At 68.2% G+C, this 56,458-nt stretch carries 51 protein-coding genes (2 of these 51 running past the window's edge); 36 read left to right on the forward strand and 15 right to left on the reverse strand.

The features are described 5' to 3' along the window. The 4 genes from DELCS14_RS26255 to DELCS14_RS26270 form a co-directional block, all read left to right on the forward strand. Positions 1-132, forward strand: the 3' portion of a protein-coding gene (locus DELCS14_RS26255) for a heme-binding protein (RefSeq protein WP_013804315.1). 372 nt of this gene lie to the left of the window's left edge; only the last 132 of its 504 coding nucleotides appear in the window; its start codon lies beyond the left edge, outside the window; its stop codon occupies positions 130-132. A gap of 172 nt (positions 133-304) precedes the next feature. Next, complete coding sequence (locus tag DELCS14_RS26260; RefSeq protein WP_013804316.1) at positions 305-2,383, forward strand: EAL domain-containing protein; 2,079 nt, start codon at positions 305-307, stop codon at positions 2,381-2,383. 3 nt (positions 2,384-2,386) lie between these two features. Next, entirely contained in the window at positions 2,387-3,883 is a 1,497-nt protein-coding gene (locus DELCS14_RS26265; protein WP_012203132.1) for an AMP nucleosidase, read from the forward strand. 62 nt (positions 3,884-3,945) lie between these two features. After that, the gene (locus DELCS14_RS26270) at positions 3,946-5,214 is read left to right on the forward strand and encodes a GGDEF domain-containing protein (protein ID WP_013804317.1); all 1,269 of its coding nucleotides are present in this window, start codon (positions 3,946-3,948) and stop codon (positions 5,212-5,214) included. On the opposite strand, the gene DELCS14_RS26275 is transcribed toward DELCS14_RS26270, so the two are convergent. After that, positions 5,211-6,803, reverse strand: a complete 1,593-nt coding sequence (locus DELCS14_RS26275) for a choline dehydrogenase (protein WP_013804318.1) — start codon at positions 6,801-6,803, stop codon at positions 5,211-5,213. The genes DELCS14_RS26270 and DELCS14_RS26275 overlap by 4 nt on opposite strands. Positions 6,804-6,947: 144 nt before the next feature. On the opposite strand from DELCS14_RS26275, the gene DELCS14_RS26280 reads away from it, so the two are divergent. The 4 genes from DELCS14_RS26280 (at position 6,948) to DELCS14_RS26295 (ending at position 9,752) form a co-directional block, all read left to right on the forward strand. Then, positions 6,948-7,796, forward strand: coding sequence for a 3-hydroxybutyryl-CoA dehydrogenase (locus tag DELCS14_RS26280; protein ID WP_013804319.1), 849 nt, complete (start codon positions 6,948-6,950; stop codon positions 7,794-7,796). A 98-nt stretch (positions 7,797-7,894) separates the two neighbouring features. Then, the gene (locus DELCS14_RS26285) at positions 7,895-8,710 is read left to right on the forward strand and encodes a crotonase/enoyl-CoA hydratase family protein (RefSeq protein WP_012203128.1); all 816 of its coding nucleotides are present in this window, start codon (positions 7,895-7,897) and stop codon (positions 8,708-8,710) included. 93 nt (positions 8,711-8,803) lie between these two features. After that, a complete protein-coding gene (locus DELCS14_RS26290) occupies positions 8,804-9,271 on the forward strand; it encodes a MarR family transcriptional regulator (RefSeq protein WP_012203127.1) in 468 nt (155 codons plus the stop codon). Positions 9,272-9,335: 64 nt separating this feature from the next. Further along, the gene (locus tag DELCS14_RS26295; protein WP_012203126.1) at positions 9,336-9,752 is read left to right on the forward strand and encodes an organic hydroperoxide resistance protein; all 417 of its coding nucleotides are present in this window, start codon (positions 9,336-9,338) and stop codon (positions 9,750-9,752) included. Here the strand turns inward: DELCS14_RS26295 and DELCS14_RS26300 are convergent, their stop codons facing one another. After that, positions 9,753-10,550: a 2'-5' RNA ligase family protein gene (locus tag DELCS14_RS26300; RefSeq protein ID WP_049801528.1), complete on the reverse strand. Its 798-nt coding sequence runs from the start codon at positions 10,548-10,550 to the stop codon at positions 9,753-9,755. Between DELCS14_RS26300 and DELCS14_RS26305 the strand changes: the two genes are divergently transcribed. Together DELCS14_RS26305 and DELCS14_RS26310 are read left to right on the forward strand one after the other, a co-directional pair. After that, entirely contained in the window at positions 10,549-11,613 is a 1,065-nt protein-coding gene (locus DELCS14_RS26305; RefSeq protein WP_013804321.1) for a serine/threonine protein kinase, read from the forward strand. The two genes, DELCS14_RS26300 and DELCS14_RS26305, sit on opposite strands and share 2 nt — an antisense overlap. A 116-nt stretch (positions 11,614-11,729) precedes the next feature. Further along, positions 11,730-12,680 (forward strand): diguanylate cyclase, encoded by a 951-nt coding sequence (locus DELCS14_RS26310; RefSeq protein WP_013804322.1) that lies wholly within the window; start codon positions 11,730-11,732, stop codon positions 12,678-12,680. 51 nt (positions 12,681-12,731) lie between these two features. On the opposite strand, the gene DELCS14_RS26315 is transcribed toward DELCS14_RS26310, so the two are convergent. Beyond that, complete coding sequence (locus DELCS14_RS26315; protein ID WP_013804323.1) at positions 12,732-13,205, reverse strand: hypothetical protein; 474 nt, start codon at positions 13,203-13,205, stop codon at positions 12,732-12,734. A gap of 320 nt (positions 13,206-13,525) precedes the next feature. Between DELCS14_RS26315 and DELCS14_RS26320 the strand changes: the two genes are divergently transcribed. After that, positions 13,526-14,695, forward strand: a complete 1,170-nt coding sequence (locus tag DELCS14_RS26320) for an MFS transporter (RefSeq protein WP_013804324.1) — start codon at positions 13,526-13,528, stop codon at positions 14,693-14,695. 23 nt (positions 14,696-14,718) lie between these two features. Here DELCS14_RS26320 and soxR read toward each other — a convergent pair whose 3' ends face one another. After that, a complete protein-coding gene (soxR, locus tag DELCS14_RS26325) occupies positions 14,719-15,189 on the reverse strand; it encodes a redox-sensitive transcriptional activator SoxR (protein ID WP_013804325.1) in 471 nt (156 codons plus the stop codon). A 129-nt stretch (positions 15,190-15,318) separates the two neighbouring features. Here soxR and DELCS14_RS26330 point away from each other — a divergent pair, with 129 nt between their 5' ends. Together DELCS14_RS26330 and DELCS14_RS26335 are read left to right on the forward strand one after the other, a co-directional pair. Then, positions 15,319-15,846 carry a RidA family protein gene (locus DELCS14_RS26330; RefSeq protein WP_013804326.1) on the forward strand — a complete coding sequence of 176 codons (528 nt, stop codon included), beginning with the start codon at positions 15,319-15,321 and terminating at the stop codon, positions 15,844-15,846. 46 nt (positions 15,847-15,892) lie between these two features. Then, positions 15,893-17,131 carry an MFS transporter gene (locus DELCS14_RS26335; protein WP_013804327.1) on the forward strand — a complete coding sequence of 413 codons (1,239 nt, stop codon included), beginning with the start codon at positions 15,893-15,895 and terminating at the stop codon, positions 17,129-17,131. On the opposite strand, the gene DELCS14_RS31445 is transcribed toward DELCS14_RS26335, so the two are convergent. After that, the gene (locus DELCS14_RS31445; RefSeq protein ID WP_267233768.1) at positions 17,110-17,241 is read right to left on the reverse strand and encodes a hypothetical protein; all 132 of its coding nucleotides are present in this window, start codon (positions 17,239-17,241) and stop codon (positions 17,110-17,112) included. The genes DELCS14_RS26335 and DELCS14_RS31445 overlap by 22 nt on opposite strands. A gap of 88 nt (positions 17,242-17,329) precedes the next feature. Between DELCS14_RS31445 and DELCS14_RS26340 the strand changes: the two genes are divergently transcribed. The 8 genes from DELCS14_RS26340 (at position 17,330) to ureG (ending at position 23,559) form a co-directional block, all read left to right on the forward strand. Further along, a complete protein-coding gene (locus tag DELCS14_RS26340) occupies positions 17,330-18,247 on the forward strand; it encodes an urease accessory protein UreD (RefSeq protein ID WP_013804328.1) in 918 nt (305 codons plus the stop codon). 17 nt (positions 18,248-18,264) lie between these two features. After that, a complete protein-coding gene (locus DELCS14_RS26345; protein ID WP_012203116.1) occupies positions 18,265-18,567 on the forward strand; it encodes an urease subunit gamma in 303 nt (100 codons plus the stop codon). 143 nt (positions 18,568-18,710) lie between these two features. Then, the gene (locus DELCS14_RS26350) at positions 18,711-19,334 is read left to right on the forward strand and encodes a HupE/UreJ family protein (protein WP_013804329.1); all 624 of its coding nucleotides are present in this window, start codon (positions 18,711-18,713) and stop codon (positions 19,332-19,334) included. Positions 19,335-19,361: 27 nt separating this feature from the next. After that, positions 19,362-19,667: an urease subunit beta gene (locus DELCS14_RS26355; RefSeq protein ID WP_170962150.1), complete on the forward strand. Its 306-nt coding sequence runs from the start codon at positions 19,362-19,364 to the stop codon at positions 19,665-19,667. A 165-nt stretch (positions 19,668-19,832) separates the two neighbouring features. Then, on the forward strand, positions 19,833-21,536 hold the full coding sequence (ureC, locus tag DELCS14_RS26360) for an urease subunit alpha (protein WP_012203113.1): 1,704 nt from the start codon (positions 19,833-19,835) through the stop codon (positions 21,534-21,536). A 7-nt stretch (positions 21,537-21,543) separates the two neighbouring features. Continuing rightward, positions 21,544-22,188: an urease accessory protein UreE gene (ureE, locus tag DELCS14_RS26365; protein ID WP_013804331.1), complete on the forward strand. Its 645-nt coding sequence runs from the start codon at positions 21,544-21,546 to the stop codon at positions 22,186-22,188. After that, positions 22,181-22,897, forward strand: a complete 717-nt coding sequence (locus DELCS14_RS26370) for an urease accessory UreF family protein (protein WP_013804332.1) — start codon at positions 22,181-22,183, stop codon at positions 22,895-22,897. The genes ureE and DELCS14_RS26370 overlap by 8 nt, the downstream gene beginning before the upstream one ends. Positions 22,898-22,917: 20 nt before the next feature. Next, positions 22,918-23,559, forward strand: coding sequence for an urease accessory protein UreG (gene ureG / locus DELCS14_RS26375; RefSeq protein WP_013804333.1), 642 nt, complete (start codon positions 22,918-22,920; stop codon positions 23,557-23,559). Between the two features lie 19 nt (positions 23,560-23,578). Here the strand turns inward: ureG and DELCS14_RS26380 are convergent, their stop codons facing one another. The 4 genes from DELCS14_RS26380 to htpG all read right to left on the reverse strand — a co-directional run bounded on the left by DELCS14_RS26380 (position 23,579) and on the right by htpG (position 30,971). Further along, positions 23,579-24,334: an exosortase H-associated membrane protein gene (locus DELCS14_RS26380; RefSeq protein WP_013804334.1), complete on the reverse strand. Its 756-nt coding sequence runs from the start codon at positions 24,332-24,334 to the stop codon at positions 23,579-23,581. A 10-nt stretch (positions 24,335-24,344) separates the two neighbouring features. Then, positions 24,345-24,896: an exosortase H gene (xrtH, locus tag DELCS14_RS26385; RefSeq protein ID WP_013804335.1), complete on the reverse strand. Its 552-nt coding sequence runs from the start codon at positions 24,894-24,896 to the stop codon at positions 24,345-24,347. 149 nt (positions 24,897-25,045) lie between these two features. Further along, positions 25,046-28,654 carry an IPTL-CTERM sorting domain-containing protein gene (locus tag DELCS14_RS26390; RefSeq protein WP_013804336.1) on the reverse strand — a complete coding sequence of 1,203 codons (3,609 nt, stop codon included), beginning with the start codon at positions 28,652-28,654 and terminating at the stop codon, positions 25,046-25,048. 364 nt (positions 28,655-29,018) lie between these two features. Further along, complete coding sequence (htpG, locus tag DELCS14_RS26395; protein ID WP_012203106.1) at positions 29,019-30,971, reverse strand: molecular chaperone HtpG; 1,953 nt, start codon at positions 30,969-30,971, stop codon at positions 29,019-29,021. 243 nt (positions 30,972-31,214) lie between these two features. Between htpG and aqpZ the strand changes: the two genes are divergently transcribed. The 3 genes from aqpZ (at position 31,215) to DELCS14_RS26410 (ending at position 35,172) form a co-directional block, all read left to right on the forward strand. Next, positions 31,215-31,919 (forward strand): aquaporin Z, encoded by a 705-nt coding sequence (gene aqpZ / locus DELCS14_RS26400; RefSeq protein ID WP_013804337.1) that lies wholly within the window; start codon positions 31,215-31,217, stop codon positions 31,917-31,919. Between the two features lie 215 nt (positions 31,920-32,134). Next, a complete protein-coding gene (locus DELCS14_RS26405) occupies positions 32,135-34,360 on the forward strand; it encodes a TonB-dependent siderophore receptor (protein WP_013804338.1) in 2,226 nt (741 codons plus the stop codon). 131 nt (positions 34,361-34,491) lie between these two features. After that, the gene (locus DELCS14_RS26410; protein ID WP_013804339.1) at positions 34,492-35,172 is read left to right on the forward strand and encodes a Fe2+-dependent dioxygenase; all 681 of its coding nucleotides are present in this window, start codon (positions 34,492-34,494) and stop codon (positions 35,170-35,172) included. A gap of 24 nt (positions 35,173-35,196) precedes the next feature. On the opposite strand, the gene DELCS14_RS26415 is transcribed toward DELCS14_RS26410, so the two are convergent. The 4 genes from DELCS14_RS26415 to DELCS14_RS31355 form a co-directional block, all read right to left on the reverse strand. Next, entirely contained in the window at positions 35,197-37,608 is a 2,412-nt protein-coding gene (locus DELCS14_RS26415; protein ID WP_013804340.1) for a TonB-dependent receptor, read from the reverse strand. Positions 37,609-37,727: 119 nt separating this feature from the next. Beyond that, entirely contained in the window at positions 37,728-38,798 is a 1,071-nt protein-coding gene (locus tag DELCS14_RS26420) for a FecR domain-containing protein (RefSeq protein WP_013804341.1), read from the reverse strand. Further along, positions 38,798-39,295: a sigma-70 family RNA polymerase sigma factor gene (locus DELCS14_RS26425; protein WP_013804342.1), complete on the reverse strand. Its 498-nt coding sequence runs from the start codon at positions 39,293-39,295 to the stop codon at positions 38,798-38,800. The genes DELCS14_RS26420 and DELCS14_RS26425 overlap by 1 nt, the downstream gene beginning before the upstream one ends. 195 nt (positions 39,296-39,490) lie before the next feature. Beyond that, a complete protein-coding gene (locus DELCS14_RS31355) occupies positions 39,491-41,125 on the reverse strand; it encodes a pseudouridine synthase (protein WP_228676824.1) in 1,635 nt (544 codons plus the stop codon). A 545-nt stretch (positions 41,126-41,670) separates the two neighbouring features. On the opposite strand from DELCS14_RS31355, the gene DELCS14_RS26435 reads away from it, so the two are divergent. Continuing rightward, positions 41,671-42,210, forward strand: a complete 540-nt coding sequence (locus DELCS14_RS26435; protein ID WP_013804344.1) for a hypothetical protein — start codon at positions 41,671-41,673, stop codon at positions 42,208-42,210. A gap of 17 nt (positions 42,211-42,227) precedes the next feature. Here the strand turns inward: DELCS14_RS26435 and DELCS14_RS26440 are convergent, their stop codons facing one another. Beyond that, positions 42,228-43,094, reverse strand: a complete 867-nt coding sequence (locus tag DELCS14_RS26440; protein ID WP_013804345.1) for a helix-turn-helix domain-containing protein — start codon at positions 43,092-43,094, stop codon at positions 42,228-42,230. A 57-nt stretch (positions 43,095-43,151) separates the two neighbouring features. Between DELCS14_RS26440 and DELCS14_RS26445 the strand changes: the two genes are divergently transcribed. Genes DELCS14_RS26445 through DELCS14_RS26455 form a run of 3 tightly spaced genes read left to right on the forward strand, consistent with a single transcriptional unit; the run spans position 43,152 to position 46,551 of the window. Beyond that, on the forward strand, positions 43,152-44,321 hold the full coding sequence (locus DELCS14_RS26445; RefSeq protein ID WP_013804346.1) for an acyl-CoA dehydrogenase family protein: 1,170 nt from the start codon (positions 43,152-43,154) through the stop codon (positions 44,319-44,321). Positions 44,322-44,335: 14 nt separating this feature from the next. Beyond that, positions 44,336-45,343, forward strand: coding sequence for a tripartite tricarboxylate transporter substrate binding protein (locus tag DELCS14_RS26450; protein ID WP_013804347.1), 1,008 nt, complete (start codon positions 44,336-44,338; stop codon positions 45,341-45,343). Beyond that, positions 45,343-46,551 (forward strand): CoA transferase, encoded by a 1,209-nt coding sequence (locus tag DELCS14_RS26455; protein ID WP_013804348.1) that lies wholly within the window; start codon positions 45,343-45,345, stop codon positions 46,549-46,551. Before DELCS14_RS26450 ends, DELCS14_RS26455 begins: the two co-directional genes overlap by 1 nt. A gap of 28 nt (positions 46,552-46,579) precedes the next feature. On the opposite strand, the gene DELCS14_RS26460 is transcribed toward DELCS14_RS26455, so the two are convergent. Beyond that, entirely contained in the window at positions 46,580-47,308 is a 729-nt protein-coding gene (locus DELCS14_RS26460) for a Crp/Fnr family transcriptional regulator (RefSeq protein WP_012203091.1), read from the reverse strand. A gap of 319 nt (positions 47,309-47,627) precedes the next feature. Here DELCS14_RS26460 and DELCS14_RS26465 point away from each other — a divergent pair, with 319 nt between their 5' ends. The 8 genes from DELCS14_RS26465 to DELCS14_RS26500 form a co-directional block, all read left to right on the forward strand. Next, positions 47,628-49,565, forward strand: coding sequence for an AMP-binding protein (locus tag DELCS14_RS26465; protein ID WP_013804349.1), 1,938 nt, complete (start codon positions 47,628-47,630; stop codon positions 49,563-49,565). Positions 49,566-49,579: 14 nt separating this feature from the next. Further along, positions 49,580-50,365 (forward strand): ABC transporter ATP-binding protein, encoded by a 786-nt coding sequence (locus DELCS14_RS26470; RefSeq protein ID WP_013804350.1) that lies wholly within the window; start codon positions 49,580-49,582, stop codon positions 50,363-50,365. Between the two features lie 10 nt (positions 50,366-50,375). Then, positions 50,376-51,305 carry a branched-chain amino acid ABC transporter permease gene (locus tag DELCS14_RS26475; protein WP_012203088.1) on the forward strand — a complete coding sequence of 310 codons (930 nt, stop codon included), beginning with the start codon at positions 50,376-50,378 and terminating at the stop codon, positions 51,303-51,305. 21 nt (positions 51,306-51,326) lie between these two features. After that, a complete protein-coding gene (locus DELCS14_RS26480) occupies positions 51,327-52,391 on the forward strand; it encodes a branched-chain amino acid ABC transporter permease (RefSeq protein WP_012203087.1) in 1,065 nt (354 codons plus the stop codon). Between the two features lie 79 nt (positions 52,392-52,470). Continuing rightward, positions 52,471-53,787 (forward strand): ABC transporter substrate-binding protein, encoded by a 1,317-nt coding sequence (locus DELCS14_RS26485; RefSeq protein WP_013804351.1) that lies wholly within the window; start codon positions 52,471-52,473, stop codon positions 53,785-53,787. A 173-nt stretch (positions 53,788-53,960) separates the two neighbouring features. Next, positions 53,961-54,794 carry an ABC transporter ATP-binding protein gene (locus DELCS14_RS26490; protein WP_013804352.1) on the forward strand — a complete coding sequence of 278 codons (834 nt, stop codon included), beginning with the start codon at positions 53,961-53,963 and terminating at the stop codon, positions 54,792-54,794. Positions 54,795-54,847: 53 nt separating this feature from the next. Further along, complete coding sequence (locus DELCS14_RS26495) at positions 54,848-56,095, forward strand: AMP-binding protein (RefSeq protein ID WP_013804353.1); 1,248 nt, start codon at positions 54,848-54,850, stop codon at positions 56,093-56,095. A gap of 241 nt (positions 56,096-56,336) precedes the next feature. Next, on the forward strand, positions 56,337-56,458 hold the beginning of the coding sequence (locus DELCS14_RS26500; RefSeq protein ID WP_012203083.1) for a tripartite tricarboxylate transporter substrate-binding protein. 868 nt of this gene lie beyond the right edge of the window; the window shows 122 of its 990 coding nt (coding positions 1-122); the start codon lies at positions 56,337-56,339; its stop codon lies beyond the right edge, outside the window.

Genomic DNA, 56,458 nt, shown 5'->3' on the forward strand with positions numbered 1-56,458 from the left:
GGCGGTGGCCTGCCGGTGAAGGTGGGCAACGAGGTGATCGGCGCCGTGGGCATCGGCGGCGCGCCCGGCGGCCACCTGGACGACAAGTGCGCCCAGACTGCACTGGGCCAGGTGCAGGACCTGCTCAAGTAAAGAAGCCGCGCCGCACGTGATGCGGCGCTGCAAAAAAAAGACAGGCCGCCACGGCCGCCCCGGAGGCTCGACAGCCGCACGCGCTCCCTCGCGTCAGCGGCCGCTCACCCTCGCACAAGAGCGCTATCAAAATCTCGGCGATTCCGCTATAAATCCCCAGCGAGGGGGACGAATGCCAGAGAACGTCGATGCGCAAATCACGGGGCCCAACGATACGCTGCTGCGGCTGATAGCAGATACGGCTCCGGCCATGCTGGCCTACTTCGATGCGCGCACGCTGCGCTGCCGCTTCGCCAACATCAACTACGCACGCAATTTCGGATTGACGCCCGCCGAGGCGGTCGGCAAGACCGTGCGCGAGATCGTGGGCGAAGCCGTGTGGCAGCTCATCGCCGAGCATGTGGAGCGCGGCCTGCGCGGCGAACATGTGCGCTACGAGCGCGAGGTGCCCCAGCCGGATGGACCGCCTCGCCATATCGAATCGCTGCTGATGCCGCACTTCGAGCACGGGCAGCTGCAGGGCGCCGTGGTGCAGATCACCGACGTGAGCCACCACCACCATGTGGCGCAGAAGGTGCGCGACAGCGAAGAGCGCATGCGCAAGTTCACCGAGGTCACGACCGAGGCCATCGTCATGCACCGCGACGGCCTGATCATCGACGGCAACGAGGCCCTGTCCCGCCTGGCCGGCTACACGCTGGACGAGCTGACCGGCCGCCCCATCCTCGACTACATCTGCCCCGAGTTCCGCCTCTACGCACTGCAGTACATGCGCAGCGGCCGCGAGGACCGCTTCGACGGCGCCATCCAGCACAAGGACGGCCACCGCATCCCCGTGGAGATCGAGGCCAAGACCATGCCGGCCGAGGGCGGGCCCTACCGCATCGTGCTGGTGCGCGACATCACGCTGCGCCAGCTGGCGCAGGAGCGCATGGACTTCCTGGCCCAGCACGACCAGCTCACCCAGTTGCCCAACCGCGTGCGCCTGATCCAGATGCTGCGCCAGGCGCTGTCGCTGGCCTCGGTCAAGCGGCGCGCCCTGGCCGTGCTCATCATCGACCTGGACCACTTCAAGACCATCAACGACTCGCTGGGCCACCAGGCCGGCGACCTGCTGCTGTGCGAGGTCGCCCAGCGCCTGCGCGGCAGCGTGCGCGCCCACGACCTGGTGGCGCGCGTGGGCGGCGACGAGTTCGTGGTCGTGCTCACCGACGACCCCGATCCGCAGGAAACCGAGACACAGGCCAGCCACCTGCAGCGCATCATCGAGGCGCCCTGCGCCATCGATGGCACGCCGCTGGTGATCTCGCCATGCATGGGCATCGCCATGTACCCCGGCGACGGGAAAAACGCCGAAGAGCTGCTCAACCGCGCCGAAAGCGCCATGCACATGGCCAAGGACAGCGGCCGCCGCAACCTGCAGTTCTATGCACCCGCCCAGGACGGCCAGGCCACCCAGGCCCAGATGCTGATGCAGGAGCAGCAACTGCGCGGCGCGCTGGAGCGCGGCGAGTTCGAGCTGTACTACCAGCCCCAGACCTTCACGGCCGATGGCCGGCTGGCGGGCTTCGAGGCCCTGGTGCGCTGGCGCCATCCGCAGCGCGGCCTGGTGCTGCCCGGCGAGTTCATCGGCTTTGCCGAGGCGCGCGGCCTGATCTCGGCCATAGACCACTGGGTGCTGCGCGAGGCCTGCCGCCAGGCGCGCCAGTGGCAGGACGAGGGCCTGGCGCCGGTGCCGCTGTCCGTGAACCTCTCGGCGTTGGAATTCCGCCAGCGCGACATGGCGCGCGAGGTGGCACAGGTGCTGGAGGAAACGGGGCTGGAGGCGCGCTGGCTGCACATCGAGCTGACCGAGTCCACGCTGATGCACACCAGCGGGCAGGTGCAGGACACCTTGCAGGCGCTGCAGGCCCTGGGCGTGGGCCTGGCCATCGACGACTTCGGCACCGGCTACTCCTCGCTGGCCTACCTGCGCCGCCACCCGATCAACCAGCTCAAGATAGACCGCTCCTTCATCGCCGACGTCCCCGATAGCGAGGACGACACGGCCATCGTCACCGCCATCGTGCAGATGGGCCACAGCCTGCACCTGGACATCGTGGCGGAAGGCGTGGAAACACCTGCCCAATTGGCGCTTTTGCGCGAGCTGGGCTGCGGCATGATGCAGGGATACCTTGTGGCGCCGCCCCTGCCGGCCGAGAGGGCGCGCGCCTGGCAATTGCACAACAGTCATCCAGTCCAACGACAATAGCCCATGGTTTTGCTTCACAACCCCTCGCAGGCCTCCAGGGCCGCAGCCACCTTGCACACCGACCCCCAGCGGGCCCTGGAGCACGTACAGCAGATCTACCGGGAGCAGATAGAGCACCTTCGCTCGAACATGCAGCGCTTCGTCTCCGGCGAAACCCCGGCCGCTCCCGTCCACGCCTACTACCCCTTCGTTCGCATGCACACGAGCACCGTGGCGCGCGCCGACACGCAGCTGGCCTACGGCTTCGTCGAGGGCCCGGGCACGCACGAGGCCACGCTCACGCGGCCCGACCTGTTCTCGCGCTACTACGCCGAGCAGTTCCGCCTGCTGATCAAGAGCCACGGCGTGCCGCTGGAGGTGGGCCTGAGCGACAAGCCCATTCCCATCCACTTCTCGTTCGCCGAGAACGACCACATCGAGGGAACGCTCACGCGCGAGCGGCGCCAGCTGATGCGCGACGTGTTCGACCTGCCCGACCTCGAAGCCATGGACGACGGCATTGCCAACGGCACCTGGCGCCCGCATCCCGGCGAGGCCCTGCCGCTGTCCCTGTTCACCGCCCCGCGCGTGGACTACTCGCTGCACCGCCTGCGCCACTACACGGGCACCCAGCCCGAGTGGTTCCAGAACTTCGTGCTGTTCACCAACTACCAGTTCTACATCGACGAATTCATCCGCCTGGGCCACGCCGAGATGGCCCGGGAGGACAGCGAGTACGTGGCCTTCATCGAGCCCGGCAACGTGGTCACGCGCCGCACCGGCCTGCCGGCCCAGCCCAATGACGAGCTGGGCACGCCGCCGCCGCGCCTGCCGCAGATGCCGGCCTACCACCTGGTGCGCGCCGACCACAGCGGCATCACCATGGTCAACATCGGCGTGGGCCCGGCCAATGCCAAGACCATCACCGACCACATCGCCGTGCTGCGCCCGCATGCCTGGATGATGCTGGGCCACTGCGCGGGCCTGCGCAACAGCCAGCAGCTGGGCGACTACGTTCTGGCCCACGCCTATGTGCGCGAGGACCATGTGCTGGACGAGGAGCTGCCGCTGTGGGTGCCCATTCCCGCGCTGGCCGAAATCCAGCTGGCACTGCAGCAGGCCGTGGCCGACGTCACGCAGATGGACGGCCCCGACCTCAAGCGCATCATGCGCACCGGCACCGTGGCCAGCACCGACAACCGCAACTGGGAGCTGCTGCCCAACAACCTGCCCCAGCTGCGCTTCAGCCAGAGCCGCGCCGTGGCGCTGGACATGGAAAGCGCCACCATCGCGGCCAACGGCTTCCGCTTCCGCGTGCCCTATGGAACGCTGCTGTGCGTGTCCGACAAGCCGCTGCACGGCGAGATCAAGCTGCCCGGCATGGCCAACCACTTCTACCGCGAGCGCGTGGACCAGCATCTGCGCATCGGCATGCGCGCCATCGACATCCTGCGCGAAGGCGGCACCCAGCGCCTGCACAGCCGCAAGCTGCGCAGCTTCGCGGAGGTGGCGTTCCAGTAGCGCCCCGCCACCGGCCACCGCTTCTCACGGGCCACGCTTCGCACCGCCATCCAGGGACGCACATGCCATCCACGCTGCCTACCCTGGACTTTTTCTCCATGACCGCCGTCGTGGCCATCAACATGATGGCCATGTCGGCCGCCCTGCCGCTGGCCATGGGGCGTCGCGTCAGCGGTGCGGCGCGCCATGCGCAGCACTTCTTCCTGATGCAGGCCGTGGCCTGGACCCTCATCCTGATCGCCAGCCGCCTGCCCCACGGCCTGATGGGACGTGACCTGCTGTCGCTGGGCGCGGCGGCGTTGGCCGCCACCGCCCAGTGGCAGATGGCGCGCGCCCTGCGTGAATGGCTGGGGCCGCGCCCGATGCTGCTGGAGCGCGGCCTGATCGCGCTGTGCGTGCTGGGGCCGCTGGGCTTTGCGTTGCTGCTGCCCCAGGCGGCCCTGCGCACCGGCTGGTTCAGTGCCGTCCATGGCCTGTGCCTGATGGCGTTGGCCGGCCTGTGCCTGGACCCACAGCGGCCCGTGGCGCGCAGCTGGCGCTACCTGATGTGCGGCGTGGCCGCCTTCATGGGGCTGATGCTGTTCGTGCGCAGCTACCTGGCCCTGGCCACGCCCTTCCTGCCCAGCTTCACCGCAGACAGCGGCGCCAACCAGATCTTCGCCCTGCTGACCACGCTGAGCAGCACGCTGCTCATGGTGGCCGTGCTCGTGGCCTGGCGCGACGAGACCAGCCAGCAACTGCGCGACCTGGCCTTGCAGGACATGCTCACCGGGCTGCCCAACCGCCGCGCCCTGCTGGAGCGCGCACCTGCCATGCTGGCCCATGCCCAGCGCCACCGCCAGGCCCTGGCCCTGGTGATGCTGGACCTGGACCACTTCAAGCATGTCAACGACGAGCACGGCCACGCCGTGGGCGACCAGACGCTGTGCCTGTTCGCCCGCCTGCTGCAGCAGCAGCTGCGCAGCGACGAAATCGCCGCGCGCTGGGGCGGCGAGGAGTTCTGCCTGCTGCTCTACACCACGGACGACGGCGTGGACACCCTGTGCACCCGCCTGCAGTCCGCGCTGCTGCAGGCCTCGCGCAAGGTGCTGGGCTTCGAAGTGCGCTTCAGCGCCGGCTGCGCCCACGCACCCCAGGCCTGGAACGGCCTGTGCCTGGAACTGATGCTGGCCCCCGCAGACGCCGCCCTCTACGCCGCCAAGCGCCGCGGGCGCGACTGCTGGACGCAGGTGCGGCTGAGTCCGGTGGCCGCGTCCGAGGAGCAGGGGCCGCAGCCGTCGGCCTCCATCCCTGAGCAGGCCATGGCGCACGGGCGCACGCCAGGCACCTAGCGCGCGCCGTGGCGGATCATGTCCACCGCCTTCTCCGCAATCATCACCGTGGGCGCATTGGTGTTGCCGCTGACGATGCGCGGCATGACCGAGGCATCGACCACGCGCAGGCCCTTGATGCCGTAGACACGCAGCTGCGCATCGACCACGTCCATGGGCCCCGGCCCCATGCGGCAGCTGCCCACGGGGTGGTAGATGGTGTCGGCATGGCTGCGGATGAAGGCCTCGATGCCTGCATCGTCCTGCGCGCCGGCCGAGGCCGGCATCTCGCACCCGCCCAGGGCCGCCAGCGCAGGCTGGGCCAGGATCTCGTGGGCGCGGCGCACGCCGTTCACCATGCGCCGCAGGTCCTGCGCATCGGAGAAAAAGGCCGGGTCCACCAGCGGCAGGGCCAGCGGATCGGCGCTGGCCAGGCGCAGGCTGCCGCGGCTGGCCGGCTGCAGCACGCAGACATGCAGCGAATAGCCATGGCCCCAGACCGTCTTGCGCCCGTGGTCCACCAGCTTGGCGACGACGAAGTGCAGTTGCAGATCGGGCGCAGGCTCGCCAGGGCTGCTGCGGATGAAGCCGCCCGCCTCGGCAAAGTTGGTGGTCAGCATGCCGCGCCGCTGGCTGCGCCATTGGCCCACGGCGGCCAGCAATCTGCGCGCACCGCCCAGTGACAGGCCGAAGCTGTCGGTCAGCTGCGCGCCATCGACCACCAGCACCACATCCGGGTGGTCATGCAGATGGGCGCCCACGCCGGGCAGATGGTGGACCACATCGATTCCCAGCGAACGCAGGTGCTCGCCCGGCCCCACGCCAGACAGCATCAGCAGCTGCGGCGACAGCAGTGCGCCGCCGCAAAGCAGCACCTCGCGCCGGCAGTGCAGTTGCTGCACCGTACCGCCCTGCAGGTACTCCACGCCCACGGCGCGCCGGCCCTCGAACAGAATGCGCAGCACCTGGGCAGCCGTTTCCACGCGCAGATTGGGCCTGGCACGGTACGGCGCCAGATAGGCCTTGGCGACGTGGTGGCGCTCGCCGTTGCGCTGGGTGACCTGGTACAGGCCCACGCCCTCCTGCGCCGGGCCGTTGAAATCCGCGTTGTGCGCATGGCCGGCCTGCACGCCCGCCTGCACGAAGGCCCGGGACAGCGGGTTGGGATCGCGCAGGTCGGCCACGTTCAGCGGCCCGCCCGCGCCATGCCAGGCATCGGCGCCGCGTTCGTTGTGTTCGGCGCGCAGGAAATAGGGCAGCACCTCGCTCCAGCTCCAGCCCGGGTTGCCCTGGGCCGCCCAGTGGTCGTAGTCGGCCGGCTGACCGCGCACATAGACCATGGCATTGACCGCGCTGGAGCCGCCCAGCACCTTGCCGCGCGGCTGGTGGCCGCGCCGCCCGCCCAGACCCGGCTGCGGCACGGTGGACAGGCCCCAGCTGTGGCGACCGCCCTTGGCCATGGCGGCCATGCCCGCCGGACAGTGGATGAGCACGCTGGAGTCGGGGGGCCCGGCCTCCAGCAGCGCCACCTGCGTCTCAGCATCCTCGCTGAGCCGCCCGGCCAGCACCGAGCCCGCCGATCCCCCTCCGATCACGATGAAATCCAGCATGTCTCCCCTCCCCTGCGGTTTAGCCATCCACTGTTGCAGTCGCCTGCGCGGCGCCGCAAGCCGGGGCAAACCCGGTGGATGCTCCGAATCCCGCTACGATCGCCGGATCGCATTCACTTTGTTCGTTTGAGGAGACTGACAGTCATGGCAATTCAAACCGTAGGCATCATCGGCGCAGGCACCATGGGCAACGGCATCGCGCAGGCCTGCGCGGTATCGGGCATCGACGTGGTCATGGTGGACATCTCTGAGGCCGCCGTCCAGAAGGGCGTGGCCACCGTCTCGGGCAGCCTGGACCGCCTGATCAAGAAGGAAAAGCTGACCGAGGCAGAGAAGACCGCCGCCCTGGCCCGCATCAAGACATCGACCGACTACGCGGCGCTGAAGGGCGCGCAACTGGTCATCGAGGCCGCCACCGAGAACTACGAGCTCAAGGTCAAGATCCTCAAGCAGCTGGACGCGCTGCTGGATGCCGACGTCATCGTCGCCACCAACACCTCGTCCATCTCCATCACCCAGCTGGCCGCCGTGACGGGCCGTGCCGACAAGTTCATCGGCATGCACTTCTTCAACCCCGTGCCCATGATGGCGCTGGTGGAGATCATCGTCGGCCTGCAGACCAGCGACGAGACGCACGCCACGGTCAAGGAACTGTCCGAGCGCCTGGGCAAGAGCCCCATCACCGTCAAGAACGCCCCCGGCTTCGTGGTCAACCGCATCCTGGTGCCCATGATCAACGAGGCCTTCTTCGTGCTGGCCGAAGGCCTGGCATCGGCCGAGGACATCGACGCCGGCATGAAGCTGGGCTGCAACCAGCCCATCGGCCCCCTGGCCCTGGCCGACATGATCGGCCTGGACGTGTGCCTGGCCGTGATGGAGGTCTACCTCAAGGAATTCGGCGACAGCAAGTACCGTCCCTGCCCCCTGCTCAAGGAAATGGTGGCCGCCGGCCGCCTGGGCCGCAAGACGGGCCGCGGCGTGTACAGCTACTGATACACGGCCTTGGCCTGCCGGCCCGCTCGGGCCGGCCGTCTTCTGCGCGACTGCGCCCTCCAGCGGCCTGCTCTAAGGTCCATGCGCAGGAGACAACCATGGACATCAACACACCCACCCCGCCGCCCGAAGGCTGCATCAGCTGCGAAGTGCGCGGCCATGTGCTGCTGATCGGCATCAACCGCCCCGCCAAGCGCAACGGCTGGACGCCGCCCATGTTCCAGCAGCTGGCCGAGGCCTATACGCGCCTGGACGACGATCCCGAGTTGCGCGTGGGCGTGCTGCATGCGTTTGGCAGCCATTTCACAGCGGGGCTGGACCTGCCGGTGATGGCGGAGTACCTGCGCTCGGGCAGGAAGGCCATCCCGCAAGGCCTGGTGGAGCCGCACGACTACGGCCTGGTCGGCTACCGGCGCCGCGCCAAGCCCATGGTGGTGGCGGTCAAGGGCATTTGCTTCACGGTGGGCATCGAGCTGATGCTGGGCGCCGACATCGTGGTCGCGGCCGATGACTGCCGCTTTTCCCAGCTGGAGGTGCAGCGCTGCATCATGCCCACGGGCGGCGCCACGCTGCGCATGGCCGAGCGTGCGGGCGTGGGCAATGCCATGCTGCACCTGCTCACGGCCGATGAGTTCGACAGCGCCGAGGCCTATCGCCTGAACTTCGTGCAGAAGGTGGTGCCAGCGGGCCAGGAACTGGCCGAGGCCCTGCGCATTGCCGAGCGGATTGCCGCCCAGGCCCCGCAGGCCGTGGTGGCCACGCGGCTCAATGTGCTCAAGGCCATCGAGCTGGGCCAGGCCGCCGCCGTGGCCGACTTCATTCCCGTGCAGCAGCGCCTGGCCAGCAGCGAGGATGCCGCCGAAGGCGTGCGCTCCTTCATCGAGAAACGCCCCGCGCGCTTCACGGGCCGTTAGGCCTTTCTCGCCCTCCCGATCTTCCCCCTCAGATCTGGAGGGATTTCCTCAATTAAGTTGTGCGCAATTTAATTGACAGCAATAATTCAGCCCATGCCACGCAATGCCCTGCCCACCGACACCCCCGAGCTTCTGCGCCTGGACAACCAGGTCTGCTTTGCGCTGTACTCGGCGTCGCTGGCCATGACCAAGCTGTACAAGCCCCTGCTCGACGGCATCGGCCTGACCTATCCGCAGTACCTGGTGATGCTGGTGCTGTGGGAGCGCGACGGCCTGACCGTGTCGGAGATCGGCGAGCAGCTGACCCTGGATTCGGGCACGCTGACGCCGCTGCTCAAGCGGCTCGAAGGCGCGAACCTGCTGGAGCGGGTGCGCGATGCGCAGGACGAGCGCCGCGTGCGCATCACGCTCACCCCGCAAGGCCGGGCACTGCGCGATGCGGCTGAAAAGATTCCCGCCTGCGTGCTGCAAAGCACGCAGTGCACGCTGCCCGAGTTGCAGGCGCTGACGCAGCAACTCGGCGCACTGCGCGAGCGGCTGGCGCCGCGCCGCAGCGACTGACAACGGATTGCCGATTTCCTCCACCCGTCCGCACAGCCGGACAACTTTGCAAAAGGAAGACACCATGGCCCAGCTCGAAAAAGTCCTGTACACCGCACGTGCCCACACCACCGGCGGCCGCGACGGCGCCTCGCGCACCGATGACGGACGCCTGGACGTGACACTTTCCTCGCCAGGCACCAGCGGCACGGGCACCAATCCCGAGCAACTGTTCGCCGCAGGCTACTCGGCCTGCTTCATCGGCGCCATCAAGGCCGTGGCCGGCAAGCAGAAGATCAGCCTGCCGCAGGATCTGTCCATCGACGCTGAAGTGGACCTGGGCACCATCCCCAACGCCTACGGCATCGCTGCCCGCCTGAAGGTCAGCCTGCCCGGCATGGACAAGGCCGCCGCCCAGGCCCTGGTGGACGCAGCCCACCAGGTCTGCCCCTACTCCAACGCCACGCGCGGCAACATCGACGTGCAGATCACCCTGGTCTGATCAGGCCCAGCCCGGCCGCTCCCGCCATTGCAACCTGCGACCCCGGAGGTCGTAGCGTGCATGGCAGGTCAACGGGCCGTGCAAGGCGTCGGCCGCATAGCTGACCAGCGCGATCTCGCCCACGGCGGCCTGCCAGTGCTCCAGCACCGGCAGGCCGCTTATCCATTGCAGCACCTGGGCGCGTGGCCAGGCGGCGCTCCAGGCGCCCAGCGTCACATGGGGTACATAGGGGCGCAGCGCCTCGGTCAGCGCCAGTTCGGGTCTTGCCGGCCTGAGTGCACCATGCAGCATGCCCAGCGTGGGCCCGCCCTGGCTGCGGTCGCGCACCTGCAGATACGGCGCCATCTCGAAACTGCCCCAGCCGCCGAATTCCAGTTGCAGCGGTGCGGCCGGCAGGTCCTGCAGCGCGTGCAAGTCGCGCGATAGTTCCGCCGCGCCGTAGGCGTCCGGCAGGGCCGCATCGCCATCCAGAAAGCCGGCCGTGGCCAGGGTCACATGCAGCTGCCGCTCGTACCGCGGAACCAGCGCAGCGGCCAGGTCCTGGCGCGCCTGCGCACAGGCGCGGCGCACGGCTTCGCCCTCACCAGGACCCAGCGCATGGAGCTCCAGCACCCAGACCGCATAGCGGCGCCGGCCCAGATGCCAGCCGCTCCAGTCGTCGGATGCGCCTGCCGCACTGGAGCTGGCGCTCGCTATGGCATGGGATTGCAGGAAATGGGGCAGCAGCGGCACGGCGGGCGAATCGGTGAAGGCTAGGCAGCCGCACAGCTTAAGCCAGCCCGGCGACAATCGCCCCATGTCCGCCACACCGCACGATCCTGATCTGAATGTCGTCCCCGACGACGACTCGCACGCCTATGCCCGCCTCACGCCCGACGTGGTGCTCGACGCCCTGGCCTCGGTCGGCCTGTGGGGCGACGGCCGGCTCACGGCCCTGGCCTCCTACGAAAACCGCGTTTACCAGGCCGTACTGGAAGACGGCGATCGCGTCGTGCTCAAGTTCTACCGCCCGGGCCGCTGGAGCCGCGATCAGATCCTGGAGGAGCACGCCTTCAGCGCCGAGCTGACGGCCGCCGAAGTGCCCGCCGTGCCCCCGCTGGTGCTGGAAGGCGCCACGCTGCACAGCCACGCGGGCTTTGATTTCTCGGTCAGCCCCTGGCGCGGAGGCCGTCCGCCCGAGCTGGACGACTTCGAGGTGCTGGAGTGGACCGGGCGCTTCCTGGCACGCATCCACACCGTGGGCGCAGCCCGGCCCTTTGCGCACCGGCCGGCGCTGGACCTGGCCACCTTCGGCAGGGACTCCATGCAATGGCTGCTGGACCGGCAAATGATTCCGCTGGAAGTGGAATCCACCTGGAAGGCCGCCTGCCAGCGCGCGCTGGACCTGATGGCACCCGCCGCCGACGGCATGAGCGCAGCCGGCCACTTCGGCCTGCACAGCGCGCGCACGCTGCGCCTGCATGGCGACTGCCATCCCGGCAACGTGCTGTGGACGCCGCTGGACGACGAAGGCCGCGGCGGCCCGCATTTCGTGGACCTGGACGATGCGCGCACCGGCCCGGCCGTGCAGGATCTGTGGATGCTGCTGTCGGGCGACCGGGGCCAGCGCACGCGCCAGCTGGGCGCCCTGCTGGATGGGTACGAGCAGTTCCGTCCCTTCGACCGCCGCGAGCTGGCCCTGATCGAGCCGCTGCGCACGCTGCGCCTGATCCACTACAGCGCCTGGCTGGCGCGGCGCCAGGACGACCCGATCTTTGCCATCAACTTCCCCTGGTTCGGCACGCCCGACTACTGGCGCGGGCAGGTGGACATGCTCAACGAGCAGATCGAGGCCATGCAGGAAGAGCCTCTATACGCCTGAGGCCACCGGGCTGCCTGCCTCCCGAAGACAGATATCTTTACAAATTGTCCAGGCCCGCGGCGCCCTATCCAGGGCTGCGGGTTCCGGGGTATTCTCGGCCCGAAATCCCATCGGCCATGCCCTACTCCGCCTTCCCACCATCGCTGCCCAACCCGCTACAGCCCTTGCCTGCCGCGCAAAAGGTGCTGGTGGTGGACGACGTTCCGGACAACGCCACCATCATCTGCCAGGTGATCAAGGATCTGTGCGGCCCGCTTGTGGCCTACACCGGCGAGGAGGCGCTGGCCCTGGCCCGCCAGTACCTGCCCGACCTCATCCTGCTGGACATCCGCATGCCGGAGATGGACGGCTTCGAGGTCTGCCGACGCCTCAAGGCCGACCTGCAGACCGCGCATATCCCCATCATCTTCCTCACCGCGCTGACCGAGCCCCATTGCGAGGAACTGGGCCTGAACCTGGGCGCCGTGGATTTCGTGACCAAGCCCTTTCGCCCGGCCGTGCTCAAGGCACGCGTGCGCACGCATCTGGAGATTGCCCAGCAGCGCCAGATGCTGCAGCTGCTGTCGCACAGCGACGGGCTGACGGGCGTGGCCAACCGGCGTTTCTTCAGTGCCCAGCTGGAGCGCGAGTTCATGCGCCTGCAGCGCCTGGGCGAGCCGCTGTCGCTGGTGATGATGGACGTGGACCACTTCAAGGCCTACAACGACCACTACGGCCATCTGGTCGGCGATGAATGCCTGAGCCAGATCTCCCAGGCCATTCAGGGCGCACTGCACCGGCCGGGCGACCTGCTGGCGCGCTATGGGGGCGAGGAATTCGTCTGCCTGCTGCCCCATACGGCGCTGGATGGCGCGGTGCTGGTGGCGCAGGGCATCGTCGATGCGCTCAGGCTGCTGGACCTGCCCCATGCCGCCTCGCCCCTGGGCCAGGCGCTGACCGTGAGCCTGGGCGTGGCCTGCATTGCGCCTTCGCCCACCAACAGTGCCCAGCAACTGCTGGCCGATGCCGATCGGCGCCTTTATCTCGCAAAAAACGCTGGTCGCGACCGCATCGTCTGGGCGGGGTGATCAGAAGCACCCCCTGAGGCGCTACGCGCCTTTCCCCTCTCTCGCACCGGCTCAGCAACGTCCATCGACGCGGCAGGTCGGCACGACCTGACCGCTGGCATCACGCCATTGCACCTGGCCGGCCGGGGTCTGAGGCGGGGCTGCAGGCGCTGGCTCCGGGGCCGGGGCCGGTTGAACGTTGGAGCGTTGCGGATCGTGCAGCACGGTGGATGAACCCACGCCCACGCCGACCCGCGCGCCGCCCACACCCGTGGAGGCGCCCACGCCTGCGCTGCCCAGCACCTGGCCGCTCTGGTTGACGCCGACGCCAACGCCGACCGGGCCCACGCCCGTGCCGACTCCGGCACTCAGCCCGCCGCTGCCCAGCCCCACGCCCACCGACACGGGGCCGACCGGAATTCCGATGCCCACGCCGCCGCCCACCGAGCCGCAGCCGGCCAGCAGCAGCGCGCAGGCGCCAAGCGCGGTCCACGCTGCCTTGCGGGATGGCTGGGAGGTCATGAAGGCGGAGGATGGAACTGGCATGCCGGACTCTCTGGACAAGGGAAAACACAGGGACGGCCACAGGGTACACCCGCCCGCCCGGCGCACGATGCCAGCGGTATGCCCGGGTCCATGCCAGGGGCTCGGAGGCAGCGAAACACTCAGGACACGCGGGTTTCTTAGAATTCACCCATTGGCCTGCGGGTCATTCCAGATTCCATGCGCTCCCGGACAGTGCCGTGGCGCCTCGGTGGCGCCAGGCCTGCGCGGCGCCGCTTTCCCCTTCGCTTTCTTCGCGCTCCCTTTTCGCTCCCTTTTCTATGCAAACCCGTTGGCCACCCTATGCGTGGGTGTGTTTTTCCATGTGCGTGGGTGTCATGGGCACCGCCCTGGCCAGCCCGCTGTACCCGCTGTACCAGCAGGCCTGGGGGCTGCAGCCCAGCCACATCACGCAGATCTTCGTGGCCTATATGTTCGGCGCGCTGGCCAGCCTGCTGTTCCTGGGCCGGCTGACCGACCGATTCGGCTTTGTCACCGTGCTGCGCGCCGGGCTGATCCTGATGACGCTGGGCGTGCTGGCCTCCGCCGTGGCCTGGAACGTGCCCAGCTTTGCGCTGGGGCGCGTGGTGATCGGCGTGGCTTCGGGGCTGATCACCACCTCGGCCTCGGTGGGCATGACCCGGCTCAACAACCGGGGCGACCTGCAGCGCGCCGCGGCCACGACCAGCCTGACCATTGCCTTCGGCTTCGGGCTGGGCCCCGTGGTGGGCGGGCTGATCGCGCAGTGGCTGCCCTGGCCGCTGGTCACGGCCTACATCCCCTCACTGGGGCTGGGGCTGCTGGCCATCTATGCGCTGTACCAGGTGCGCATCGCCGAGCCGGCCGAGCTGGCCTCCACCCAGGCACGCGCGCTGCACTGGCGCGATTTCATGCCCACCATCACGCTGCCGGAGCGCCGCTTTGCGCGCCACTACGCACTGGGCGGCATGTGCGCGTTCTGCGCCTTCGGCATGTTCAGCCTGTTCGCATCGCTGGCGCCCAGCTTCATGCAGCGCATGGTGCCTTGGCACGGGCCGGCTGTCTCGGGCCTGTCCATCGGCGTGATCCTGTTCCTCTCGGCGGGCTTCCAGTACCTGGCGCGCCCGCGCCCGACCAAGGGCTCGGCCATTGTGGGCTTTGCCTGCCTGGTGGCCTGCAACCTCCTGCTGCTGGTCAACAGCTTCGCGGGCTCGGCCCTGCTGTTCGCGCTCAGCGTGATCACCACGGCGGCGGGCCACGGCCTGTGCAACCTGGCGGGCATGTCCATCGTCAACAAGGTCTCGACACCGGCCACACGCACGGGCCTGCTGTCCACGTACCTGGTGGTCGGCTACCTGGGCACCATCGTGCCCATCCTGGGCCTGGGCTGGCTCTCGGACCATATCGGCATCACCGAGGCCCTGGTCGCCTACTGCATCGTCATGGGTGCGCTGGCCGGCTGGCTGTGCTGGATGTGCACGCGCACGCCCACGCTGCCCATGCCCAAGCACTAGTTCCGCCAAGGGCGCATGCCTGTTCAGCGAAAGTGCGGTCCCGGCCCGTCTTCGGCCAGGCAGTCGCCGTCATTGCGCAGCGGGCAGACCTTGAGGGACAGGCAGCCGCAGCCAATGCAGCCGTCGATCTGGTCGCGCAGCTGGGTCAGGCCCTGGATGCGCGCATCCAGGGCATGGCGCCAGCGCGCGGACAGCGCGGCCCAGTCGGCCTGCGTGGGCGTGCGGCCGCTGGGCAGGTCCTGCAGCGCCTCGGCAATCTCGGCCAGCGGCACGCCCATGCGCTGGGCCACCCTGATGACCGCCACGCGCCGCAGCACGGCACGCGCATAGCGGCGCTGGTTGCCGGGCGTGCGCAGGCTCTCGATCAACCCCTGGCGCTCGTAGAAATGCAGGGCCGAGACGGTGATGCCGCTGCGCCGGGCGACTTCGCCCACGGAGAGGATGGCCGGCCCGTCATGGTCGGACGCGGTGACACCGGCAGAAGACAGATTCATGGCAGCAGGAAAATAGGCGCAGGAAAAATAGGTCCAAGCAGGCCTGCATTTGACCTCAACTTTGGTTGAGGTTTCACACTGGCAAGCCTCGCCGCCCGGTCCGGCCCACTCTCAGACTCCAAGCCATACATGCCACACGACGCACTTGCCACCTCCTCGGCGCAGCCCGCAGCTTCCACGGCCCCGCAACTGCACCATCTGCAGCCCGCCGGCCTCTACGACGCCACGCCCAACGGCTACACCCATGTGGTCACCGTGCACGGGCCGGCGCAATGGGCCTTCGTCTCGGGCCAGGGCGGCGAGAACCAGGCGGGCGACCTGCCCGACAGCTTCGCGGCCCAGGCGCAGCAGGCGCTGTCCAACCTCAAGCTGGCGCTGCAGGCGGCGGGCGCGGACATGGGCCAGGTGGTCAAGCTGACCCTGCTCATCGTCGACCACTCGGAGGCCCGCTTCAACGACTGGCAGGCCGCCGTGCGCCTGCATTGGAGCGACGGTGCCCCCGGCGATGGCGCCCCCAGCAATACCCTGCCGCGCTTTCCGGCCTGCACCCTGATCCCCGTGCCCCGGCTGGCCCTGCCCGGCATGCTGATCGAGGTCGATGCCGTGGCCGCACTGCCCGCCCACGCCCAGCCCGCACGGCCGCCGCTGTGGGTCTGAGCCATCCGTTTGCCACCCATAAGCAGATAACACAGGCATTCGTCCGATGAACAGATCCTCCCCGGCCCCCGCCCTGCCCTCGCCGCCCATGCAGGCCACCGCCACGCCCGTGCTGCCCCAGAGCACCCTGCTGCTCATGGCCACGGCCTGCGGCCTGTGCGCGGGCGCCAATTACTTCAACCAGCCGCTGCTGCACTCCATCGCCATCGACCTGGGCATCAGCGAGGCGCGTGCCTCGCTGACGGTGACCATGGCCCAGGTCTCCTATGCGCTGGGACTGCTGCTGCTCGTGCCGCTGGGCGACATGCTGGAACGCCGCCGCCTGGTGCTGGGCCTGATGCTGCTGGCCGCGCTGGGCATGCTGGCCAGCGGCATGGCGCACAGCTTTGCGCTGCTGGCGGCGGGCACGCTGATGACGGGGCTGTTCTCGGTCGCGGCACAGGTGCTGGTGCCCATGGCGGCCAGCTTTGCGGCGCCCGGCGCCAGCGGGCGCGCCGTGGGGCTGGTCATGAGCGGGCTGCTGATCGGCATCCTGGCGGCACGCAGCGTGGCGGGCCTGCTGTCGGAGCTGGGCGGCTGGAATGCCGTCTACTGGGTGGGCGCCCTGGCCACGGCCGGCGTGGCCCTGCTGCTGCGGCGCGCGCTGCCCCTGGCGCAGCCGGCCCAGCCCATAGGCTATGGCGCGGTGATGCGCTCCCTGCTCACGCTGGCACGCGAGCAGCCGCGCCTGCGCAGCCGGGCGCTGATCGGCGGCATGGGCTTTGCCACGGTGAGCGTGCTGTTCTCGACCATGGCACTGCTGCTGGCCGGGCCGGGCTACGGGTTTGGCGATGCGCAGATCGGCCTCATCGGCCTGGTCGGCGTGGCCGGCGCCCTCATGGCCAACATGGCCGGCCGGCTGGCCGACCGGGGGCTGGAGCAGCGCACCACGCTGGCCGGCGGCCTGCTCATGCTGGCGGGCTGGGGGGCGCTGTGGCTGGGCGGCACCAGCCTGTGGTGGTTTCTGGCGGGGCTGCTCATCGTCGATGCCGCGCTGCAGGCCCTGCACATCAGCAACCAGAACGTGATCTATGCGCTGGCACCCTTGGCGCGCTCGCGCATCAATGCGGTCTATATGACGGGCTATTTCATCGGCGCCTCGGCAGGCTCGGCCGTGGGCTCGGCGGTCTGGCTGCACTGGGGATGGACAGGTGCCAGCGTGGCAGGCCTGATTCTGAGCCTGGCCACGCTGGCCGTCGTGGCCTGGGACAGAAGCCTGGCGCGTCAGACCCGGGCAAGCGCGTAAAAGCCGCACCAGCCTGCGGCACGCTGCGCAAGAATGCACTGCAAACGTGCCGTCTTGCGCGCCTTGTCATGCAGGAAACGCACCAATCCGATACGCCAGCGCACCAGCATGGCGCAACCGCCACTGCACCGGATTGGCACGCTAAATGCATGACAAAGGCCGTTACAACCACCACGCCCTGTACCGCCCCTCACGCCCATGTCCGCAGCGCTACCGATCACCGCCGTGCCCGCTTGCGCCTCGGGCTGGCAGGCCATGCTGGACCTGCGCTTCGGGCACCGCGCCGGCCAGGGCAGCGTGCTTTCCCACGCACGCCACAGCGGCCCGCTGCGCGTGCAAAAACCGCTGCACCCCGAAGGCCCCGGCATCTGCCATGCCGTGCTGCTGCACCCGCCCGGCGGCGTGGCCGGCGGCGACCAGTTGCAGATCGATGTGACCGTGGAGCCCGGCGCCCATGCCCTGCTGACCACGCCGGGCGCCACGCGCTGGTACAAGTCCCAGGGCCGCCCGGCCGCGCAGCGCGTGCGGCTGCGCGTGGAAGAAGGCGCCATCCTGGAATGGCTGCCACAGGAAAACATGCTGTTCGCCGGTGCCGACGCCACCATGGCGCTGGACCTGGATCTTGCGCCGGGCGCGCGCGCCATCGGCTGGGACGCCGTGGTGCTGGGCCGCTATGGCGCGGGCGAGCACTGGAACCACACCGGCGCCGCCCACTGCGCTGCCGCACGCCTGCAGCTTCACAACCGGCTCGCATGCGGCGGACGGCCGCTGTGGCTGGAGCAAGGTGAACTGCACGCCGGCCATGCCCTGCTGTCCAGCCCCGTTGCCTGGGCAGGCTTGCCCATACAGGCCAGCCTCTGGGCCGTGGCCCCCGAACCCCTGGCGGCCATGGAGCCATTGAGCGAGCAACTGGCCGCCAGCCTGCCCTGGAGCGATGAAGTGCGCGCCGGCGCCAGCCTGCTGGCCGGCCAGGGTGGCGCGCCCTCGGTGCTGCTGCTGCGCGTGCTGGCCCGGCGCATGGAGGCGGCACGGGCCGTGCTGCATGAAGGCTGGCGCCTGCTGCGCCCGGCACTGCTGGACATGCCTGCCCGCCCTCCCCGCCTCTGGGCCACCTGATCAACGGAGACTCATCCATGGAACTCACCCCGCGTGAAAAAGACAAGCTGCTGCTGTTCACCGCAGCCCTGGTGGCCGAGCGGCGCAAGGCGCGCGGCCTGAAGCTCAACTACCCCGAGGCCGTGGCGCTGATCAGCGCCGCCGTGCTGGAGTGGGCGCGCGACGGCAGGACCGTGGCCGAGCTCATGCACCTGGGCACCACGGTGCTGACGCGCGCCGATGTGATGGAGGGCATTCCAGAAATGATCCCGGACATCCAGGTCGAAGCCACTTTCCCGGACGGCACCAAGCTGGTCACCGTTCATCACCCAATAGTTTGACCCCCTGAGCGGCTACGCCGCTTCCCCCAAGGGGGACGGCGCCATCGCTGCGGGGCGGCCCTTGCTGGGCACCCCCAACCAGCCCGCTGCATCCGCTTGTGCCGTGGGCAGATCCAGTCTCGATAGCGATCAAGGAGATCTCCATGTTCAGATTCCGCAACACTTTCAACTACCTGCTCGCCCCGGCCCTGCTGGCCGCCGCCACGGCCGCCAGCGCCCATACGGGGGCCGGCGCCCACCTGCATGCCGGTGACGGCGCCATGCAGGCCCTGATGGCCGGGCTGTCCCACCCCATCGCGGGCCTGGACCATCTGCTGGCCATGCTGGCCCTGGGCCTGTGGTGCGGGCTGATGCTGCAGCGCCAGTGGCTGCCGCCCGTGGCCTTTGCCGCCTGCATGGCGCTGGGCCTGGCGCTGACGCAGACCCCGCTGGAGCTGCCGGCCGTCGAGCCCATGGTGGCCGCCTCGCTGCTGGCCTTCGGCCTGCTGCTGGTGGCCCAGCGCCGCCTGCCCGTGGCCCTGGCCATGGTGCTGGCCGGCGCCTTCGCGCTGTTCCACGGATACGCGCATGGCGAGGTCTTCCCCCACGCGCTGCCCGCAGCCGTGTTCTGGGCCTACATGGCGGGCATGGTCGCCACCACGCTGGTGCTGCATGCGCTGGGCGTGGCCTTTGGCCGGGCCATGCGCGGCGGCACGGCATCGGCCTGGGCCGCACGCCTGGCCGGCGTGGCCGCCATGGGCTACGGTGCCGTGGCGCTGGCAGGCTGAGCGCGGGAGCCGCACATGACCGAGCGCATCATCCCCGGCGAACTGCTGGCCGAGCCCGGCGAGATCCTGCTGAACGCGGGCCGGCCCGTGCAGACCCTCACGGTCACCAACACCGGCGACCGGCCCGTGCAGGTGGGCTCGCACTTTCATTTCTTCGAGGTCAACGAGGCCCTGCACTTCGACCGCGCCGCCGCACGCGGCTGGCGGCTGAACATCGCGGCCGGAACGGCCGTGCGCTTCGAGCCCGGGCAGGAGCGCACCGTGGAACTGGTGGAAATCTCCGGCGACCGCATCATCTATGGCTTCAACGCCAAGGTGATGGGCAGGCTTTGAAGTACCCCCTGAGCGGCTACGCCGCTTCCCCCTCTCTCGCTTCGCGGGAGGGGGACGACACCCTCGGTGCGGGGCGGCCCTTCCTCGGTGTCCCCGGGTTGGACCACGCCGGCTTTAAGTACAACGAGCAACGCATAGCGTCGTAGACAACAGAAAGGGAATGCTATGGCAAGCATCACGCGCCAGGCCTATGCCGAGATGTTCGGCCCCACCGTGGGCGACCGCCTGCGGCTGGCCGACACGGCCCTGGTCATCGAGATCGAGAAGGACCACACGATCTACGGCGAAGAGGTCAAGTTCGGCGGCGGCAAGGTCATCCGCGACGGCATGGGCCAGAGCCAGCGCATGGCCGCCGACTGCGCCGACACCGTCATCACCAATGCCGTGATCATCGACCACTGGGGCATCGTCAAGGCCGACATCGCCATCAAGAACGGGCTGATCGCAGGCATAGGCAAGGCCGGCAACCCGGACATGCAGCCGGGCGTGACCATCGTCATCGGCCCCGGCACGGAAATCATTGCGGGCGAGGGCATGATCGTCACGGCCGGCGGCATCGACACGCACATCCACTTCATCTGCCCGCAGCAGATCGACGAGGCGCTGACCAGCGGCGTGACCACCATGATCGGCGGCGGCACGGGCCCGGCCACGGGCACCTTCGCCACCACGGTCACGCCCGGCCCCTGGCACATGGAGCGCATGCTGCAGGCCGTGGACGGCTACCCCATGAACATCGGCCTGCTGGGCAAGGGCAACGCCAGCCAGGCCGCGCCGCTGCGCGAGCAGATCGCGGCGGGCGCCATCGGTCTGAAGCTGCACGAGGACTGGGGATCGACGCCCGCCGCCATCGACTGCTGCCTGGGCGTGGCCGACGAGACCGACACCCAGGTCGCCATCCACACCGACACACTCAACGAGGGCGGCTTCGTCGAGGCCACGGTGGCCGCCTTCAAGGGCCGCACCATCCACACCTACCACACCGAAGGCGCGGGCGGCGGCCACGCGCCCGACATCATCAAGGTCTGCGGCGAGGCCAACGTGCTGCCCTCGTCCACCAACCCCACGCGGCCCTACACGGTGAACACGCTGGACGAGCACCTGGACATGCTCATGGTCTGCCACCACCTGGATGCCTCGATTGCCGAGGACATCGCCTTCGCCGAAAGCCGCATCCGCCGCGAAACCATCGCGGCCGAGGACGTGCTGCACGACCTGGGCGCCTTCTCCATGATCTCCAGCGACAGCCAGGCCATGGGCCGCGTGGGCGAGGTCGTGCTGCGCACCTGGCAGACCGCGCACAAGATGAAGGTCCAGCGCGGCAGCCTACCGGGCGACAACGCGCGCCACGACAACTTCCGCGTCAAGCGCTACGTGGCCAAGTACACCATCAACCCCGCACGCACGCATGGCATCGCCCATGTCGTGGGCTCGGTCGAGGTCGGCAAGCTGGCCGACCTGGTGCTGTGGCGGCCGGCGTTCTTCGGCGTCAAGCCCAGCCTCATCCTCAAGGGCGGCAGCATCGCCAGCGCCGCCATGGGCGACCCCAACGCCAGCATCCCCACGCCCCAGCCCGTGCACTACCGCCCCATGTTCGCGGGCCAGGGCAGCGGCGTGGCGGCGGCCAGCCTCACCTTCGTCTCGCAGGCCGCCCAGCAGGCCGGCGTGGCAGACCGCTACGGCCTGCGCAAGCGCACCGTGGCCGTGGAAAACTGCCGCAGCGTCAGCAAGCGCGACATGGTGCACAACGACTGGCAGCCCGACATCAGCGTCGATCCCGAGACCTACCAGGTCGTGGCCGACGGCCAGCTGCTGACCTGCGAGCCCGCCACCGAGCTGCCGATGGCGCAGCGGTATTTTCTGTTCTGATCACCCCATGCTCACCGTCAACAAACACATGCCGCAGGGCGGGGGCCTTGCCGCCGTACTAGTTAGGCGCGCCGCCACGCTGGAACTGGACTGGGACATGCGCCAGAAGAGCCGCTTTGCGGCCATCGACTCCACGGGGCGCGAGCTGGCCGTGGTGCTGGCGCGCGGCAGCGTGCTGCGCGGCGGCGATGTGCTGGTGGCCGAGGATGGCAGCCTGGTCGCCGTGCGCGCGGCGCCCCAGGCAGTGTTGCGCGTGACGGCGGCCACGCCGCTGGGCCTGCTGCGTGCGGCCTACCACCTGGGCAACCGGCATATCCCGGTGGAGGTCACCCCCACGCACCTGCACCTGGAAAACGACCCCGTGCTGCACGACATGCTGCTGCGCCTGGGTGCGCAGGTGGTCCTGGTGGATGCGCCCTTCGAGCCCGAGGCTGGCGCCTATGGCGGCGGCCACCGCCACGGCCATGACGCCAGCTTTGCCGAGGACCAGGCGCTGGCGCAGAGCGTGTATGCGCTGCATGACCATGGGCACGCACACGGCCATTCCCACGATCATTCCCACGGGCATGAACATGGCCACGATCACAGCCATGACCATGACCACAAAGGCTGCTGCGGACACGGGCACGGCCACGACCATCCGCATGGCTGACCTGTCGATACAGGGGCTGTGCGCCCTGCTGCACCTGGCATCGCCCCAGCTGCCCGTGGGCGGCTTCAGCTATTCGCAGGGGCTGGAGGCCGCCATCGAGCACGGTCTGGTCACGGATGCCGGCACGGCGCGCACCTGGATTGCCGATGCGCTGGCCCACGGTTTTGCACGCTGCGAGGCACCGCTGTGGCTGCTGCTGCGCCGGGCCTGGAGCGCAGGCGACGAGGGGGCGGTGCACGAATGGAACCAGTGGTTCATTGCCAGCCGCGACAGCCGCGAGGCCCGTGCCGAGACGCTGCAGATGGGCTGGTCGCTGCACAGCCTGCTGCGCTCCGTGCCCTGGGGCGGCGAGGCCTTTGCGCCCCGCATCGCACAACTGGGCGCGCTGGTGGACACCCCTGGCCTGGCCTATCCCACGGCCTTTGCCTGTGCCTGCGCCGCCGTGGATGCCGACGAGGACCACGCCCTGCTGGCCTATGGCTTTGCCTGGCTGGAGAACCAGGTGGCCGCCGCCATCAAGGCCGTGCCGCTGGGCCAAGTGGCGGGCCAGAGCCTGCTGCTGGCCCTGCATCCGCTGCTGGAGCAGGCCGTGGGCGAGGCACGCCGCCGCGCCAGCGAAGCGCCGCCCCGGCTGGACACCATGCTGCCCCAATGGAGCGTGCTGCAGGCGCGGCACGAACACCAGTACTCCCGGCTCTTCCGGTCCTGATCACTTACCCCAAGTCCACCATGAACACCCGCATCAAGAAACTCCCCCCGCTGCGCGTCGGCATCGGCGGCCCGGTCGGCTCCGGCAAGACCACGCTGCTGGAGATGCTGTGCAAGGCCATGCGCGCCCACTACGACCTGGTGGTCATCACCAACGACATCTACACCAAGGAAGACCAGCGCCTGCTGACGGTGGCCGAGGCCCTGCCACCCGAGCGCATCATGGGCGTGGAGACCGGCGGCTGCCCGCACACGGCCATCCGCGAGGACGCCTCCATCAACCTCGAGGCCGTGGACCGCATGCTGCGCCAGTTCCCCGAGGCGGACATCGTCTTCATCGAAAGCGGCGGCGACAACCTGGCCGCCACCTTCAGCCCCGAGCTGTCGGACCTGACCATCTACGTGATCGACGTGGCCGGCGGCGAGAAGATTCCGCGCAAGGGCGGCCCCGGCATCACCAAGAGCGATCTGCTGGTGGTCAACAAGACCGACCTGGCGCCCTACGTGGGCGCCAACCTGTCCATCATGGAAGCCGACACGCAGCGCATGCGCGCCCACAAGCCCTATGTGATGGGCAGCGTGAAAAGCGGCAAGGGCCTGCGCGAGGTGATCGACTTCATCACCGAGCGCGGCCTGCTGCCGCCCATGCCCGCGCAGGGCTGAAGACGGCCGCGCACGGCCTTCAGCGCTGCGGCGTGCCGCTGGTGGCCTTGGCCTTGGGCAGGGTGGCCGCGCTGCTGGAGGACACCAGCGGATGGCCGGTGGAGGTGGCCGCGCCATCGGTCTGGCGCCAGGCCGAGGGCTTGGGTGCCACCATGGGCTGCGGTGCGGCAGCAGGCGCGCGGCTGCGGTTCCAGGCCGGAAGCAGCACGCGGCGCACAAAGCCCATGTCCAGCGCCAGCCACAGCAGCACCGGGCACAGCGTGGGCACCATCAGCCCGCCCATCTGGTAGGCGTAGACGATGGCCTCCAGCTGCCATGTCTGTATGCCCAGCACGTTGAGGTCAAGCCGCGCCGCAAGGCACAGCTGCATCAGCACCTGCGAGACCACGCTGAAGGTCTGCAAGGGCAGCAGCGCCACATAGCCCACCAGGATGCGCCACCACCGGCCCGGACCCCAGGCCGCCAGCAGCATGGCCACCAGCACCGGCAGGCCGTAGCCGTAGCGGGCGGGATCGACCTCGACGATGGCCTCGGCGCGGCGCCAGCCGGTCTGCTCGTTGGAGACCTGGACCGAGGAATTGACGACCAGGCTGCGGGGCGTCTCCAGGTCCACGCGCTGCACCCAGCCGTTGGCGGCGTTCTCCAGCACCCACTTGCTCATGCCGGACACCGGCACGGCCAGCCAGCCGGCCGCCAGCGTCCAGGCCAGGGTCAGCACCACGATGCCGCCCATGGCCAGGGCCGCGAAACGCGAGATGGGATTGCGTCCGATCATGGCCTGCTCCTCAGGCGGCCACGGCGGCGGAAGCTGCAGCGGCGGGCGGCAGCGGCGGCTGGCCGCCGTCATCCTGCGACGGCGCCTTGCGGCCGCTCCAGCGCACCCACAGCAGCCAGAACACCAGCACGTCCAGCATGATCAGCGCCTGCCAGAGGTACTCGTGCGCGAAGTTGAAGGCCGTGGTGCTCCACTGGCCCAGGTAGAACAGGCTGATGACGCGCAGCACGTTGATGGCCTGCACGGCCACGAAGCCGGCCAGCAGGCCAGCCAGCTTCTGGCGCCATGACGAGGGGAAGGCCATCACGGCGGCAAACAGCACGATGTAGGCCTCCAGGCCGTTGCAGCCGGCCTCGATGGAGACGCCGAAGCCCGTGGCCGTGTTCCACAGCACCTTGCCCGTGGCCGAGGCCGTGCTGTCGAACCAAGTCACCAGCGAAGCGCAGATGTGCGCCAGAAAAGACGTCCAGGGCAGCACGATGTGCTGCTGCACCCAACTGAGCAGGTTCAGCCCGAACATCGTCAGCTGGATGGCCAGAAAGATCAGAAAGAAGCGCAGCATGGCAGGTCTTGGAGTGTTGGTTGCCGGGCTTGCGACCTGGCAGTTGCGAAACAGTGTCCCTCTATAGGCTCGCATTATCTTCGGACCGCTCAAAGACGACAAAGGCCGGTGCGTGAATCACGCCACCGGCCCTTGCCGTCACGGGCGCATCACCGACGCTCGCGCCTGCGCATGGTCCCCAGCGCCATCAGTGCCAGCAGGGACGACATCAGCATCAGGCCCCACTGCGACAGCGTGGGAATGCTGGCCGTGCCGCCCGGTCCCGGCTTGAGCGGCGTGGTGGTCGTGCCCTTGTCGTTGTCGGGATTGCCGTCACCGGGCACCGAGACCGTGGCCGAGTTGACCAGCGGGCGGGCGCCCTTGTAGGGCTTGTCCAGCTTTGTCTCCAGCGTGAAGACCGCCGTGCCGCCCTGGGCCAGTTGCGGCACGCTGCAGGTCACGGTGCGCGTGCCGCTGGCGTAGCTGCAGCCTGCCGAGGCCGAGACGAACTCCAGCCCGGCGGGCAGCACGTCGGTCACCGAGCCGCCTGCGGGCGACTGCGGATCGCGGCCGTAGTTGGTGACGGTCAGCGTGTAGCTGGCCGTGTCGCCATCGTCCAGCGGGCCGGCGGGGCCCTGCTTGCCGATCCCCAGGTCCACGGCATTGCCCTGGCGGCTGGTGGAGGTCCGGTCGGTGGTGGTGTTGTTGACGATCACATCGCCGCCATTGCTCAGCCATTCCGTCTCGAAGGGCTTGACCGAGGCCTCGTGGTAGATGGTGCCGCCCGATGCCTTGTCGGGCAGGGTCTGTGCGCGCATCTTGAACTTGATGGTCATGCTCTGGCCCGGAGCCAGCGCCGGGATGGTGCACTGCAGCGGCCCACTGGTCGCGTTCAGCGCCGGCTGCACGCCGCACCAGGATGCGGAGGCGCCGGGAATGCCGGCCAGCGCCAGACCGTTCTGGTAGCTGAAGGTGGCCGTGGAGCCCGATGCGGGGAACTTGTCGGTCACGACCACCTGGGTGGCGTAGGAGGGGCCGGAGTTGGTCACCGTGATGGTGTATTCGGTGTCCTCACCCAGCACCAGGCCGTCCGCCGTGTGGCGCATGCTGATGTTCACATCCAGCTCGGCGCGCTTGAGCCGGGCCTTGGCCTCGGCCTGGTTGTTGGCCTTGGTCAGCTCCTCGGTGGTGGTGTCCACCGCCACGGTGTTGGAGATCTCCGTATCGGCCGCCAGATCGCCGCGCGAGCGCATCTTGTAGCTCACGGTGTACTGCTCGCCTGAAGCCAGCGGATCGGTCCAGGCGCATTCCAGCGTGCCGCCCTGCACGCCATCGGTGGCAGCCGGAGTGCAGGTGCCGCCGCCGGAGACCGTAGGCGTGCCGATGAAGATGGCGTCTGCAGGCAGCACGTCCTTGAGCGTGACATTGGCGGCCGACGAGGGGCCGTAGTTGGGCACCGTGACCGTATAGGTCAGCGGCTCGCCCGCAGCCGCCACCTTGGGCGAGACCTGCTTTTGCGCCGCGATTTCCGCGATGGCCTGCACGGTGATGCTGGCCGTAGAGGAATCGTTGCCGGGATCGGCGTCATGGATGTCCCGCGACTGGGCCGAGGCCGCATTGGCATAGGTGCCGGTGGTGGCGCGCTTGGGGCGGATCTTGACCTCGATCACCACCTCGGCGTCCGGGGCCATGGAGGAGATGTCGCAGGTCAGATCGCGCGTCTCGCTGTTGACGCCGCCCGAAGGGGTGCCGCAGCTGGCGTTGGCGCCGGAGACGATGCGGCTGGACACGAAGCCGCCGCCCGGGTATGCGTAGGGCACGGGGTTGCCGGCCTCGTCCACCGGGTTGCCGCCCACGATACGCACGCCGTCAATTTGCTTGACCAGGGACTGCAGCGCGTCGCGCACGCGGACATTCGTCACCGTCGTGCTGGCCGAGTGGTTCTTCACCACCAGCTGGTAGGTGACCTCTTCACCGCTCTTGATGGAGGCCGGCGGCACAGGGCTGACCACGCTCTTGACGATGCCCACATCCACCTTGTCGGCGGACACGGTGACGGTCGCGGAGGTGGTGGCCGATGCATTGTCCCGGCCGATCACGCCAGCGGAGGCGTTGTTGGTGAAGTCCAGATGGCCCGAGGCCAGCGTGACCTTGACCCTGACCGTGATCTGGCGGCTGGCGCCCACGGCCAGGCCCGCGGTCGAGGTGCAGCTCTGGGCGGCGCAGGTCCAGTCACCCGCGCCGGTGCCCGCACCGGACATGCCGATGACGGTCATTCGGTTGTCCGCAGGGGTGTCGGATACGGTGATCAGCTGATTCGGCAGCACAGGCATGGGACCGTTGTTGGTCACCGTGATCGTGTACTGGAACTCCTCACCCGCCAGCACCGGGCGGCTGGGGCCGGCCTTGACGAGGCGCAGCCGTGCATCGTTGCTGAAGCTCACCGCCGCGCTATCGGTGTTGTTGGTCTTGTTGGGCTCGTTGAGTTCGGGTGGAACCCCGATCACGCCCTGATTGACCAGTTGCGCACCCGGCGTTCCACCCGCAGCCACGCTGGCCTTGAAGCGGATGGCCTGCATGTTGGCGTAGCCGGCCACCGGGTACTCGCCCGCGTGGGTGCAGGTGATGGTGCCGCTGTTGTGGCCGCAGTTCCAGGGCGCCGTGCTGCCGTCGAAGCCCATGAAGGTCACGCCGGCCGGCAGGGTGTCGGTGATGGTGAGATCGCGCGGCACGAGGGAGCCGCCTTCGCGGCGCGGCTGCAGCGTGTAGGTGACCTCGGTCGCCTGCAGCGCATCCAGCACCGTGGGCGCCACCTGCTTGCGCAGCGAGACATCCACGAACTCGCTACCGCTGGAGACCACGGCGGCGCTGGCGGTGTTGTTGCCGGACTGGCCGTCGGGCATCTCGGTGCTGGCGTCCTTGTAGCCCTTGACGCTGGCAGCGCCGGCAATGGTGCCGCTCATGTTGGCGATGGCCGGCACGGAGATGGAAGGCAGCACAGCGCCCGGCAGCACCGGGCCGCCGCGCGTGCAGCTGAGCTCGCCCGAGATCAGCGGATAGCCCGAGGCGGGCGTACAGCTCCAGCCGCTGCCTGAGGGCACGCCCGTGACCACGGCGCCGTTGGGCACGGGGAAACGCACCACGGTACGGCCACCGGCGGGCACCTCGGACGGGCCCTTGTTCTGCACGTCGATGGTGTACTGGAAGGCGCCGCCGTTGGCGACGCTGGCGGGAGCCGCCATCGCGATGGCCAGATCGGCGGCCTCGGTGGTGGTGAAGTTGCGATCGAGCTGCGTGTTGTTCTGGTCGTTGTCGTAGTCGGGCGAGGCCATGCGCGCGCTGGCCACGGCGCGCCAGTTGGTGCCGACGGTCGGCAGGATGACCTCGAAGCCCACGGACTTGAAGCCGTCGGCGGGCGCCAGGTTGCCGATGTTGCAGACCAGCGTGTTGTTGCCTGCGGTGAGCACCGTGCCGGCAGCCGGTGCCGTGCAGGTGATGCCGCCCGGGCTGCTGCTGTAGCCCTGGAACACGGCTCCCACGGGCAGCACCTCGGTCAGGGTGACGCCTACGGCGTCGGGACCGATGTTGTTGTGCCTGACCTTGGCCACATAGGTGAAGTTGCCGCCGGCAGGGCCTGCCGATGCGTCCTGTCCGTCATAGAGACCGTCCTGGTTGACCAGGATGTCGGTGTCGGCCGGCGCCGCCACGGCAGCCGCTGTTGCCAGCAAGCCGCCGGACAGCAGCGCACGCGCCAGCCAGCCCTTTCTCGTGAAAGCCATACAAACCTCTCTTTTGCTTCGTTGACAGCGCCGAATGCCGCAGGCACGGACGCACGAGGTGCCCGGCTGGAACAGCTCTGTCAGAAAGCCGACTACCGGACGCACCAAAAGGAGGCATGATGGTTCTTTATTACCAAAAGTAAATATGATCTGGAATTTTTAACAAAAGTGAGTATTTAGAGGTATTTGTGAGTTTTTCGTGAGTCGACCTTTTTCGGTCGGTTTTCCTCACGGAACGCGGACGTGAAAAAGCCGGTGGCAGCTTGCTGGCACCGGCTTGCAATGCTGATCTGCCGCGCGGCGGCGCGGCAGTGAGCAGGCACTAAGGCCTAGGGAATGCGGCGAGGCAATCCTTGTGAGGAACTCACGCCAGCAGCGCGTTCACGCGCCTGACGTAGGCAGCCGGGTCCTCGGGCATGCCGCCTTCGGCCAGTACGGCCTGGTCGAACAGGATGTTGGCCAGGTCATGGAAATGCACCGATCCGTCCAGCTTCTTGACCAGCGGATGCTCGGGGTTGACCTCCAGCACGGGGCGGGCGTCCGGCGCCTGCTGGCCGGCCTGCTTGAGCAGGCGCGCCAGCTGCAGGCTCATGCCGCCGTCCTGCACCACCAGGCAGGCGGGCGAGTCCACCAGGCGCGTGGTCACGCGCACGTCCTCGGCCTTGTCCTTGAGCGCTTCCTTGAGCTTGGCCAGCAGGGGCTTGAAGGTCTCGGCCGCTTCCTCGGCGGCCTTCTTTTCCTCTTCGTCCTGCAGCTTGCCCAGGTCCACGGCGCCCTTGGCCACGGACTGCAGCGGCGTGCCGTCGAATTCGGTCAGGTAGCCCATGGCCCATTCGTCCACGCGGTCGGCCATCAGCAGCACTTCGATGCCCTTCTTGCGGAAGACTTCGAGCTGCGGGCTGTTGCGGGCTGCGGTCAGGGAGTCGGCCGTGATGTAGTAGATCGCGTCCTGGCCTTCCTTCATGCGGGCCTTGTAGTCGGCCAGCGAGACGATGGCCTCGTCCTGGCTGGTGGAGGAAAAGCGCAGCAGCTTGGCGATGCGTTCCTTGTTGGCAAAGTCCTCGCCCAGGCCTTCCTTGAGCACGGGGCCGAACTCGGCGTAGAACTGGCTGTACTTGCCTTCCTTGGCCTTGTCCTCTTCGCTGACCACGTCGGTGACGCCGTCGGCCGCCGCGTCAGCGGCAGCGTCGTGGCGATCGTGCTTGGCCAGGTCTTCCAGCATGGACAGCACGCGCTTGGTCGAGCCGTCGCGGATCAGGCGCACGTCGCGGCTTTCCTGCAGCAGCTCGCGGCTGACGTTCAGCGGCAGGTCGGCCGAGTCGATCACGCCCTTGACGAAGCGCAGGTAGCCGGGCATCAGCGCCTCGGCGTCATCCATGATGAAGACGCGCTTGACGTAGAGCTTGACGCCGGCCTTCTTGTCGCGGTTGTAGAGGTCGAACGGCGCCTTGGCCGGGATGAACAGCAGCTGCGTGTACTCGGTGTTGCCCTCGACGCGGTTGTGGCTCCAGGTCAGCGGGTTCTCGAAGTCGTGGCTGATGGCCTTGTAGAAGTCCTGGTACTGCTCGGCCGTGATGTCCTTCTTGGGACGCGTCCACAGCGCGCTGGCCTTGTTGATGGTCTCCCACTCGCCCGTCTTCTCCATGGTGCCGGGCTGGTCGTTCTCGCCGTCCTTCCACTCCTCTTTTTCCATGAGGATGGGCAGGCTGATGTGGTCGGAGTACTTGCCGATGACCTGCTTGATCTTCCAGGCGTTGAGGAACTCCTCGGCCTCGGGGCGCAGGTGCAGCGTGATGCTGGTGCCGCGCTGGGGGCGCTCGATCTGCTCGACCTCGAACTCGCCCGTGCCGCCGCTGGTCCAGCGCACGCCTTCGGAGGCCGGCAGGCCCGCGCGGCGTGTTTCCACGGTGATCTTGTCGGCCACGATGTAGCCCGAGTAAAAGCCCACGCCGAACTGGCCGATCAGCTGCGAGTCCGACTTCTGGTCGCCCGACAGCTTGTCCATGAAGGCCTTGGTGCCGCTCTTGGCGATGGTGCCCAGGTTGTCGATGGCTTCCTGCTCGCTCATGCCGATGCCGGTGTCGGCAATGGTCAGCGTCTTGGCAGCGGCGTCGAAGGACACGCGCACTTCCAGGTTGGGCTGGTCCTCATAGAGGGAGGCATCGTTCAGCGCCTCGAAGCGCAGCTTGTCGCAGGCGTCGGAGGCGTTGGAGACCAGCTCGCGCAGGAAGATCTCGGGGTTGGAGTACAGCGAATGCGTGACCAGGTGCAGCAGCTGTGCAACTTCGGCCTGAAAAGAATGGGTTTGCTTGCTCATGCAGACAGTGTCCTATGTCCTATGGGTTCACAACAGGGAAAAAATCAGCCCTCATCTCGGGCCGGCGAGCGCATTATCAAGACCCCGCCGCCCCTGTGGCGGCGTAGGCTCTGGACGATTGTTCACTTTTTCGCCCTCACGGCGGGGCTGGCGCAGGGCTATAACTGCGCCACTTTCCGCTGTGCGGCGGACGGTGCGCGCAGGGCCCGGGCGCAACGGCGGGCCTGCTTCAGGAGATTTTCCATGCACAGCTCTGTTCAAAAATGGTCCGCAGAATTCCTCGGAACCCTGTGGCTGACCCTGGGCGGCTGCGGTGCGGCCGTGCTGGCCGCCGCCTTCCCGCAGGTGGGCATCGGCCTGGTCGGCGTCTCGCTGGCCTTCGGCCTGACGGTGCTCACGGGCGCCTATGCCTTCGGGCCCATCTCGGGCGGGCACTTCAACCCGGCCGTCTCCGTGGGCCTGGCCATGGGCGGGCGCTTTGCCTGGAGCGAACTGCCGGGCTACATCGTCTCGCAGGTGCTGGGCGCCATCACGGGCGCAGGCATTCTCTACGTGATCGCCACGGGCAAGGCCGGTGCCGACATCGGCGGCTTTGCCACCAACGGCTACGGCGCGCATTCGCCGGGCGGCTACGGCATGACGGCAGCCCTGGTCACCGAGGTGGTGATGACGGCCTTCTTCATCCTGGTCATCCTGGGCGCCACGGCCAAGCGCGCGGCAGCCGGCTTTGGCGGGCTGGCCATCGGCCTGTGCCTGACGCTGATCCACCTGATCTCGATTCCCGTGACCAATACCTCGGTCAATCCCGCGCGCAGCACGGGCCCGGCCCTGTTCGGTCCCGAGATCGCCATCTCGCAACTGTGGCTGTTCTGGGTGGCCCCCATCGTGGGTGCGCTGATCGGCGCCGTGATCTACAAGGCCCTGCTGGCCAACCCGGCCAACGAATAAGGCCAGGGACGGGCGCTGCAGGCGCCCCGCAGAAGACTCAAGCGGCTGGCGACAGCCGCTTTTTTCATTGAATCTTTGGTGAAACACGGTTTTCGTTTGTTGCATGGCGGCAACGCGAAGGACTTTCACCCGGCACAAACCGGCCAACTTTACGAAGCAGAAACCGAACACTAGTGATTCGCAATAACAATCCGCGGGCTTTCATCGGAGTGAACATGAGCAAAATCCAACAAATCCTCCCCCCCGCGAACCTCACCCAGCTGGCCATTGCCACTGCCCTGTGCCTTGCTGGCACCCCGGCCTTCGCACAGACCAGCACCACGCTGGGCACCGTGAACGTGACGTCTTCGACCGAAGCGCCCGTCAAGACCGACAACGCCTCCTCGGCCAAGTTCACGGCCCCGCTGGTGGACACGCCCAAGACGGTGCAGGTCATCAACGAGGAAATCATCAAGCAGACCGGCGCGACCAGCCTGCAGGAAGCCCTGCGGTCCACGCCCGGCATCACCTTCGGCAACGGCGAAGGCGGCAACCCCTCGGGTGACCAGCCCTTCATCCGCGGCATGGATGCCCAGGCCAGCACCTTCGTGGACGGCATGCGCGACATTGCGGCCGGCACGCGCGAGGTGTTCAACCTGGAAGCGGTGGAAGTCATCAAGGGCGCCGATTCGGCCTATGCAGGCCGTGGCGGCGCGGGCGGCTCCATCAACCTGGTGACCAAGAAGGCCAGGAACGAGAACTTCATCAGCGGCGACGTGGGCCTGGGCACGGACAGCTACCGGCGCGCCACCATCGACGCCAACCGCGTGCTGGGCGAAGGCGTGGGCCTGCGCCTGAACGCCATGGTGCACGACGCCGACGTTCCCGGCCGCAGCGGCCCCGAGAACAAGCGCTGGGGCATTGCCCCCACGGTGACCTTCGGCATGGGCACGCCCACCGAGGTCTCGCTGTCCTGGCAGCACCTGCAGACCGACAACATTCCCGATGGCGGCGTGCCCTACCTGTACAGCAGCACGGCTGCGGCCGGCCTGCGCGGCGGCAGCGTGGTGCGTCCCACCTACGGCAACAACCGCGACAACTGGTACGGCCTGACCAGCCGCGACTACGAAAAGGAAAAGAGTGACCTGTTCACGGCCACCGTGGAGCACAAGTTCACCGACACCCAGAAGTTCCGCAACAGTCTGCGCTACAGCAAGACCGAACAGGACTACCTGTGGACCCAGCCCGACGACAGCAAGGGCAATGTCGTCAATGGCTATGTGTTCCGCCGTGGCAATGCACGCGTGGCCGACATCAAGACGCTGCAGAACCTCTCGGAATTCACGGGCAAGGCCCAGACCGGCAGCGTGGGCCACAGCTACTCGTTCGGCCTGGAACTGTCCAAGGAAAAGGCCGAGTCCCGCATCGCCGCGCTGCAGACCACCAACACCACCTGCACGGCCGCCAGCCTGTGGTGCGCCTCGCTGAACAACCCCGACAGCAGCCCGCTGTGGAACCTGCCCGTGACGCTGGGCGACCCCAGCCACAACCAGATCGACACCGTGGCGCTGTACGGCTTCGACACGCTGAAGTTCAACGACCAGTGGTTGCTCAATGCCGGCCTGCGCATGGACCACTACAAGCTCAGCTCCTCCGGCCCCGCCGGCCGCAACACGCCGGCCTATGACCTGAGCCGTTCGGACACATTGTTCAACTACCAGCTGGGCCTGGTCTACAAGCCGGCCACCAACGGCAGCATCTACGCCAGCATCGGCACCTCCTCGCGCCCCGGCGGCTCCATGCTGGGCAACGGCAACGAGGACCTGGGCATCTCCACCGACCAGCTGGCCAACCTCGCTCCCGAGAAGACCCGCTCGCTCGAACTTGGCACCAAGTGGGACCTGATGGAAAAGCGCCTGGCGCTGACCGCCGCGCTGTTCCGCAACGACGTGACCAATGCACGCATCACCGAAAACGGCGTCACCTACATGGGCGGCAACAAGGTGGTCAACGGTGTGGAGCTGGGCTTCACGGGCAGCGTGCTGCCGGGCCTGAGCGTCTTCGGCGGCTACACCTACATGGACAGCGAGCAGAAGAACGCCGGCGCGGGCAGCGTGGCCAATGGCCAGCCCTTTCCCAACACGCCCAAGCACAGCTTCAGCCTGTGGACCAGCTACAAGCCCATGGCAAAGCTGACCGTGGGCCTGGGCATCTACGCCCAGAGCAGCGTGAACCAGAGCTACATCCTGTCCACGGTGGATGGCGGCATCGTCACCAAGGGTGCCAGCGGCTATGCGCGCTACGACGCCATGGTGGCCTACCAGATCGACCGCAACCTGACCGTGCAGCTGAACCTGTACAACCTGGGCGACAAGGTCTACTACAGCGGCATCCGCTCGCCCCACTACGCGACCATGGCCGCAGGCCGCTCAGCCGTGGCCTCGCTCAAGTGGACGTACTGATCTGCTGATCGCCCCGCGCGAACGCGCAGCGGCTTGACACTGCGCAGATCACCGCAAAGCCCCGCAGGCCATCGCCGCCTGCGGGGCTTTTTTGCGGGACACTCGCTGATTCCCCCTGAGGACCGCCTGCCATGATGCTCCGCATACCCGCCCTGCTCAGCCCCGACGAAGTGTGCCAGTGCCGCCAGGCGCTGGAGCAGGCCCCGTGGCAGGACGGCCGCGCCACGGCCGGCCCTCTGGCGGCCCAGGTCAAGGCCAACCTGCAGCTGCCGCTGGACAGCCAGGCCGGCCAGGCGATAGGCAACCTCATCCTCGACAAGCTGGGGGCCAGCGCGCTGTTCATGTCGGCCACCCTGCCGCTGAAGGTGCTGCCGCCGCGCTTCAACCGCTACGAGGGCGGCGGCACCTACGGCAACCATATAGACAACGCCATCTTCACCATCCCCGGCACGGCCATCAAGGTGCGCAGCGATGTCTCCACCACCGTGTTCTTCAGCGAGCCCGACGAGTACGAAGGCGGCGAGCTGATCGTGGAGGACACCTTCGGCCACCAGAGCGTGAAGCTGGCCGCAGGCGACGCCATCGTCTACCCCGGCACCAGCCTGCACCGCGTCAACCCCGTCACGCGCGGCACGCGCTACGCCAGCTTCTTCTGGACGCACAGCCTCGTGGCCTCGGACGAGCAGCGCCGCATCCTGTTCGACCTGGACCAGCAGATCCAGCAACTGACGGTGCGCCACCCGGGCGACCCCGCGCTTTCCGCGCTGTCCGGCACGTACCACAACCTGTTGCGGATGTGGTCGCAGGCCTAGTGGCACAGCCGCCAGGCAGCCGCATCAGAACCTGTAGCGGGCCGTGACCAGCACATTGCGCGGATCGCCATACACGCCCGTGCCATAGGAGCCCAGGCCCGGCATATAGGTCTTGTCGAACAGGTTGTTGACGTTCAGCGTCACCGACCACTGGCGGTCCACGTCGTAGCGCGCCATCAGGCCCACCAGCGCATAGGAGCGCTGGTCGGCGCGTGCATAGGGGGCGGAGGACTGCTGGTAGTAGGTCAGGCTCTGCCAGGCCAGCGACCCGCCCACGGTCCATTGCGAGCCCAGCCGGTAGCTGGTGCTGAGCTTGAACAGGTGGCGCGGCTGGTTGGTGTTGACGGCGCTGAGGATCACATCGGGCTGGGCCGGTGCGCGCGAAGTACGGTAGGTGTAGCCGCCGTAGATGTTCCAGGCCGGCGTGATGCTGCCCGACACCTCCATCTCCACGCCCTTGCTGGTCACGCCGTCGATGGCCGCATAGACCTCTTCCCCGGTTTCCGGATTGGCGCTGACGTACTGCGCGGCATTGCGCTGCTGGATGTGGAACAGCGCCAGCGAGGCGTTGAGCCGGCCGTCCAGGAACTCGCCCTTCACGCCCACTTCGCGGCTGCGGCCCGTAAGCGGCGGCAGCGGGCTGCCGGCTGCGTCCTTGTAGTAGGTCTGCGGATTGAAGATATCGGTCTGGCTGGCGTACAGCGACAGCTGGCGGTTCAGGTCATAGACCACGCCTGCATAGGGCACGGTCTTGTGCGCCACGCGCAGCGCGTTGTTCACGCCGTAGCTGCCGTCCAGGCCCGTGGTGTCGTCCAGCATGTCGTACCAGCTCACGCGCGCGCCCAGGATCACCGACAGGTCGTCCGTGGGCCGCAGGCGCGCGGCGCCGAAGACGCCCTTCTCCACGATGCGCGTCATGCGGTGGTCGCGCAGCTGGAAATCGGGCCGGGGCACCTGGCCGTCCCACTCGAAGTAGTTGCCCACGGGGCCGTAGGCGTTGGTGTAGCCGGGCGCATGCCGGCGCTGGCGCGACCAGCTGGCGCCGAACGACAGCTCGTGCTCGCGCCCGAACAGCTGCAACGGCCCGGACAGCGCCGCATTCACGGCCTGCGTGGTGGCATCGGTGGGAATCTTGTTGGACAGCATGTTGATGCCCAGGCCGCTGACCGGGTCCACCATGCCGTGGGCGGCCACGCCGACCTCCACGTCGCGCGACTGGCGCAGCCGGCTGGCCGACAGGTCCGCCTTCCAGCCATTGCCGAAGCTGTGCTTGAGTTCGGCAAACAGGTTGGTGCTGTCGTTGTCCCAGTACGACCAGCGCGCCGCAGGGTTCAGCGAGGTGGGGAAATGCGTGCGGCTGCCATCCTTGAAGAACAGCGGGATGTGGCCGAAGCTGGCCCCGTTGGCGCGCGTCTGCATGTGGTCAATGCCCAGGCTGGCCACCGTGCCCGGACCCAGGTCGGCCTCGATGATGCCGTACAGGCTGCGCACGTTGCGGCTGTAGTCGTCCACATGGGACCTGGCGTTCTGCGCCACGGCCACCACGCGGGCGCGCACGCGGCCGTCCTCGGTCAGCGGCGCGGAGATGTCGCCCACGCCGCGCAACCGGTCATGGCTGCCGATGGCCGCCTCGGCCGAGGCCTGGAAGGTCTTGGTGGGCCGCTTGCGCACCAGATTGACCACGGCCGACGGATAGCCCGCGCCCGTGAGCAGGCCGGTCGCTCCCTTGACCACTTCCACGCGGTCATAGATGGCGCTGTCGGCCAGCGAGGTGGTGTACTGGTTGGCCGAGTCCATGGTGTTGGGCACGCCGTCGAACTGGAAATTCTCGATGGCATAGCCGCGCGAGTAGAAGGTGGTGCGCTCGCTGTCGTTGCGGCCCACGGTGATGCCGGGTGTCTTCTCCAGCACCTCCGGCAGGCTGGTCAGGCCCTGGTCGTCCATGAGCTGGCGCGTGACCACGCTGACGGACTGCGGCGTCTCGCGCTGCGACAGGCCCAGCCGTGTGGCCGTGCTGGACTGGCGCGTGGCGTAGGAGCCCGTGCCTTCGGAGACCGCGCTGCGCTCGGCAGCGGCCGTCACGTTGACCGTGGCCAGCGTGGCGCCTGCAGCGGCAGCGGGCACCACCTGCTCCACCCGCCGCAGCGCATAGGCGCCGCTGGCCTGGCGCACGGCCTGCCAGGCGGTGCCGGCCAGCAGGGCCTCGAAGGCGCCCTCCACCGTATAGCTGCCGCGCAGGCCCGCGCTGCGCTGTCCGGCCGTCTGCTCGGCCGTGAAGATCAGGGCCACGCCGGCCTGGGCGGCCGTGCTGCGCAAGGCGGCATCCAGCGGGCCGGCAGCGACGTCATAGCTGCGCTGGGCCTGGGCCAGCACGGCGGCGGGCATGAGCGCGATGGCCAGCGCCAGCGCGGGGCGGGGCATGAAAAGGGGTTGCATGGTCCTGGGTTCTCCCTGTGTTCCGATGTCGAAAATCAAAGCTCTCGGAAACAAGGAAGCGCGGCGCGGGAAATCGGGTCACCCCCGGCGCAAAAAAATGCGAAAAAGAAGAAAAAGCCTCAGCCGCGCGGCTGCGCAGGCTCCACCACCACCCACCAGCGCGTGCGCCAGCGCAGTTGCACGGGCAGCGCACCGGGCAGCATGGCCAGCACGGCGTCCGTGCCATCGATGCCACCTTCGTCCAGCGGGAACACGCCCGAGAACCGCAGCCCGGCCACGGCCGGATCGGCGTGCAGCCAGCCGGGGCGGTAGCGGTTGAGCTCGGCCAGGAAGTCGTCCAGGCGCTGGTTGTCCACCCACAATTGGCCCCGGCTCCAGGCGTCGTCCGCAGGGCCGGCCGGCTGCACCGTGCCCCAGCCGGTGCGCGTGAAGTCCATGGCCTCGCCCGCCTGCAGGCGCCGTGCGGATGCGCCTGTGCCGGCCGGGCGCAGCTCCACGGCGCGCTCGAACACCGCCACGCGCGCACCTGCATGGCTGCTGCGCACCATGAAGCGCGTGCCAAGGGCGCGCACGCGGCCGTGGGCGGTCTCCACCACAAAGGGCAGATCGCCCAACGTTCCTGCGGGATGGCCGGTGGTGAACAGCGCCTCGCCGGCCAGCAGGCGCAGACGGCGTTCGCTGCCGTCGAACTGCAAGGCCACGGCGCTGCCGGGGCCCAGCAGCATGTCCGTGCCGTCGGGCAGGGTCCAGCGGCGGCGCTGCGTGCCCGTGGTGTAGTCGGCTGCCATCTGCTGCCACTGCGGCGTGCGGCTGGCCAGCCAGCCCGCGCCCGCCGCCGTGCCCAAGCCCGCAAACAGGCCCAGCAGGCGCCGCCGCGCAGCCCGGGGAGCGGCGGACAGGCCGCGATAGCCCGCGCCACCGGCGTTGAGCCCCGTCAGCGCGCCCGTGACGGCCTGCAGATGGGCCCAGGCGCGGCCATGGTCGGCGTCTTCATCGAGCCAGCGCTGCCAGCGCGCGCGGTCGGCGGCCGAGGCCTGGCCAGATTGCAGCAGCGCAAACCAGCCGGCAGCCGCCCGCGCCACGCCGGCCGGCAAGGGCCGGCCCAGCGCCTGGGGCGCCTGGATACTGCTGCCGGGTAGCGGCGCTGCGCTGGACAGGCGCCGAGGATCGGAAGGAGGCACCGGCGCCATCAGGACAGCGCCAGCACGAAGCAGCGCTCATAGCCCTGGGCCAGGTAGCGCTTGACGCTGGTCATGGACACGCCCAGGCGCGTGGCGATGTCCGCATAGCTCAGGCCTTCGAGGTGGGCCAGCAGGAAGGCCTCGCGCACCTTGGGCGCCAGCGCGTCCAGCGCCTGGTCCACGGCCTGCAGCGATTCGAGGGCGATCAGCCGCTCTTCGGGCGAAGGGGCAAGTTCAGCGGGCAACAGGGCCAGGGTGTCGAGATAGGCGCGCTCCAGCAGCCGGCGCCGGTGCTGGCGGATCACAAGATGGCGGGCCACGGTGGCCAGAAAGGGGCGCGGCTGCTCGATGCGGCCGGCCATGCCCGAGGTGATCACGTTGACGAAAGTGTCGTGCGCGATATCGGAAGCCTCGAACACATTGCCCAGCTTGCGGCGCAGCCAGCCTTGCAGCCAGCCGTGGTGTTCGACATAGAGGGTGTGTACGGGATCGGCCGGTGCGCGCATGAAAAGACGGACGCGCCCCGGACTGGCGTGCCGCAGCGCTGAAGCTCGTTTGAGAATGGTTCGCATTCTAAACACGAGCTCAAAACCGTCGCTGCCCAAATCAGGGGCACCGAGGAAGGGCCGTCCCGCACCGAGGGTGCCGTCCCCCTCCCGCGAAGCGAGAGAGGGGGAAGCGGCGCAGCCGCTCAGGGGGTGCTAAAAATTCTCGTGTGCACCCAGGTAGCGCCACTGGCCCACAGGCAGGTTGCCCAGCGTCACGCGGCCGATGCGGATGCGCTTGAGGCCCACCACGCGCAGGCCCACCAGTTCGCACATGCGGCGGATCTGGCGCTTCTTGCCTTCGGTCAGCACAAAGCGCAGCTGCTCGGGGTTCTGCCAGTCCACCTTGGCGGGCTTGAGTGCCTCGCCATCGAGCGACAGGCCATGGCACAGGCGTGCCAGCTGCTCGGCCGGGAACACGGATTGCACGTCGATGTCGCGGTCGCCGTAGGTCACGCGCACCAGGTACTCCTTGTCCATCTCCGAGTCTTCGCCAATGATCTGGCGCGCCACACGGCCGTCCTGGGTCATGACCAGCAGGCCCACGGAGTCGATGTCCAGCCGGCCGCAGGGAGCCAGGCCCTTGAGCTGCGCGAAGTTGAAGCGCGTGCGGCTGGTGTCCTGGTTCCAGTGGTTCTGGGGCGTAACCAGGACCACGGCGGGCTCGTGGCCGTCCTCGGCCTGGCCGCTGACATAGCCCATGGGCTTGTGGATCAGGATGGTGACCTGCTGGTCCTGGCGCTCGCGCGCTTCGCGCTCGACGGTGATGCGGTCGGCCGCCACCACGTTCTGGCCCATCACGGCGAGTTCGCCGTTGACGCGGACCCAGCCCTTGTCCACCCACTCGTCGGCTTCGCGGCGCGAGCACAGGCCCATGTCGGCCAGGCGCTTGTTGATGCGCACGCCACCGGGAACCTGCTCCTGCAGCGGCTCGGGAGCACGCTTGACGGGGATTTCGCGGCTGGCGCCACCGTCGGCGGGACGGTAGGTGCGGATGCCGCTGAGCGGACGGTAGGCGGGCTCGGCCTGGGGCGCCTCGTCGCGGCGCGGGCCACGGGCGTCATCACGGCGCGGGCCACGGGCGTCATCACGGCGGGGACCACGGGCGTCGTCGCGGCGCGGTCCGCGCGCATCGTCACGGCGGGGGCCGCGGGCATCGTCACGGGGACGGTCGCGGAAACCACCTTCACGCGGGCCGTCACGGGGACCGTCGCGCTGGCCATCGCGTTGACCATCACGCGGACGCTCATCGCGCTGGCCATAGGGCCGGTCGCGGCGATCGTCCGGGCGGGGCGGGCGCGGGGGGCGGGCATCGCGCGTATCACGGGCATCGCGCATGTCGCGCTGCTCGCGCGGGGCACGGTTTTCGCCGCCGCCCTGTTCGCGCCAGTCGCCACGCGGCTGGGAACGGTCCAGGTCCTCGGCACGGCCGAAACCGCTGCTGCGCGGGCGCTGGTCACGGGCGTCGTCGCGGGGTGCTGCACCGCGGGCATCGCCTCGGGGTGCCCCACCGCGGGCATCGCCGCGAGGGGGGGCATCACGGCGGTCGGAGCGCTCGTAGCGATCATTGCGGCCGCCACGGTCGCCGCCACGTTCATTGCGGTCGTTGCGGTCACTGCGCGGGCCGCCGCGTGCGCCCGCAGATTTGCCCGCGCCACCCGAAGGGCGGCGGGCATCGCCAGCCGGCTCGGCCTGTGGCTTTTCGGGGCGGCGCAGCACAGGGCGCGCGGAGGGCGCTGCCGCCTCGTCGGCGCCGGGCCGGGACGGTTTGGAAGAAGTAGGGGATGACATTAGACCGCCATTGTCGCGCGGCAAGGCCCGCAGCGGCTGCGCCCTGCGGCCAATACGGGCATTGCGCTCGGCTATCGGGCGGCCTGCGGGCAGGCCGCCAGGGCCCCTTGCCAGCCCCGCCACCCGGCCCTGCGACCCGGCGGGCTCGCCATGTTCCGCACCACACATTCATGCCTAATGCAATGCGCCTGGCGGCCGCCCCATCCCCATCGCTGTATCCGGCGCGATATGCACAACCGGATGAATCCTCAATGAAAAATCGACAAGAAGCGAATCACATCGGCAAAACATCTTCAATCCAGCCGATTGGGATCTTCCAATGCACGGCATGCGATATGTAAAAAACTGTATTTTATTTTGGCGATTTCATTCATTGGCGATTGCAAATCAACCCATTGAGCTTGCCATTGCCCATGCATCTCCCCATAGAATGGCGCCCGTCCAGAAACGGGGGGCTGTTTCGAGACAAAAGCCCTTCGCGCAGCGCCTGCTGCGGTATCCAGACCATCCCGCCCGGACTCCCGCCTCATTCAACAAGGAAAACCATGAGCGATACACCCAACCTATCGAATTCCACTCCATTGAAAGAACAATTCAAGGCGCTGCTTATCACCAAGCCGGACTTGACTGGAATCGAGTGGTCCGATATGGAGACCGCCATCGGCCCGAATGCTGAGAAATACCGGCCACTGTGGGAGCGCATGGTCAGCGGGAAAAAGGGCTTTTTCGCATCCATGAGTCCCTGCTGGACCGCCATTCCCTTCATGGGCGTTTCCTGGGCCATTGCGCGCCGCGTCTACGCCTATGCCGTGGTGGCCTTCATCACCCTGTTGATCATCAATCTGCTGATGCCCGGCACGGGCGGCGCCGGGCGCGTGCTCGGCATCGCGGTGGCCATCTCGTTCACGGTCAAGCGCACCTACCTGCAATGGCTGGTCACGCGCATACAGCAGATCAACCAGAGGGGCCTGGTGGGCGCCGCGCGCGAAGAGGCGCTGCGCCAGATCGGCGGCCTGGACCAGAAGAACGGCTGGATCTCCTTCGGCGTGCTGCTGGCCATCGGCATCGTGCTGGCCGCCTTCTGAAGCGCCAGGCCCGCAGATCAGCGGTCCACGGGCAGCCGGTCGCACAAGGCCACCAACTGCGCCAACTGGGGGCCCACATCCCGGATCAGCGTGCGGGCCGGCATGCGCAGGCCCGGCACGGCGCAGTTGAACAGCAGGCGGCGCGACCCGTAGCGGATGCGCGAGGCCGCACCCACGGCGCACACACCCAGGCCGGAGTCGCCCATGTTGACCGCGAAGCCCCGGGCGGCATAGTGCGCCAGGCTTTCGCTGGCGTTGTCCATGCAGCGCGCATATTCCTCGGGCCGCTGGCTGCGTACGCGGTCCAGGAAGCGCTGAAGTTCCCCGGCATCGAGCTGGGCCAGCCCTGCCCGGCCCATGGCCGTTTCCAGCACGCCGCGCACGGCGCCCACGCCGGGTCGCTTGAGCGTGCCGCCCTCCCAGGCGCAGGTATCCAGGTAGACCACATCCAGGTCCATGACCACGCCCACCGACACCGCCCCCTTCACACGGTCGGCCAGCGCCTGCATGGGCAGGCGCAGCGGGCCGAGCAAGGGCGTGTTGATCACATAGGGGTAGCCCAGGGCGACAGCGGCCGGGCCGACGAAGTAGCGGTCCAGCCGCTCGTCATGGTCCAGGTAGCCCATGGTCTGCAGGCTGCGGCACAGCCTGGACACGGTGGGGCGCGGCAGGCCCAGGCGGCGGGCCAGCTCGCTGTTGGCATGCGGGCGCGGGTCGCTGACGAAGCACTGGAGAATCATCAGCCCCTTGGCCAGCGTGCCAGCGAAATACGGGTCCTGCTCGCGGATGCGGCAGACATCCTGCGAGTCCCTGGGTTGGTGGGCAATGGGGGTGTGGGGCACGTGGCGATTGTGCGGACCACGGCCGCAAAGCCGCAACTGCATTTCAATATTTGAAACTGCATTGCAGCCCTGGAGCCCGCGCTTCCTACAGTGCGGCCCATGAGCCAAGTCCCCACCCCCCATCCCGCCGACGCCCGCCTGCAGGCGTTGATTGCAGACATCCGCCATTTCGTGCGCCACCGCTGGCATCCGCTCGAAGAGCAGATCGAGCGCGATGACGAGATTCCGCCCGCCGTGGTCCAGGAGCTGCGCGACAAGGGCTATTTCGGCTGGAGCATTCCCCAGGCCTACGGCGGCCTGGGCCTGAGCACCGAGGAGCTGGTGCGCTGCGCCTTCGAGCTGTCCCAGGCTTCGGTGGCGCTGCGGGCCCGCGTGGGCACCAACACCGGCATTGGCTCGGAAGCCCTGGTGGCCGACGGCACCGAGGCGCAAAAGCAGCGCTGGCTGCCGCGCATGGCGCGCGGCGAGCTCACGGGTTGCCTGGCGCTGACCGAGCCGGACGCGGGCTCGGAGGCGAGCAACATCCAGACCACGGCGCGCCGCGAGGGCGACCACTACGTGCTCAACGGCAGCAAGCGCTTCATCACCAATGCGCCGCTGGCCGATGTCTTCACCGTCATCGCCCGCACCGGCGAAGGCAGCACGGGCAGCGAGGGGCTGACGGCCTTCTTCGTGGAGCGCTCGCCGGGCCTGGTGACGGGCCAGCCCTATCGCAAGATGGGTCAGGCGGGCTCGCCCGTGTCGGACGTGCATTTCCAGGACTGCCGCGTGCCGGCGGACCAGATCATCGGCGGGCGCGAGGGCCAGGGCTTCAAGACCGTGATGAAGGTGCTCAACAAGCAGCGCCTGCACCTGGCCGCGCTGTGCACGGGGCCGGCGATCCGCATGCTGGACCTGGCGCTGGCCCATGTGCGCCAGCGCGAGCAGTTCGGCCAGCCGGTGGCGAACTTCCAGCTGGTGCAGGCCATGCTGGCCGACAGCCGCACCGAGATCTTCGCGGCGCAATCCATGATCCTGGAGGCCGCCCGCGCCCGTGACCGGGGCGAGGACGTGGCGCTGTCCGCCTCCATGTGCAAGTACTTCGCCTCCGAGATGTGCGGCCGCGTGGCCGACCGCGCGGTGCAGATGTTCGGCGGCGCGGGCTATGTGGCCGACTTCAGCCCCATCGAGCGCTACTTCCGCGACGTGCGCCTGTTCCGCCTCTACGAAGGCACCAGCCAGATCCACCAGCTCAACATCGCCAAGCTCATGCTGCGCGAGAGCGCCTGACACCGGAGGCCCCCATGACACACCCCCTCACCTCGAAGCACCTGGCCACCCTGGGCCTGCTGGCTGCGCTGTGTGCCTGCGCGCAGGCGGCCCAAACGGCCCAAGCGGCACAGACGGCCCAGGCGGCTTTTCCCGATCGGCCCGTGCGCGTGATCGTTCCCTTTCCCGCAGGCGGCAGCACCGACCTCGTGGCCCGAGCGCTGTCAGTGGAACTTGGTCAGGCCCTGGGCCAGCCGGTGGTGGTGGAGAACAAGCCGGGCGCAGGCAGCCTGGTCGGCTCGGAACTCGTTGCGCGCGCCGCGCCCGATGGCTACACCCTGCTCATGGCAGGCCTGAGCAATGTCTTCCTGCCCCATGTGCACGCCAACCTCAAGTGGAACCCGCTGACCGACTACGAGTACATCGGCCTGGTGGCGGACCTGCCCAACGTCATCGCCGTCAACGCCAAGACCCCCTACCGCACGCTGGCCGAATTGGTGGCGGCCGACAAGGCCAGGCCCGGCACGCTGTCCTTCGGCTCGGCCGGCACGGCCACACCCTCGCACCTGGTCTGCGAGATGGTCAACCACCGGCTCGGCACGAAGATGCAGCACCTGCCCTACAAGGGCAACGCCCCGGCCGTCAACGACCTCATGGCCGGCCACATCCCGGTGATGTGCAACAACCTGGGCGGCACCCTGCCCTACATGCAGGGCGGGCAGATCCGCATCCTGGCGCAGACCGGCAAGAGCCGCTCGCCCGCAGCGCCCGACATTCCCACCTTTGCCGAGCTGGGCGTGGCCGGGCTGGACACCGGCCTGTGGGTGGGCCTGGCCGCGCCCAAGGGCACGCCGCAGCAGATCGTGGCCACGCTCAACCAGGCGCTGGCCAAGGCCATGGCCTTGCCCGAGACGCGCGACAAGCTGGCGCGCCTGGGTGCCACGCCGCTGCCCACGCAGACGGCAGACTTCCACAAGCGCGTGGCCGAAGACCGCCGCGCCTGGGAGCCCGTGCTGAAGAACGTGGACCTGAAAGGCAACTGATGCAGCGCCAAGGCTATCCGCTGGAGGGTGTGCGCATCCTCGACATGGCCACGGTGCTGGCCGCCCCCTTCTCGGCCACGCTGTGCGGCGACCTGGGCGCCGATGTCGTCAAGCTGGAGCTGCCCGGCGGCGGCGACACGCTGCGCAGCCTGGCCCCCGTGCACGACGGCCACGCCGTGTTCTGGAAAACCGCCAACCGGGGCAAGCAGGGCATCTCGCTGGATGTGCGCAAGGCCGAGGGCCGCACGCTGTTCCTGCGGCTGATCGAGGATTTCGACGTGCTCGTGGAGAACTTCCGCACCGGCACGCTGGACCGCTGGGGGCTGGACCTGGCCACCTTGCATGCCCGCAACCCGCGCCTCATCGTGCTGCGCCTGACGGGCTTCGGCCAGACCGGCCCCTATGCGCGCCGGCCGGGCTTTGCGCGCATCTTCGAGGCCATGAGCGGCTTCGCCCACCTCACGGGCGAGGCGGGCGGCCCGCCCCAGCACATGAACTACCCGCTGGGCGATGCCGTGGCCGGCCTGTTCGGCGCCTTCTCCATCGCGGCCGCACTGGCCGAGCGCAACGCGCAGCCGCCCGGCGAACGGCGCGGCGTGGAGATCGACCTGTCGGCCACCGAAGCCATGCTGCGCCTGCTGGATCCGCTGGCGGCCGAGTACCAGCTGGGCGGACAGGCACGCAGCCGCACGGGGTCGTGCGCGGGCTACACGGCGCCCTCCAACGTCTACCGCACGCGCGACGGCGCCTGGCTCACCGTGGTCGCCACGGGCGACGCCATCTTCGCGCGCCTGTGCCAGGCCATGGACCGCGCCGAGCTGGCCGCCGACCCGCGCTTTGCGGACAACGCCGCGCGCATACGCCACCTGCAGGCGCTGGATGCGCAGATCGTGCAATGGTGCGCAGCCCTGGACTGCGCCCAGGCCACGGCCGCGCTGGCCGCGCACGACATTCCGTTCAGCAAGGTCTGCTCGGCCGAGGACGCGCTGCAGGACCCGCATTTCGTGGAGCGCGGCAGCTTCATCACCCTGCCCGACCCCGACCTGGGCCCCCTCACCGCCCCCGCGCCCGTGCCACGCTTCACCGGCCGCCAGGCCCCTTCGCCACGCAGCGGCCCGGCCACAGGCCAGGACAATGCAAGCATCTATGCGGCGTTGGGGCTGGATGCGCAGCAGCAGGAGAGGCTGCGGGGCGAAGGCGTGATCTGAGGCCGCAAGTGGGTGGCAGTGGGCAGCGTCAAGCCGCCCGCCGCGCCGCCGCAAACAGCCCGCTGCGCAGCGCCTCCAGGTCGAGCACGCGCAGGCCGCCGTACTCCACGACGATGGCGTTTTCGCGCTGCAGCACGGACAGCGCCTCGTTGACGCGCTGGCGCGACAGGCCCACCAGGTAGGCCAGCTCCTGCTGGGTGATGCGCAGCACCTCGCCCACGCCCGGGTACAGCAGCGGGTGAAAGAGCGCGGCCAGGCTGCGGGCCACGCGCAGGTCGGGGTTGGTGAGGCGGTCGATTTCGCGGGCCGAGATGAACTGGCCCAGGCGCTCGTTGAGCTGGCTCATGACGAAGCGGTTGAAGCCGATGGAGTGGTCCAGCAGCCAGTGGAAGGTCTCGATCGGCAGGCCGCCGACCACGCTGCGGCGTATGGCCTGCACGTTGTAGCGGTAGGGCTCGCGCTTGACGGCCGTGCCTTCGCCGAACCAGCCGCCCGGGGGCAGGCCGGCCAGGGTCATGCTGGCGCCATCGGCGCCGTCGGTGTTCATCTTGAGCAGGCCTTCGACCACGCCGAACCAGTAGGTGGGCGCGCGGCCGGTGCGGCAGACATAGTCGCCGGGCTGGGCGTCGCCGACGACCAGCGCCTTCTGGGCCCGTTCGCGCTCGGCGGGCTGGAGTACGGCCAGCCAGGGAATGCCTTCGAGTTCCTCGGGCCGGGGCGCGCGGCGGCGCTGGTGCAGTGACAGTTCTTGGCTCATGGAGTCGCGGCGAGGGTGCGCGGATCAATCATCAAAACCACCCAAGCATTGCCCGAGCCCGGTGGCTGGCGTGAGCGGGATTTCCAGAAGGACCGCGGCGCGCGCACATTCCCGGATGCGCAAGCCCCCAAGCGGGACATGAGACCGTTTTGGCACCTTTTGTTACGGCGCGTTTTCCCGATGATGAGTTTCCCGCGGATTGTCGTCAAACAGACACCACGGCGTCAAAGCCAGTCCTAGGATGCAGTCCAAGCCGGTAGGTCACAGCCTGGGCATCTGCACCATGCGACCACCATTCACGAACATCCAAGGACATGGAATGACGACCACGTTCCCGCACCTGCTGCTCCAGCATGCCGCCCAGCGCCCCCAGGCGCCGGCGCTGCGCGAGAAGGAATACGGCATCTGGCAGACCTGGAGCTGGAGCGAAGCCGCCGAGACCGTGCGCCACATGGCCTGCGGCCTGGCGGCGCTGGGCCTGGCACGCGGCCAGAATCTGGCCTTCATCAGCGACAACCGGCCCCATGTCTACATGGGCTTCATTGCCGTGCAGGCGCTGGGCGGCGTACCGATCCCGCTGTACCAGGATGCCGTGGCCGCCGAGATGCGCTTCGTCATCGAGGATGCCGAGATCGACTTCGCCTTTGCCGAGAACCAGGAGCAGGTCGACAAGCTGCTGGAGGTGCGCGAGAGCGTCTCCGGCCTCGGCCACATCATTTATGACGACCCGCGCGGCCTGCGCCACTACGACCAGCCCGGGCTGATCAGCACCGAGGCGCTGCTGCAAAAGGGCCAGGAGTGGGATGCCGCACACCCGGGCGCCTGGGATGCGATGCTGGCCGCGCTGTCGCCCGACGATGTCTCGGTCATCCTCTACACCTCGGGCACGACAGGCAAGCCCAAGGGCGTGTGCCAGACGCACCGCAGCTTTGGCGAGTCGGCACGCGGCGGCGTGCAGGTGGACCGCCTGGGACCCGGCGACAACGTGATCTCCTACCTGCCCCCGGCCTGGGTGGGCGACCACCTGTTTTCCTTCGCGCAGTGGCTGGTGGCGGGCTTCACCATCAACTGCCCGGAGTCGGCCTCGACCGTGTCCATCGACCTGCGCGAGATCGGCCCCAGCTACTACTTCGCGCCACCGCGCATCTTCGAAGGCATGCTGACCTCGGTGTCCATCCGCATGGAGGATGCCGCGCCCTTCAAGCAATGGATGTACGGCCGCGCCATGGCCGTGGCGCGCCGCGTGGGCTCGGACATCCTGGACGGCAAGAAGGTGGGCACGCTGGACCGCCTGAAGTACGCGCTGGGCGACCTGTGCATCTACGGGCCGCTGCGCAATGCCATGGGCCTGTCGCGCATCCGCGTGGCCTACACGGCGGGTGCGGCCATCGGGCCCGAGCTGTTCCGCTTCTTCCGCTCCATCGGCATCAACCTCAAGCAGCTCTACGGCCAGACCGAGACCTGCGCCTATGTGTGCATACAGCGCGACGGGCAGGTGGAGCTGAGCAGCGTGGGCCAGGCCGCACCGGGCATCGAGCTGAAGATCGCCGACAACGGCGAGGTGCTGCTCAAGGGCGTGTCCGTGCTCAAGGAGTACTACAAGCGCCCCGACGCCACGGCCGAGGTGGTGGATGCCGATGGCTGGTTCCACACGGGCGATGCCGGCGTGATCGACGCCAGCGGCCAGCTGCGCATCATCGACCGCGCCAAGGACGTGGGCAAGACCAGCCGGGGCGCCATGTTCGCGCCCAACTACATCGAGAACAAGCTCAAGTTCTTCCCCCAGATCAAGGAGGCGGTGTGCTTCGGCCACGGCCGCGACCAGGTCTGCGCCTTCATCAACATCGACTACGAGGCCGTGGGCAACTGGGCCGAGCGCCAGGGCCTGCCCTATGGCGGCTATGTGGACCTGGCATCGAAGGCCAAGGTGCTGGAGATGGTGGCCGACTGCGTGGCCCAGGTGAACGCCGACCTGGCCGCCGAAGCCGGCATGGCCGACACGCAGGTGGCGCGCTTCCTGGTGCTGCACAAGGAGCTGGACCCCGACGACGACGAGCTGACCCGCACGCGCAAGGTGCGCCGCGGCTTCATTGCCGACAAGTACGGCGTGCTGGTCGATGCGCTGTACACGGGCAAGCGTGAGCAGTTCATCGAGACCCAGGTCAAGTTCGAGGACGGCCGCACCGGCAGCGTCAGCGCCACGCTGTCCATCATCGATGCCAAAACCCATTCGGTGGCTGCCACCGCCAGGGCCTGACCGGAGCCGCTGACATGACCCACAAGAAGATCGGCGATGTCATCCTCGACATCAAGAACATCAGCCTGCGCTTCGGCGGGGTGAAGGCGCTGACGGACATCTCGTTCGATGTGCGCGAGCACGAGATCCGCTCCATCATCGGCCCCAACGGCGCGGGCAAGAGCTCCATGCTCAACTGCATCAACGGCGTGTACACGCCGTCCGAGGGATCGATCACCTTCCGGGGCAAGACCTTCAGCCACATGAACAGCCGCCAGGTGGCCGAGATGGGCGTGGCGCGCACCTTCCAGAACCTGGCGCTGTTCAAGGGCATGAGCGTGATCGACAACATCATGACCGGCCGCAACCTGCAGATCAAAAGCGGCATCCTGATGCAGGCCCTGCGCCTGGGCCCGGCCCAGCGCGAGGAGATCCGCCACCGCGAGTTCGTCGAGCACATCATCGACTTCCTGGAGATCCAGGCCTACCGCAAGACCCCCGTGGGCCAGCTGCCCTACGGCCTGCAAAAGCGCGTGGACCTGGGCCGCGCCCTGGCCATGCAGCCGCAGGTGCTGCTGCTGGACGAGCCCATGGCCGGCATGAACGTGGAGGAAAAGCAGGACATGTGCCGCTTCATCCTCGATGTCAACGACGAGTTCGGCTCCACCATCGTGCTGATCGAGCACGACATGGGCGTGGTCATGGACATCAGCGACCGCGTCGTGGTGCTGGACTACGGCAAGAAGATCGGCGACGGCGCACCCGACGAGGTGCGCCAGAACGAAGACGTGATCCGCGCTTACCTTGGCACCAGCCATTGAGGGGACTGACATGGGATTTTTTCTGGAAACCTTGTTCGGCGGCCTCATGGTGGGCACGCTGTACGCGCTGATCGCCATCGGCTTCGTGCTGATCTTCAAGGCCTCGGGCGTGTTCAACTTCGCCCAGGGCGCGATGGTGCTGTTCTCGGCCCTGGCCATGGCGCGCTTTTCCGAGTGGATCCCGAAGTGGATCGGCATGGAGCCGGGCTGGTTCACCAACCTGCTGGCCATCTGCGTGTCGCTGGCCATCATGGTGGTCGTGGCCTGGGTGATCGAGCGGCTGGCGCTGCGCCACCTGGTCAACCAGGAGCCCATCACGCTCTTGATGGCCACGCTGGGCATCGCCTACCTGCTGGACGGCCTGGGCCCGATGATCTTCGGCAGCGCCGTCTACAGCATCAACGTGGGCATGCCCAAGGACCCCATGTTCATCCTCGAGGGCCTGTTCCAGGGCGGCGTGCTGCTCAGCCAGGAAGACCTGTACGCGGCCTGCATCGCCGCGCTGCTGGTGGCCGCGCTCAGCGTGTTCTTCCAGAAGACCAAGACCGGCCGCGCACTGCGCGCCGTGGCCGACGACCACCAGGCGGCGCAGTCCATCGGCATCCCGCTGTCGCGCATCTGGGTCATCGTCTGGTCGGTGGCCGGCGGCGTGGCCCTGGTGGTGGGCATCATCTGGGGCTCCAAGCTGGGCGTGCAGTACTCGCTGTCGCTGGTGGCCCTGAAGGCCCTGCCCGTGGTGATCCTGGGCGGCCTGACCTCGCTGCCCGGCGCCATCATCGGCGGCCTGATCATCGGCGTGGGCGAGAAGCTCTCCGAGGTCTACCTGGGCCCCATGGTCGGCGGCGGCATCGAGACCTGGTTCGCCTACGGTCTGGCCCTGTGCTTCCTGCTCGTGCGGCCCCAGGGGCTGTTCGGCGACAAAATCATTGATCGCGTTTGACCGTTACGGAGAACTTGCACCATGTTTTATCGTGAGAACGGTCAATTCAAGACGACCTACGCATCCGACCAGCAGATCTTCGGCGTCGCCCAGGACCGCTGGGCCATCGTGGCGCTGCTGGCCGTCGCCTTCCTGGTGATTCCCTTCAGCGTCAGCGACTACACCTTCCAGGCCGTGCTGATCCCCTTCCTGATCATGTCGCTGGCGGCGCTGGGGCTGAACATCCTGGTCGGCTACTGCGGCCAGATCTCTCTGGGCACCGGCGCCTTCATGGCCGTGGGCGCCTACGCGGCCTACAACCTGCAGGTGCGCTTCGAGGGCATGCCGCTGCTGGTGGCCCTGATCGGCGGCGGCGTGCTGGCCATGGTCTTCGGCGTGATCTTCGGCCTGCCCAGCCTGCGCATCCGGGGCCTGTACCTGGCCGTGGCCACGCTGGCCGCCCAGTTCTTCGTGGACTGGCTGGCCAGCCGCGCGGCCTGGGTGACGAACAACTCTTCCTCGGGCTCGGTGAGCGCAGGCCCGCTGTCCATCATGGGCTGGAAGATCGACACGCCCATGGAGAAGTACCTGCTGTGCCTGGGCATCCTGTGCGTGCTGGGCCTGGCCGCCAAGAACCTGGTGCGCGGCGCCATCGGCCGCGAGTGGATGGCCATGCGCGACATGGACGTGGCCGCCAGCGTGATCGGCATCCGCCCGACCTACGCCAAGCTCAGCGCCTTTGCCGTGAGCAGCTTCATCGTCGGCGTGGCCGGCGCGCTGTGGGGCTTCGTTCACCTGGGCGCCTGGGAGCCCGCGGCCTTCAGCCTGGACCGCTCGCTGCAGCTGCTGTTCATGATCATCATCGGCGGCCTGGGTTCGGTGGTGGGCAGCATCTTCGGCGCGGCCTTCTTCGTGCTGCTGCCGCTGCTGCTCACCCAGGTGCCGCACTGGATGGGCCTGCCGCTGTCCACGGCCACGGCGACCTACCTGGAGCACATGATCTTCGGTGCGCTGATCGTGTTCTTCCTGATCGTGGAGCCGCATGGACTCGCCAAGTTGTGGGCCACGGCCCGCCAGAAGCTGCGCGTCTGGCCCTTCCCGCATTGAGTTGATCTGTATCGAGACAGGGCGCCACAGAGTGCCGGATAACCGGGGAATCTTCCCCAGCCAACTAGGAGACAACGTCATGATGTTCAAGAAAGTCGCCATCGCCGCTGCCACGGTCGCTGCTGGAATCGGCGCTCTCGTGGCCGCCCCTGCCGCACAGGCCCAGGACCAGTTCGTGCCGCTGCTGGTCTACCGCACGGGCCAGTTCGCGCCGCTGGGCATTCCATGGGCCGATGGCAAGCAGGACTACATCAAGCTGGTCAACGCCAAGGGCGGCATCAATGGCGTGAAGATCGCCTACGAGGAATGCGAGACGGCCTACGACACGGCCAAGGGCGTGGAATGCTATGAGCGCCTGAAGGGCAAGGGCGGCGGCGCTGCCGGGTTCGACCCGCAGTCCACCGGCATCACGTTCGCCGTGACGGACAAGGCGCCCGGCGACAAGATGCCCATCATCACCACGGGCTATGGCCTGTCGCAGTCGGCCGACGGCAAGGTCTTCGAGTGGAACTTCCCGCTGCTGGGCAACTACTGGACAGCGGCCGATTCCATCATCCAGGACATCCTCAAGAAGGAAAAGGGCAGCCTCAAGGGCAAGAAGATCGCCCTGGTCTACCACGACTCGCCCTACGGCAAGGAACCCATTCCGCTGCTGCAAAAGCGCGCCGCCAAGGAAGGCTTCGACCTGACGCTGCTGCCCGTGACGGCGCCCGGCGTGGAGCAGAAGTCCACCTGGCTGCAGATCCGCCAGCAGCGCCCCGACTACGTGCTGCTGTGGTCGGCCGGCGTGATGACGCCCACGGCCGTGCGCGAGGCGCAGGCCACCGGCTACCCGCGCGAGAAGATGTACGCCATCTGGTGGGCCGGCTCGGACCATGACGTGAAGGACATCGGCGCCGGCGCCAAGGGCTACAACACCGTGACCATCCACAACACGGCCGAGCACGACAAGGTGCACGACGAGGTCAAGGCCATGGTCTACGACAAGGGCCAGGGCACGGCCACCGACGCCAAGGAACTGGGCGCCATGGCCCACACGCGCGGCATGGTGATCTCCATGCTGCAGGTGGAGGCCATCCGCACGGCACAGGAAAAGTACGGCAAGGGCAAGGTCATGACCTCCGAGCAGGTGCGCTGGGGCCTGGAGAACCTGAACCTCACGCAGGAGCGCCTCAACGAGCTGGGCTTCGGCAAGATCATCCGCCCCGTCAAGACCAGCTGCGACAACCACCTGGGCACCGACTGGTCGCGCATCGCCCAGTGGGATGGCGCCAAGTGGAAGGTGGTCTCCGACTGGTACCAGGCCGACAAGTCCATGGTCGAACCGCTGGTCAAGGAGTACGCGGACAAGTACGCCAAGGAAAAGAACGTAAAAGCTAGAACTTGCACCCCCTGAGGCGCTTGCGCGCCTTCCCCCTCTCTACCCGCTTCGCGGGGGAGGGGGACGACACCCTCGGTGCGGGGCGGCCCTTCCTCGGTGTCCCTGAGTTGGGGCATGCCCCGCGCAGAGATGCTTCGAGAGTTGCGGCCCCGCACTCCGCTTTCGTATCAACGCCCATGGACGACGCCATGACCACCGCACCCACCTCCGCCCCGGCCCCCAGCGATCCGCTGCTCGTGGTCAATGGCATCGAAGTCATCTACAACCATGTGATCCTGGTGCTCAAGGGCGTTTCGCTCCAGGTGCCGCGCGAGAGCATCGTGGCCATTCTGGGCGGCAACGGCGCGGGCAAGACCACGACGCTGCGCGCCATCTCCAACCTGCTCAAGGGCGAGCGTGGCGAGGTGACCAAGGGCACGATCGAGCTGGAGGGCGAGCGCATCGAAAGCCTCACGCCCTCCGAGCTGGTGCAGCGCGGCGTGGTCCAGGTCATGGAGGGGCGGCACTGCTTCGCCCACCTGACCATCGAGGAAAACCTCATGACCGGCAGCTACACGCGCACTGACAAGGGCGAGATAGCAGCCAACCTCGAGAAGGTCTACAACTACTTTCCGCGCCTGAAGACGCGCCGCACCTCGCAGGCCGCCTACACCTCGGGCGGCGAGCAGCAGATGTGCGCCATCGGCCGCGCGCTGATGGCCAATCCGCGCATGGTGCTCCTGGACGAACCCTCGATGGGCCTGGCCCCGCAGATCGTCGAGGAGGTGTTCAACATCGTCCGCGACCTCAACAGCAAGGAGAAGGTCACCTTCCTGCTGGCCGAACAGAACACCAACATGGCCCTCAAATATTCGGACTACGGCTACATCATGGAAAGCGGCCGCATCGTCATGGACGGCGCGGCCTCGGACCTGGCCAGCAACGAGGACGTCAAGGAGTTCTACCTGGGCGTGGGCGGCGGCGAGCGGAAAAGCTTCAAGGACGTGAAAAGCTACAAGCGCAGAAAACGCTGGCTGGCCTGACCGGCGGACATTTCCCAGCCCCTGCCCCAGACCCTTCTTCCACAGGACTAGCCATGAGTGCCTTCTACGACGCGCTGGAGACGCGCACCCCTGACGAACGCGAAACGGCGCTGCTGTCCGCCCTGCCCCGGCAGATCGCCCATGCGCAGCAACAGTCGGCTGCCTTCGCCCAGATCCTGGCCGGCGTCGATGCCACGCAGATCACCAGCCGCGAGGCCCTGGCCCGCCTGCCGGTGACGCGCAAATACGAGCTGCTGCAGCGCCAGGCCGAGCAGCGGCCCGCGCAGATCTTCGGCGGCTTCAACGCCATCGGCCTGGGCCAGCCCATGCCGCGCCTGTTCTGCAGCCCCGGCCCCATCTACGAGCCCGAAAGCCGCCGCCCCGACTACTGGCGCATGGCGCGCGCGCTGCATGCCTCGGGCTTTCGGCCCGGCGAACTGGTGCACAACTGCTTCAGCTACCACTTCGTGCCCGCGGGCTCGATGATGGAAAGCGGCGCCCATGCGCTGGGCTGCACGGTGTTCGCAGGCGGCACGGGCCAGACCGAGCAGCAGGTGCAGGCCATGGCCGACCTGCGGCCCGCCGGCTACGTGGGCACGCCCAGCTTCCTCAAGATCATTGTGGAAAAGTCCCTGGAGATGGGCCTGCCCATCCCCTCCGTGACCAAGGCCATGGTCTCGGGAGAGGCCTTCCCGCCCTCGCTGCGCGACTGGCTGGCCGAGCGCGGCATCGCGGGCTACCAGTGCTATGCCACGGCCGACCTGGGCCTGATCGCCTACGAGACCGAGGCCCGCGAAGGCCTGGTGCTGGACGAGCAGGTCATCGTCGAGATCGTGCGCCCCGGCACGGGCGACCCGGTGGCCCCCGGCGAGGTGGGCGAACTGGTGATCACCACCTTCAACCTCGACTACCCGCTGATCCGGTTCGGCACGGGCGACCTCTCTGCCGTGCTGCCCGGCCAGTGCCCCACGGGCCGCACCAACGCACGCATCAAGGGCTGGATGGGACGCGCCGACCAGACCACCAAGGTGCGCGGCATGTTCGTGCACCCGGGCCAGATTGCCGACGTCGTGCGCCGCTTCCCACAGGTGGGGCGCGCGCGGCTGGTGGTCACGGGCGAGATGGCCAACGACCAGATGCAGCTGCTGGTCGAAACCCGCGAAACCTCACCGGGCCTGGCCCAGCAACTGTCCGATGCCGTGCGCGAAGTCACCAAGCTGCGCGGCGATGTGCAGATGGTGCTGCCGGGCACCCTACCCAATGACGGGAAGGTCATTGAAGACGCGAGGTCGTACAAGTAGCCACCGAGGTGCGGGAACGGCGGCCTCGCCGCCGAGCGGCATTCGCAGACCCTGAAAACATGACGCCTGTCAAGACTCCCAGGGTTTGCACTAGATCAATGGCAAGGGAATCTGCTGCGGCGCAATAGAAACAATTCTTAAAATCCGTCTCCTCGTGCATTCGGTTTCTCTTGCGTGTTTGCCCTCGAAGGCAAATGCGCATCGCCCCCTATCATTTGCACGCTATTTACTTGGAGACACTATGAAAGCATTGTTCAAGATCGCAGCCATTGCGCTGGCAGCCGGTGCAGCCCTTGGCGCCCACGCGCAGGACTATCCTGCCGCAGGCAAGACGATCACCCTCATCGTGCCGTTCACCGCAGG

Origin of the sequence: Delftia sp. Cs1-4, from assembly GCF_000214395.1 — a bacterium.
GTDB lineage: Bacteria > Pseudomonadota > Gammaproteobacteria > Burkholderiales > Burkholderiaceae_C > Comamonas > Comamonas acidovorans.

Excerpts from the sequence above, each read along its gene's own strand:
- DELCS14_RS26335 (WP_013804327.1), top strand. The coding sequence starts at position 15,893 with ATGAACAGATCCTCCCCGGCCCCCGCCCTGCCCTCGCCGCCCATGCAG.
- aqpZ (WP_013804337.1), top strand. The coding sequence starts at position 31,215 with ATGCACAGCTCTGTTCAAAAATGGTCCGCAGAATTCCTCGGAACCCTG.
- DELCS14_RS26450 (WP_013804347.1), top strand. The coding sequence starts at position 44,336 with ATGACACACCCCCTCACCTCGAAGCACCTGGCCACCCTGGGCCTGCTG.
- DELCS14_RS26465 (WP_013804349.1), top strand. The coding sequence starts at position 47,628 with ATGACGACCACGTTCCCGCACCTGCTGCTCCAGCATGCCGCCCAGCGC.
- DELCS14_RS26305 (WP_013804321.1), top strand. The coding sequence starts at position 10,549 with ATGTCCGCCACACCGCACGATCCTGATCTGAATGTCGTCCCCGACGAC.
- DELCS14_RS26300 (WP_049801528.1), bottom strand. The coding sequence starts at position 10,550 with ATGGGGCGATTGTCGCCGGGCTGGCTTAAGCTGTGCGGCTGCCTAGCC.
- DELCS14_RS26310 (WP_013804322.1), top strand. The coding sequence starts at position 11,730 with ATGCCCTACTCCGCCTTCCCACCATCGCTGCCCAACCCGCTACAGCCC.
- DELCS14_RS26270 (WP_013804317.1), top strand. The coding sequence starts at position 3,946 with ATGCCATCCACGCTGCCTACCCTGGACTTTTTCTCCATGACCGCCGTC.
- DELCS14_RS26460 (WP_012203091.1), bottom strand. The coding sequence starts at position 47,308 with ATGAGCCAAGAACTGTCACTGCACCAGCGCCGCCGCGCGCCCCGGCCC.
- DELCS14_RS26485 (WP_013804351.1), top strand. The coding sequence starts at position 52,471 with ATGATGTTCAAGAAAGTCGCCATCGCCGCTGCCACGGTCGCTGCTGGA.
- DELCS14_RS26295 (WP_012203126.1), top strand. The coding sequence starts at position 9,336 with ATGGCCCAGCTCGAAAAAGTCCTGTACACCGCACGTGCCCACACCACC.
- DELCS14_RS26425 (WP_013804342.1), bottom strand. The coding sequence starts at position 39,295 with ATGCGCGCACCGGCCGATCCCGTACACACCCTCTATGTCGAACACCAC.
- ureG (WP_013804333.1), top strand. The coding sequence starts at position 22,918 with ATGAACACCCGCATCAAGAAACTCCCCCCGCTGCGCGTCGGCATCGGC.
- DELCS14_RS26415 (WP_013804340.1), bottom strand. The coding sequence starts at position 37,608 with ATGCAACCCCTTTTCATGCCCCGCCCCGCGCTGGCGCTGGCCATCGCG.
- DELCS14_RS26490 (WP_013804352.1), top strand. The coding sequence starts at position 53,961 with ATGACCACCGCACCCACCTCCGCCCCGGCCCCCAGCGATCCGCTGCTC.
- DELCS14_RS26410 (WP_013804339.1), top strand. The coding sequence starts at position 34,492 with ATGATGCTCCGCATACCCGCCCTGCTCAGCCCCGACGAAGTGTGCCAG.
- DELCS14_RS26320 (WP_013804324.1), top strand. The coding sequence starts at position 13,526 with ATGTGCGTGGGTGTCATGGGCACCGCCCTGGCCAGCCCGCTGTACCCG.
- DELCS14_RS26280 (WP_013804319.1), top strand. The coding sequence starts at position 6,948 with ATGGCAATTCAAACCGTAGGCATCATCGGCGCAGGCACCATGGGCAAC.
- DELCS14_RS26260 (WP_013804316.1), top strand. The coding sequence starts at position 305 with ATGCCAGAGAACGTCGATGCGCAAATCACGGGGCCCAACGATACGCTG.
- DELCS14_RS26265 (WP_012203132.1), top strand. The coding sequence starts at position 2,387 with ATGGTTTTGCTTCACAACCCCTCGCAGGCCTCCAGGGCCGCAGCCACC.
- DELCS14_RS26440 (WP_013804345.1), bottom strand. The coding sequence starts at position 43,094 with ATGCAGTTGCGGCTTTGCGGCCGTGGTCCGCACAATCGCCACGTGCCC.
- DELCS14_RS26330 (WP_013804326.1), top strand. The coding sequence starts at position 15,319 with ATGCCACACGACGCACTTGCCACCTCCTCGGCGCAGCCCGCAGCTTCC.
- ureE (WP_013804331.1), top strand. The coding sequence starts at position 21,544 with ATGCTCACCGTCAACAAACACATGCCGCAGGGCGGGGGCCTTGCCGCC.
- htpG (WP_012203106.1), bottom strand. The coding sequence starts at position 30,971 with ATGAGCAAGCAAACCCATTCTTTTCAGGCCGAAGTTGCACAGCTGCTG.
- DELCS14_RS31355 (WP_228676824.1), bottom strand. The coding sequence starts at position 41,125 with ATGTCATCCCCTACTTCTTCCAAACCGTCCCGGCCCGGCGCCGACGAG.
- DELCS14_RS31445 (WP_267233768.1), bottom strand. The coding sequence starts at position 17,241 with ATGCTGGTGCGCTGGCGTATCGGATTGGTGCGTTTCCTGCATGACAAG.
- xrtH (WP_013804335.1), bottom strand. The coding sequence starts at position 24,896 with ATGCTGCGCTTCTTTCTGATCTTTCTGGCCATCCAGCTGACGATGTTC.
- DELCS14_RS26470 (WP_013804350.1), top strand. The coding sequence starts at position 49,580 with ATGACCCACAAGAAGATCGGCGATGTCATCCTCGACATCAAGAACATC.
- soxR (WP_013804325.1), bottom strand. The coding sequence starts at position 15,189 with ATGAATCTGTCTTCTGCCGGTGTCACCGCGTCCGACCATGACGGGCCG.
- DELCS14_RS26445 (WP_013804346.1), top strand. The coding sequence starts at position 43,152 with ATGAGCCAAGTCCCCACCCCCCATCCCGCCGACGCCCGCCTGCAGGCG.
- DELCS14_RS26380 (WP_013804334.1), bottom strand. The coding sequence starts at position 24,334 with ATGATCGGACGCAATCCCATCTCGCGTTTCGCGGCCCTGGCCATGGGC.
- DELCS14_RS26495 (WP_013804353.1), top strand. The coding sequence starts at position 54,848 with ATGAGTGCCTTCTACGACGCGCTGGAGACGCGCACCCCTGACGAACGC.
- DELCS14_RS26315 (WP_013804323.1), bottom strand. The coding sequence starts at position 13,205 with ATGCCAGTTCCATCCTCCGCCTTCATGACCTCCCAGCCATCCCGCAAG.
- DELCS14_RS26435 (WP_013804344.1), top strand. The coding sequence starts at position 41,671 with ATGAGCGATACACCCAACCTATCGAATTCCACTCCATTGAAAGAACAA.
- ureC (WP_012203113.1), top strand. The coding sequence starts at position 19,833 with ATGGCAAGCATCACGCGCCAGGCCTATGCCGAGATGTTCGGCCCCACC.
- DELCS14_RS26475 (WP_012203088.1), top strand. The coding sequence starts at position 50,376 with ATGGGATTTTTTCTGGAAACCTTGTTCGGCGGCCTCATGGTGGGCACG.
- DELCS14_RS26290 (WP_012203127.1), top strand. The coding sequence starts at position 8,804 with ATGCCACGCAATGCCCTGCCCACCGACACCCCCGAGCTTCTGCGCCTG.
- DELCS14_RS26480 (WP_012203087.1), top strand. The coding sequence starts at position 51,327 with ATGTTTTATCGTGAGAACGGTCAATTCAAGACGACCTACGCATCCGAC.
- DELCS14_RS26275 (WP_013804318.1), bottom strand. The coding sequence starts at position 6,803 with ATGCTGGATTTCATCGTGATCGGAGGGGGATCGGCGGGCTCGGTGCTG.
- DELCS14_RS26350 (WP_013804329.1), top strand. The coding sequence starts at position 18,711 with ATGTTCAGATTCCGCAACACTTTCAACTACCTGCTCGCCCCGGCCCTG.
- DELCS14_RS26390 (WP_013804336.1), bottom strand. The coding sequence starts at position 28,654 with ATGGCTTTCACGAGAAAGGGCTGGCTGGCGCGTGCGCTGCTGTCCGGC.
- DELCS14_RS26420 (WP_013804341.1), bottom strand. The coding sequence starts at position 38,798 with ATGGCGCCGGTGCCTCCTTCCGATCCTCGGCGCCTGTCCAGCGCAGCG.
- DELCS14_RS26340 (WP_013804328.1), top strand. The coding sequence starts at position 17,330 with ATGTCCGCAGCGCTACCGATCACCGCCGTGCCCGCTTGCGCCTCGGGC.
- DELCS14_RS26285 (WP_012203128.1), top strand. The coding sequence starts at position 7,895 with ATGGACATCAACACACCCACCCCGCCGCCCGAAGGCTGCATCAGCTGC.
- DELCS14_RS26455 (WP_013804348.1), top strand. The coding sequence starts at position 45,343 with ATGCAGCGCCAAGGCTATCCGCTGGAGGGTGTGCGCATCCTCGACATG.
- DELCS14_RS26345 (WP_012203116.1), top strand. The coding sequence starts at position 18,265 with ATGGAACTCACCCCGCGTGAAAAAGACAAGCTGCTGCTGTTCACCGCA.
- DELCS14_RS26370 (WP_013804332.1), top strand. The coding sequence starts at position 22,181 with ATGGCTGACCTGTCGATACAGGGGCTGTGCGCCCTGCTGCACCTGGCA.
- DELCS14_RS26405 (WP_013804338.1), top strand. The coding sequence starts at position 32,135 with ATGAGCAAAATCCAACAAATCCTCCCCCCCGCGAACCTCACCCAGCTG.